At 42.5% G+C, this 57,671-nt stretch carries 33 protein-coding genes, 1 tRNA gene and 1 pseudogene (1 of these 35 cut by a window edge); 28 read left to right on the top strand and 7 right to left on the bottom strand.

The features are described from left to right. The 17 genes and pseudogenes from rhaB to DWZ47_RS06425 all read left to right on the top strand — a co-directional run. A protein-coding gene (gene rhaB, locus DWZ47_RS06505; RefSeq protein WP_117512605.1) for a rhamnulokinase crosses the window boundary here: on the top strand, positions 1-639 show its final stretch. It extends 822 nt beyond the left edge of the window; the window shows 639 of its 1,461 coding nt (coding positions 823-1,461); its start codon lies beyond the left edge, outside the window; it ends in the stop codon at positions 637-639. Positions 640-685: 46 nt separating this feature from the next. Next, positions 686-1,942, top strand: a complete 1,257-nt coding sequence (locus DWZ47_RS06500; RefSeq protein ID WP_117512604.1) for an L-rhamnose isomerase — start codon at positions 686-688, stop codon at positions 1,940-1,942. 3 nt (positions 1,943-1,945) lie between these two features. Next, entirely contained in the window at positions 1,946-2,965 is a 1,020-nt protein-coding gene (gene rhaT, locus DWZ47_RS06495) for an L-rhamnose/proton symporter RhaT (RefSeq protein WP_008776397.1), read from the top strand. 93 nt (positions 2,966-3,058) lie between these two features. Further along, positions 3,059-3,868 (top strand): rhamnulose-1-phosphate aldolase, encoded by an 810-nt coding sequence (gene rhaD / locus DWZ47_RS06490; protein WP_004304990.1) that lies wholly within the window; start codon positions 3,059-3,061, stop codon positions 3,866-3,868. A gap of 19 nt (positions 3,869-3,887) precedes the next feature. Continuing rightward, the gene (fucO, locus tag DWZ47_RS06485; protein WP_117512603.1) at positions 3,888-5,042 is read left to right on the top strand and encodes a lactaldehyde reductase; all 1,155 of its coding nucleotides are present in this window, start codon (positions 3,888-3,890) and stop codon (positions 5,040-5,042) included. A 144-nt stretch (positions 5,043-5,186) separates the two neighbouring features. Further along, positions 5,187-6,086, top strand: a complete 900-nt coding sequence (locus tag DWZ47_RS06480; RefSeq protein WP_004304986.1) for an AraC family transcriptional regulator — start codon at positions 5,187-5,189, stop codon at positions 6,084-6,086. A gap of 111 nt (positions 6,087-6,197) precedes the next feature. Beyond that, positions 6,198-10,223 (top strand): hybrid sensor histidine kinase/response regulator transcription factor, encoded by a 4,026-nt coding sequence (locus DWZ47_RS06475; protein ID WP_117512602.1) that lies wholly within the window; start codon positions 6,198-6,200, stop codon positions 10,221-10,223. Positions 10,224-10,558: 335 nt separating this feature from the next. Continuing rightward, positions 10,559-13,696 (top strand): SusC/RagA family TonB-linked outer membrane protein, encoded by a 3,138-nt coding sequence (locus tag DWZ47_RS06470; protein WP_117512601.1) that lies wholly within the window; start codon positions 10,559-10,561, stop codon positions 13,694-13,696. Between the two features lie 13 nt (positions 13,697-13,709). After that, complete coding sequence (locus DWZ47_RS06465; protein WP_008776394.1) at positions 13,710-15,179, top strand: RagB/SusD family nutrient uptake outer membrane protein; 1,470 nt, start codon at positions 13,710-13,712, stop codon at positions 15,177-15,179. 14 nt (positions 15,180-15,193) lie between these two features. Next, a complete protein-coding gene (locus tag DWZ47_RS06460; RefSeq protein ID WP_117512600.1) occupies positions 15,194-15,805 on the top strand; it encodes a fasciclin domain-containing protein in 612 nt (203 codons plus the stop codon). A gap of 28 nt (positions 15,806-15,833) precedes the next feature. Next, positions 15,834-17,395, top strand: a pseudogene (locus DWZ47_RS06455) (hypothetical protein). Positions 17,396-17,783: 388 nt separating this feature from the next. After that, the gene (locus tag DWZ47_RS06450) at positions 17,784-19,340 is read left to right on the top strand and encodes a hypothetical protein (protein ID WP_117512599.1); all 1,557 of its coding nucleotides are present in this window, start codon (positions 17,784-17,786) and stop codon (positions 19,338-19,340) included. A gap of 57 nt (positions 19,341-19,397) precedes the next feature. Then, positions 19,398-20,411, top strand: coding sequence for a DUF6528 family protein (locus DWZ47_RS06445; RefSeq protein WP_004310453.1), 1,014 nt, complete (start codon positions 19,398-19,400; stop codon positions 20,409-20,411). Between the two features lie 56 nt (positions 20,412-20,467). Further along, positions 20,468-22,258 carry a glycoside hydrolase family 71/99-like protein gene (locus DWZ47_RS06440; protein WP_117512598.1) on the top strand — a complete coding sequence of 597 codons (1,791 nt, stop codon included), beginning with the start codon at positions 20,468-20,470 and terminating at the stop codon, positions 22,256-22,258. Between the two features lie 8 nt (positions 22,259-22,266). Beyond that, positions 22,267-24,621 carry a TIM-barrel domain-containing protein gene (locus DWZ47_RS06435; protein ID WP_117512597.1) on the top strand — a complete coding sequence of 785 codons (2,355 nt, stop codon included), beginning with the start codon at positions 22,267-22,269 and terminating at the stop codon, positions 24,619-24,621. A gap of 19 nt (positions 24,622-24,640) precedes the next feature. Beyond that, complete coding sequence (locus DWZ47_RS06430; RefSeq protein WP_004299901.1) at positions 24,641-27,316, top strand: glycoside hydrolase family 2 TIM barrel-domain containing protein; 2,676 nt, start codon at positions 24,641-24,643, stop codon at positions 27,314-27,316. A gap of 17 nt (positions 27,317-27,333) precedes the next feature. After that, a complete protein-coding gene (locus tag DWZ47_RS06425) occupies positions 27,334-28,131 on the top strand; it encodes a sialate O-acetylesterase (protein WP_008645237.1) in 798 nt (265 codons plus the stop codon). Between the two features lie 261 nt (positions 28,132-28,392). Here DWZ47_RS06425 and DWZ47_RS06420 read toward each other — a convergent pair. Further along, positions 28,393-28,465, bottom strand: a tRNA-Met gene (locus DWZ47_RS06420). Positions 28,466-28,702: 237 nt separating this feature from the next. Between DWZ47_RS06420 and DWZ47_RS06415 the strand changes: the two genes are divergently transcribed. From DWZ47_RS06415 to DWZ47_RS06400, 4 genes are all read left to right on the top strand, one after another. Next, a complete protein-coding gene (locus DWZ47_RS06415; protein WP_004299903.1) occupies positions 28,703-29,293 on the top strand; it encodes a TetR/AcrR family transcriptional regulator in 591 nt (196 codons plus the stop codon). Between the two features lie 16 nt (positions 29,294-29,309). Further along, positions 29,310-30,056 (top strand): 3-oxoacyl-[acyl-carrier-protein] reductase, encoded by a 747-nt coding sequence (gene fabG / locus DWZ47_RS06410; protein ID WP_004299904.1) that lies wholly within the window; start codon positions 29,310-29,312, stop codon positions 30,054-30,056. Between the two features lie 9 nt (positions 30,057-30,065). After that, positions 30,066-30,737, top strand: a complete 672-nt coding sequence (locus DWZ47_RS06405; protein WP_004299905.1) for an RluA family pseudouridine synthase — start codon at positions 30,066-30,068, stop codon at positions 30,735-30,737. A gap of 219 nt (positions 30,738-30,956) precedes the next feature. Further along, the gene (locus tag DWZ47_RS06400; RefSeq protein ID WP_117512596.1) at positions 30,957-33,227 is read left to right on the top strand and encodes a GH92 family glycosyl hydrolase; all 2,271 of its coding nucleotides are present in this window, start codon (positions 30,957-30,959) and stop codon (positions 33,225-33,227) included. Positions 33,228-33,528: 301 nt separating this feature from the next. Here DWZ47_RS06400 and DWZ47_RS06395 read toward each other — a convergent pair whose 3' ends face one another. The 5 genes from DWZ47_RS06395 to DWZ47_RS06375 all read right to left on the bottom strand — a co-directional run bounded on the left by DWZ47_RS06395 (position 33,529) and on the right by DWZ47_RS06375 (position 41,186). Next, the gene (locus DWZ47_RS06395; RefSeq protein ID WP_199488146.1) at positions 33,529-34,689 is read right to left on the bottom strand and encodes a glycoside hydrolase family 130 protein; all 1,161 of its coding nucleotides are present in this window, start codon (positions 34,687-34,689) and stop codon (positions 33,529-33,531) included. Positions 34,690-35,184: 495 nt separating this feature from the next. Further along, positions 35,185-36,630: a glycoside hydrolase family 125 protein gene (locus DWZ47_RS06390; RefSeq protein ID WP_117512595.1), complete on the bottom strand. Its 1,446-nt coding sequence runs from the start codon at positions 36,628-36,630 to the stop codon at positions 35,185-35,187. Between the two features lie 59 nt (positions 36,631-36,689). After that, positions 36,690-37,847, bottom strand: coding sequence for a glycoside hydrolase family 76 protein (locus DWZ47_RS06385; protein ID WP_117512594.1), 1,158 nt, complete (start codon positions 37,845-37,847; stop codon positions 36,690-36,692). Positions 37,848-37,899: 52 nt separating this feature from the next. Continuing rightward, the gene (locus DWZ47_RS06380) at positions 37,900-38,850 is read right to left on the bottom strand and encodes an endonuclease/exonuclease/phosphatase family protein (RefSeq protein WP_004304952.1); all 951 of its coding nucleotides are present in this window, start codon (positions 38,848-38,850) and stop codon (positions 37,900-37,902) included. Between the two features lie 53 nt (positions 38,851-38,903). Beyond that, the gene (locus tag DWZ47_RS06375; RefSeq protein ID WP_117512593.1) at positions 38,904-41,186 is read right to left on the bottom strand and encodes a GH92 family glycosyl hydrolase; all 2,283 of its coding nucleotides are present in this window, start codon (positions 41,184-41,186) and stop codon (positions 38,904-38,906) included. A 210-nt stretch (positions 41,187-41,396) separates the two neighbouring features. Here DWZ47_RS06375 and DWZ47_RS06365 point away from each other — a divergent pair, with 210 nt between their 5' ends. The 7 genes from DWZ47_RS06365 (at position 41,397) to DWZ47_RS06335 (ending at position 57,103) form a co-directional block, all read left to right on the top strand. Further along, positions 41,397-45,437: a response regulator gene (locus DWZ47_RS06365; RefSeq protein WP_117512592.1), complete on the top strand. Its 4,041-nt coding sequence runs from the start codon at positions 41,397-41,399 to the stop codon at positions 45,435-45,437. Positions 45,438-45,625: 188 nt separating this feature from the next. After that, the gene (locus DWZ47_RS06360; RefSeq protein ID WP_004304946.1) at positions 45,626-47,599 is read left to right on the top strand and encodes a LamG-like jellyroll fold domain-containing protein; all 1,974 of its coding nucleotides are present in this window, start codon (positions 45,626-45,628) and stop codon (positions 47,597-47,599) included. 18 nt (positions 47,600-47,617) lie between these two features. Further along, positions 47,618-48,865, top strand: a complete 1,248-nt coding sequence (locus DWZ47_RS06355) for a SusE domain-containing protein (RefSeq protein ID WP_004299915.1) — start codon at positions 47,618-47,620, stop codon at positions 48,863-48,865. A gap of 14 nt (positions 48,866-48,879) precedes the next feature. Further along, a complete protein-coding gene (locus DWZ47_RS06350) occupies positions 48,880-50,271 on the top strand; it encodes a glycoside hydrolase family 76 protein (protein WP_117512591.1) in 1,392 nt (463 codons plus the stop codon). A 36-nt stretch (positions 50,272-50,307) separates the two neighbouring features. After that, complete coding sequence (locus DWZ47_RS06345) at positions 50,308-53,553, top strand: SusC/RagA family TonB-linked outer membrane protein (RefSeq protein ID WP_008649705.1); 3,246 nt, start codon at positions 50,308-50,310, stop codon at positions 53,551-53,553. Between the two features lie 13 nt (positions 53,554-53,566). After that, positions 53,567-55,495, top strand: a complete 1,929-nt coding sequence (locus DWZ47_RS06340) for a RagB/SusD family nutrient uptake outer membrane protein (protein ID WP_004299918.1) — start codon at positions 53,567-53,569, stop codon at positions 55,493-55,495. Between the two features lie 36 nt (positions 55,496-55,531). Further along, positions 55,532-57,103: a LamG domain-containing protein gene (locus DWZ47_RS06335; RefSeq protein ID WP_022276192.1), complete on the top strand. Its 1,572-nt coding sequence runs from the start codon at positions 55,532-55,534 to the stop codon at positions 57,101-57,103. A gap of 119 nt (positions 57,104-57,222) precedes the next feature. On the opposite strand, the gene DWZ47_RS06330 is transcribed toward DWZ47_RS06335, so the two are convergent. Then, positions 57,223-57,489, bottom strand: coding sequence for a hypothetical protein (locus DWZ47_RS06330; RefSeq protein ID WP_004299920.1), 267 nt, complete (start codon positions 57,487-57,489; stop codon positions 57,223-57,225). Positions 57,490-57,671 lie beyond the last annotated feature (182 nt).

Genomic DNA, 57,671 nt, shown 5'->3' with positions numbered 1-57,671 from the left:
AATGCCGAAACGGAAGCGTTGAACTTTACCAATGAAGGTGGTGTGGAAGGAACTATCCGTCTATTGAAGAATATCTGTGGAATGTGGTTGCTGGAACGTTGCCGTCTGAATTGGGGAGATACAAGTTATCCTGAATTAATCAGTGAGGCGGATGCTTGTGAACCGTTCCGTAGTCTGATTAATCCGGATGATGACTGTTTCGCGAATCCTGCGGACATGGAAAAAGCTATTACAGAATATTGCCGGGCTACCGGACAGTCGGTTCCCGAGAAACGCGGACAAGTAGTGCGTTGCATCTTTGAAAGTTTGGCTTTGCGTTATCGCCAGGTGTTGGAGAATTTGCGTTCACTTTCTCCCCGTCCGATTGAAACATTGCACGTGATTGGCGGAGGTAGCCGGAATGATTTGCTGAACCAGTTTACTGCCAATGCGATAGGAATTCCTGTGGTAGCCGGTCCATCTGAAGCAACAGCCATCGGTAATGTGATGATTCAGGCAATGGCAGCAGGTGAAGCAACGGATGTTGCCGGTATGCGCCAGTTAATCAACCGCTCTATCCCGTTGAAAACTTATCAGCCGCAAGATACGGAAGTTTGGGACGCGGCTTATATCCATTTTAAAAATTGCGTTCGGAAATAAATAGAACGATCGACAGAATAATCATTTTTAAAACTAATAGAATATCATGAAAAAAGAAGAACTGATTCAGAAAGCGTATGAAATTGCTGTGGAACGTTATGCAGCAGTAGGTGTAGACACCGAAAAAGTATTGAAAACTATGCAGGATTTTCATCTGTCACTTCACTGCTGGCAGGCTGATGACGTTGCAGGATTTGAAGTACAGGCCGGTTCATTGACCGGAGGTATCCAGGCAACCGGTAATTATCCGGGCAAAGCTCGTAACATTGATGAACTGCGTGCTGACATCTTGAAAGCTGCTTCTTATATCCCGGGTACTCATCGTTTGAACTTGCATGAAATCTATGGAGATTTCCAAGGTAAGGTGGTAGACCGTGACCAAGTGGAACCGGAACATTTCAAGAGTTGGATAGAATGGGGTAAAGAACATAACATGAAACTTGACTTCAACTCTACTTCTTTCTCTCATCCGAAATCAGGTGACTTGTCACTTTCTAATCCCGATGAAGGCATCCGTCAGTTCTGGATTGAACATACAAAACGTTGCCGTGCAGTTGCAGAAGCAATGGGTGAAGCACAGGGTGATCCGTGTATCATGAATCTATGGGTACATGACGGAAGCAAGGATATTACGGTAAACCGTATGAAATATCGTGCATTGCTGAAAGATTCTTTGGATCAGATCTTCGCTACCGAATATAAGAATATGAAGGATTGTATCGAATCTAAAGTGTTCGGTATCGGTCTGGAAAGCTATACAGTAGGTTCTAACGACTTCTATATTGGTTATGGTGCTTCTCGTAACAAGATAATTACGTTAGATACCGGTCACTTCCATCCGACAGAAAGTGTAGCCGATAAAGTTTCTTCACTGTTGCTTTATGTGCCTGAATTGATGTTGCACGTAAGCCGTCCGGTTCGTTGGGATTCAGACCACGTAACTATCATGGATGACCCGACTATGGAACTGTTCAGCGAAATCGTTCGCTGCGGTGCTTTGGACCGTGTACATTATGGTCTTGACTATTTCGACGCATCTATCAACCGTATTGGCGCTTATGTGATTGGTAGCCGTGCAGCACAGAAATGTATGACTCGTGCTTTGCTCGAACCGATTGCGAAGTTGCGTGAATACGAAGCAAACGGACAGGGATTCCAGCGTCTGGCTCTACTCGAAGAAGAAAAAGCGCTGCCTTGGAATGCTGTTTGGGATATGTTCTGCTTGAAGAACAATGTTCCTGTAGGTGAAGATTTCATTGCAGAAATTGAAAAGTACGAAGCCGAAGTAACTTCTAAACGATAAGTTATGGAAATTTTAATCGGCTTATTGATTATAGCCATCGGTAGCTTTTGCCAGTCCAGTTCTTATGTGCCTATTAAGAAGGTAAAGGAATGGAGCTGGGAAAGCTTCTGGTTAATACAAGGTGTATTTGCCTGGTTAGTGTTCCCGTTTCTGGGTTCACTACTGGGTGTACCCCAAGAGAGCAGTTTGTTCGACTTGTGGGGAGCGGGAGGTGCTGGAATGAGCATCTTTTATGGTATATTGTGGGGAGTAGGAGGTTTGACTTTCGGACTTTCCATGCGCTATTTGGGGGTTGCACTGGGACAGAGTATCTCATTAGGGACTTGTGCCGGTTTCGGAACCCTTCTTCCGGCTCTTTTTGCAGGTACAAACTTGTTTGAAGGTAACGGGCTGATTCTTTTGTTGGGTGTTTGCATCACGTTGGCAGGTATTGCTATTATCGGGTATGCCGGTAGTTTGCGTGCGCAAAACATGAGCGAAGAAGAAAAACGTGCTGCTGTAAAAGACTTTGCATTGACAAAAGGGTTACTGGTTGCACTCCTGGCCGGTGTCATGAGTGCTTGCTTCGCTTTGGGACTGGATGCAGGAACACCTATCAAGGAAGCTGCCTTAGCCGGTGGAGTGGAAGGACTTTACGCCGGTCTCCCGGTGATTTTCCTGGTTACATTTGGCGGGTTCCTGACAAATGCAGTTTACTGCCTGCAACAGAATGTGGCTAATAAATCGATGGGTGACTATGCTAAAGGAAAAGTATGGGGCAATAATTTAGTTTTTTGTGCGTTGGCTGGCGTATTATGGTACATGCAGTTCTTCGGACTGGAAATGGGTAAGAGTTTCCTTACGGAAAGTCCGGTATTGCTGGCTTTCTCCTGGTGTATTTTGATGGCATTGAATGTCACATTTAGTAATGTTTGGGGAATTATTCTGAAAGAATGGAAAGGCGTGTCAAACAAGACCATAACTGTGCTGATAGCTGGTCTGATCGTACTTATCTTCTCATTAGTGTTCCCAAATTTGTTTTAAAAAATTTAGGTGTGGATTACATGGATTACGCGGTTTTTTTATAACTTGCGGCAAAATCAGTGTAATCCATGCCTAATTAAAATTATATATAGAATGAAATCAATTTTAGAGAATCGTCCGGGACTTGCCAAAGAAGTAAATAAGGTAGCAGAAGTTGCCGGATACTTGTGGCAGAAAGGATGGGCTGAACGTAACGGTGGTAATATCACTGTTAATATCACAGAGTTTGTAGACGATGAAATCCGTCAGATGAAACCGATCAGTGAAGTTAAATCTATCGGTGTGACTCTTCCTTATCTGAAAGGATGTTATTTCTATTGCAAGGGAACTAATAAACGCATGCGTGATTTAGCTCGCTGGCCGATGGAAAATGGTTCGGTAATCCGTATTCTGGACGACTGTGCCAGCTACGTAATTATTGCGGACGAGGCTGTGGCTCCGACATCGGAATTGCCTTCTCACTTGAGCGTACATAATGACCTGTTGAGTAAAAACTCTCCTTATAAAGCATCTGTACATACACACCCGATCGAACTGATTGCCATGACACATTGTCCGAAGTTCCTGGAAAAAGATGTGGCGACTAATTTGTTATGGAGTATGATTCCCGAAACAAAGGCATTCTGCCCGCGTGGTTTGGGTATCATTCCTTATAAATTGCCTAGTTCTGTAGAATTGGCGGAAGCTACCATCAAGGAATTGCAGGATTATGATGTTGTGATGTGGGAGAAACATGGTGTATTTGCAGTTGATTGCGATGCGATGCAGGCGTTCGATCAGATCGATGTACTTAATAAATCGGCTCTCATCTATATCGCAGCGAAAAATATGGGCTTCGAGCCGGATGGTATGAGTCAGGAACAGATGAAAGAAATGACTGTTGCTTTCAATCTGCCTAAATAAAACAACAAATAGCACAACCATGAATCGAATTATTTTAAACGAAACTTCTTACTTCGGTGCCGGATGCCGAAGTGTGATTGCTGTGGAAGCAGCTAGACGTGGCTTTAAGAAAGCCTTTTTTGTAACGGATAAAGACCTTATCAAGTTTGGTGTGGCTGCTGAAATTATTAAAGTATTTGATGAGAACCAGATTCCTTACGAACTTTATAGCGATGTAAAGGCTAACCCTACTATTGCAAATGTGCAAAACGGTGTGGCAGCTTACAAAGCTTCCGGAGCCGATTTTATCGTTGCTTTGGGTGGTGGCTCTTCTATCGATACTGCCAAAGGAATCGGTATTGTTGTGAATAACCCGGATTTTGCGGATGTGAAGTCTCTGGAGGGGGTAGCTGATACCAAACACAAAGCTGTACCGACCTTTGCACTGCCTACTACTGCCGGAACGGCTGCCGAGGTAACTATCAATTATGTGATTATTGATGAAGATGCCCGTAAGAAGATGGTTTGCGTAGACCCGAACGACATCCCTGCCGTGGCTATTGTAGACCCTGAACTGATGTACTCAATGCCGAAGGGGCTTACTGCCGCTACCGGTATGGATGCTTTGACACATGCCATCGAAAGTTATATTACTCCCGGTGCCTGGGTAATGAGCGATATGTTCGAATTGAAGGCTATTGAGATGATTGCACAAAATCTGAAAGCAGCCGTAGACAATGGTAAAGATGTGGCAGCCCGCGAAGCAATGTCGCAGGCACAATATATTGCCGGTATGGGATTCTCGAATGTCGGTTTGGGAATAGTTCATTCAATGGCTCATCCGTTGGGTGCATTCTATGATACTCCTCACGGGGTAGCTAATGCCTTGCTGTTGCCGTATGTGATGGAATACAATGCTGAATCTCCGGCAGCTCCGAAATATATCCATATTGCGAAAGCAATGGGAGTGGACACTACCGGGATGAGTGAAGCGGAGGGCGTTAAAGCTGCTATTGAAGCTGTGAAAGCACTTTCTATCAGCATTAATATCCCACAGAAATTGCATGAAATCAATGTGAAAGAAGAAGACATTCCTGCATTGGCTGTAGCTGCTTTCAATGATGTTTGTACAGGTGGTAATCCTCGTCCTACTTCGGTAGCGGAAATTGAAGCCTTGTATCATAAAGCATTCTAAATCTCGTCATAGTAAAGTTTGTTTTTATATAAACATCCGGGGATACTTGAAAGTACACTCCGGATGTTTTTTTATACCCTTGCATGTGTTTTCTGAAAATAATTCCTATTTTTGTCCAACTCAATTACATGAAAACACTCTGATATGATCGAGGATAATAGTTTGGGATTGGAATTTAAATATCTGATTGTAAATGACATGGACCGTAAATTCGGGCTGTGGGTGAATACCGTCGGCTATCAGTCTATCCCTCCTGATTCACCTTATCCATTGAAAGAGCATCCCTCCGGTTACTTTTTTAATGCGGAAAAAGGAAGGGTGCTTCGCGAATATCAGTTGGTCTATATCACAAAAGGGCGTGGTTTGTTTTCATCCGATTCCACTTCTGAAAAGCAGGTTTGTAAAGGCCGGCTGATGGTATTGTTTCCCGGGCAATGGCATACTTACCGCCCGTTACGGCAGACTGGTTGGACGGAATATTACATCGGCTTTGAGGGGCCAATGATAGATGCCATCGTTAATGATGCCTTTTTGTCGCAGGAGCAGCAAATATTGGAAATCGGTATTAATGAAGAGTTGGTTTCCTTGTTCTCCCGTGCTCTTGCTGTAGCTGAAGCGGATAAGATTTCTGCGCAACAATATCTTTCCGGGATTGTGCTCCACATGATAGGTATGATTCTTTCTGTCTCCAAGAATAAAGTTTTCGAGATGAGTGATGTGGATCAGAAGATAGAACAGGCGAAAATCATCATGAATGAAAATGTTTCCGGTAATGTAGATCCGGAAGAGTTAGCAATGCGGCTTAACATCAGTTATTCATGGTTTCGACGTGTTTTCAAGGAGTATACTGGTTATGCTCCCGCCAAATATTTCCAGGAATTGAAACTCCGTAAAGCCAAACAAATGTTAGTAGGAACTTCCCAATCAGTGAAAGAGATTTCTTTTTTTCTGGGTTTCCAGTCTACCGAATATTTTTTCTCTTTTTTCAAGAAACGTACAGGGCTTACCCCGTTGGAATATCGTTCGTTCGGACGGGAAGAATAAAATAGGGTGAAGTCTATATCTATCAGTTATTTTGCTCTGATTTTGGGAATATCATAAAAACTGTTACTTTTGTGACGAGATTAATGTGTGCTATAAACCATCATTCTTGATATGCGCGAACAAAGACTATCTAAGATCCATTTTTTTATTCTGCTATCTCTTTTTGGATTTGTATTTCCACTCCGGTCACAGGAATACAAGTTCAGAACATTGGGTGTGGAAGATGGATTGTCGCAAATAACGGTGAGCGATATTTGCCAGGATGAGAAATCTCGTATATGGATTGCCACTTTGGACGGGCTGAATTGTTTCGATGGCAATCACATCAAAGTCTTCAACCACTTTCATAACGACTCTATCAGTTATGGTAATTTATATGTGACTCAAATGGTGGAAGACGGTCAGGGAAGTCTTTTCCTGTTGACCTCTACCGGACTTTTCCAGTTCGACCTTGAAACAGAAAAATATTATATTCTTCCGGTGACTTCTCCCTCCACTCTTGCCAAAGGAAAGACGGGAGTGTGGATTGCAGAAGGAGGGAAACTGTTCTTATACGATAAGAATACCCGCCTCTTGAAACCGATGTATGCCGATTTGCAGCTGCCGGATAGTGGCCCGACGATGGTGGAAGGTTCCGAAGGAAGTCTCTGGATTGCTTTGAAAGAGGGTGGGGTGATGCGTGTAGATACTTGCGGATCGATGTCACTTCACTTGCCCGGAGTTAAAGTGATGAAACTGATAAAAAGTAACGACCAGAATATCTGGATTGGTTCGCAGGATCAGGGCGTTTTCTGTTTTTCACCTCAAGGTACGATCATACATCACTATGAATATAATGATAAGAGTGTTTACACGGTTCGGGACGATATGGCGAGAGCGTTATGTCAGGATTTGGAAGGGAATATATGGGTAGGCTACAGAAGTGGATTGAGTAAGATTGAAGTGGCTACCGGGAAAATATTCCATTATCAGGCTGATCCTAACCGGGTGGGTGCTATGTCCAATCGTTCGGTGACGTCTCTTTATACGGACAAACAAGGAACTGTTTGGGTGGGGACTTATTGGGGAGGGGTAAACTTCTTCTCTCCGGAATATCAGCATTTTGTGCATTATCATGCTTCGGACACCGGATTGTCTTTTCCGGTAGTCGGTGCTATGGCAGAAGATAAAGCCGGAAATATCTGGATTTGTACGGAAGGAGGGGGATTAGATTTATATCAACCGGAACAGGGAAAGTTCAAGCATTTTAATGCGCATACGGGATATCATTTCAGTACGGACTACCTGAAAGATGTTGTTTTTGATGAGGCTAATAATTGCTTATGGATTGCAGCCGACTTTACCAATAAGGTGAATTGTTTTCATCTTAATAACTATCGGAATGATATCTATAATCTCGAACCGCTTGGAGAAGAAAGTGTAGGAGAAGCCCTGTTTGCCTTGGCGGATACTCCTCGTAAATTGTATGTCGGGACAACATCCGCTATTGTGAGTTTGGATAAACAGACCTTGAAATCCGAGGTGTTGTTTCATCAGAAGGAACTGTTTACACATAATTATAACACTCTATTGCTTGATTCGAAAAACAGATTATGGTTTGCTGCCGACGACGGTTGTGTAGCCTATGTGATTGATGAAAAGCGGTTTGAAACCTATAGGATAAGTCTGAAGAAACGGGTCAGATCTCAAAAAGAGTTGGTCAATGTTATCTATGAAGATCGAAAGGGAAATATTTGGGTAGGGACACATGGCAACGGACTTTTCTTGCTGGATAAGAAAGAACGTTTGTTTCGTTTACATACTCCTGAAAGTGTGTTGTCGGGAGAAAATATCAGGGTACTGGGGGAAACCCCTTCCGGGAATTTATTGATTGGTACCGGGCATGGATTGTCAATGCTGGAACAGAAAGAGGGGAAAGTGATAAACTTCAATTCTAAAACCGGATTCCCGCTGACTCTTGTGAACCGGAAATCCATGCATGTATCCCGCAACCATGATATTTATATGGGAGGAGCTACCGGATTGGTAACCATTCGTGAAAGTAGTCTGTATTATCCTCCGAAAATATACGATCTGGAGTTGGCTCATTTGTATGTCAACAACAAAGAGATAACAACAGGCGATCAAACCGGTATTTTAAATAAATCCTTTGCCTATACCGGACGGATCAAATTGAATTACTTGCAAAATGTGTTTTCTATCGGTTTCTCAACAGATAATTTTCTGCATATAGGCGGTGGTGAGGTAGAATATCGGTTGATGGGGTATAATGATGAATGGAGCGAGAACCGTCTGGGAAATGACATTACTTATACAAATATCTCTCCGGGTGATTATGTCTTTGAGATCAGGCTGAAGAACTTCCCGGAAGTAATCAGATCGCTGGATATAACGATTACGCCACCTTTCTATGCTACTTGGTGGGCCTATACTATTTATGTATGCGTGATTCTGACTATTCTATTCTTCATCGTGAGAGAATATAGAATCCGTCTGTTCCTGAAAACTTCATTGGATTTTGAACTTCGCGAGAAACAATACATTGAAGAGATGAATCAATCCAAACTTCGTTTCTTCACGAATATCTCGCATGAAATCAGAACTCCGATCACTCTTATCCTGGGGCAGGTTGATCTGTTGCTGAATTCCGGCAAATTGTCTACCTATGCTTATTCGAAACTGTTGAATATACATAAAAATGCAGGTAACCTGAAATCATTGATTACGGAGTTGCTTGATTTCCGGAAACAGGAGCAGGGACTTTTGAAACTGAAAGTTTCTCAATTTGACTTATATTCTTTGCTCAAAGAGCATTATGTATTGTTTAAGGAGTTGGCTGCTAACAGGAATATTTCGTTTGTTTTGCATGCCGACTGCGAGCAATGCCTCGTGTGGGGAGACCGGATGCAAATACAGAAGGTGGTTAATAACTTGCTGTCTAATGCTTTTAAATATACTTCAGACGGTGGAACTATCCGTATGGAATTGGCTGATGGAACGGAGGAATGTATGTTTTCCGTTTCCGATAATGGTGCGGGAATATCCGAGAAAGACTATGTTAAGATATTCGAACGGTTCTATCAGGTTGAGAATATAGGACAGTATGGAGGAACTGGTATCGGGCTGGCTTTGAGTCAGGGTATTGTGAAAGCCCACCAGGGAGATATAACAGTAGAAAGTCAGCTGGGAAAAGGTTCTTGTTTTAAGGTGACTCTGAAAAAAGGGGATGCTCACTTTGATTCTTCTGTCGCCCGGGTTGAACCGGAGCAGGATAAGGAATATATTTATTATTCGGAAGACAAAGAACTGCTGGTTAAAGAGGTGCAGTCAGCCCAAAGTGAAAGCGGGACTACTGACTGTAAATTACTGGTGATTGATGATAATGAAGAAATCAGAAATATCCTTGTAGATATCTTCTCTCCGTTGTATACGGTTGAAACTGCAAGTGATGGCAAGGAAGGGTACGAGAAAGTAAAGGTAATGCAACCCGACCTGGTTATTTCGGATATCATGATGCCCGGAATGCCCGGAACAGAGTTATGTGCCAAGATCAAGAACAATATAGAAACCTGCCATATCCCTGTCGTTCTTCTGACTGCCCTTAGTGCGCCGGAACGTGAATTGGAAGGATTGAGAATTGGAGCGGATATTTATGTGGTAAAACCATTTAATATGCGGCGGTTGGTTATGCAATGCAATAATCTGATTAATACCCGCAGACTCTTACAGAATAAATATGCCCATCAACTGGATAGCAAAGCGGAGAAGATTGCGACGAATGAACTCGACCAGAAGTTTATCGAACAAGCTACTCAAGTGGTGGAAGATAATATGGAAAATCCCGAATTCAGTGTAGATACTTTCTCACGGGAGATGGGAGTAGGACGTACCGTCTTATTCCAGAAGATAAAAGGTATTACGGGAAGTACGCCAAATAATTTTATCATGAATCTTCGTCTGAAAAAAGCAGCATATTTTCTACTGAATGCTCCGGAGATGAACATTTCGGATATTGCTTACCGGTTAGGATTTGGAAATCCTCAATACTTCAACAAATGCTTTAAAGAACTTTTTGATATTGCTCCTACACAGTATAGGAAATCTCATGATGCCCCTTCCGATCCCTCTGTAAAGTGATTAAAATAAGTCATCTGAATTTTTAGACTAGATAAAACGAACAATTCGATAGGGTGCAATATGCTCAAATGCGATACTTTTGTGGCGTTGGATCATGCCAGCTTGTACTTGAGTTTTCTTTAATTGGGTGTGTCCGCACACACTTTTATTTAGCAGACCGGGTATTGTATAATCTTTATTCTAATATAATAATTATTGTATAGTATTATGAAAGACGATTATCTATGTAATAAATAAAAGATAACATCTTACGGGAGAGAGCCAATGTATTTCTCCTAATTAATTAAGTAGTGAGTAAAACCTTGATAATTAACCAATTTAATTTTATTCTAGTTATGAAAAATTTGCAGAGTAGGACAAAAGTGCGGTTGTTGCAGTCGTTTCTTTTGATTTCCTTGAGTCTCTTTTTCCTTGCCCATTCGGCTTATGCTCAAGGCGGGTTTGCAGTGAAAGGAGTTGTTGTGGATAAAACAGGATTTCCTTTACCTGGCGCTAATGTGATGGAGAAAGGAACATCTAATGGAACAATTACGGATTTAGATGGTAATTTCTCATTGAATGTTTCAAAGAAAGGAGTTACTTTGACTGTATCATTCATGGGATATACCCCTAAAGATGTGGTAGTGAAAGATAGAACAACGAATATTACGCTTGAAGAGAACTCTAAGTTACTGGACGAAGTAGTGGTAGTAGGTTACGGTACGATGAAAAAGCGTGATGTGACGGGAGCTATTACTTCCATCTCAAGTGAGGCTATTGAGCAGAAGATGGCTACTAATGTTTTTGAAGCACTGCAAGGTACTACTGCCGGTGTACAGGTAGTGTCCGGCTCGGGACAACCCGGTGAATCTTCTTCTATTAAAATTCGTGGTACTTCCACTTTCTCCGCCGAAGGAGTTACTCCCCTTTATATTGTAGACGGTGTGCCTTTGGAAAGTATTGATGGTATCAATACCAATGATATTACTTCCATGGAGATTTTGAAAGATGCTGCTTCTGCAGCTATCTACGGTTCCCGTTCGGCTAACGGTGTGATTATTATCACAACCAAGAGCGGTCAGGAAGGTAAGGCTCGTATTGATATCAAGTATAATCACTCATGGGGTACATTGTCTCATAAGGTGCCACAGGCAAATCGTAAAGAGCGTCTGTTGTACGACCAGTACCGCAAAGAGTATTTTGAAACATACGGCGGAGGTAATCCGGATGAAAGTATTGATATTCTGAATGATCCGTTGAACTCATTCTTCAATGTAGACAATGATTATCTGGACATGATTACAAGTACTGCGCAGAAAGATCAGGTGGATATCAGCGTAGGTGGCGGTACAAAGAAACTGAAATATTTCATCAATACCGGTTATTATAACGAGAAGGGTATTATTTCCAATACCGGTTTCCAGAGATTAAATACTCGTATCAACTCCGATTATTCACCGACAGACTGGATGAATATGGGTAGCCGTATTTCTCTTACTTATTCTAAAAAGAAAGGTCTGAATGAAGGTACGTTATTGAGCGCAGTGTTGACTCGTCGTCCTTATTTCAATACTTATTATCCGGATGGCTCTTTGGTCGGGGTGTTTAATGGCCAGAAGAATCCTATTGCACAGGTCAATTATACCACTGACTTTACGGATTCTTATAAGGCTAACTTCTTCCAGTTCTTTGAAATCAAATTCAACAAGTACTTGAAGTTCAGAGCCAATATAAATGCCAACTTCTATTTGGACAAGCGCAAAAAACTCGAACCTAGTCTTATTACTGATGAATGGCAGAAACAGAATAAAGGGTATTCTTATAATTACCTCAACTGGAACTGGATGAATGAAGATTTCATCACTTATGCACGCAAAATCAAAGGACATAATTTCAGCGCGATGGTGGGTGTCAGTGCTCAACAATGGCGTTATGAAAATGAAACCTTTGTAGGTTTGAATTCATCTACCGACTTTATTTATACGATGAATGCATTTGCTGCCAATTTGGATTTGTCATCTACAGGATCTACCTTGAGTAATCATTCCATGGCTTCTGTCTTTGCACGTGTGACGTATGATTATCTGGGAAAATATCTGTTTACAGCGAATATCCGTCGTGACGGCTCTTCTCGTTTTGCGAAAGAAAACAAATGGGGTAATTTCCCTTCAGTATCAGTGGGATGGCGTTTCTCTGATGAGAAATTCATGAAGTTCTCGAAGAAATTCCTGGAAGATGGTAAGATTCGTGTAAGTTATGGTATCACCGGTAATGAGGCGATCGGAAACTATGATTATATTTATTCTTATTCTCCGAATTCTATCTATGACGGAGTGGGTGGCGTTATTCCGACTCGTATCGGTAAAGACAATCTGAAATGGGAGGAAACCAAACAATTCAACCTTGGTTTGGACTTGAATTTCTGGAATAGCCGTTTGACAATCACTGCTGATTACTACGATAAATATACAGACGGTTTGTTGGCAAACTACCAACTGCCTAAAGAATCCGGTTTTGCATATATGAAGACAAACGTCGGTGAGATGAGCAACCGCGGTTTTGAAATTGCCGTTACCGGTGATATTATCCGCACAAAGGACTGGAAGTGGAATGCTTCTTTCAATATCTCCAGAAATATCAACCGCATTGAGAAACTGTCTGAAGGTAAGGCATATATGGAAGGTGATATCTGGTGGATGCAGGAAGGCGGTCGCGTAGGTGACTTCTATGGATTTAAAAGTGCCGGTGTCTTTGCTTATGACGAATCGAATGCTTTTACAGATAAATGGGAGCAACTGACTCCGGTGTTTGAAAATGGTGTATTCCAATACAAGTATTTATTGAATGGAAAGGAATATGCAGGTGATATTCGCCAGAAAACGTTACCGAACGGCAAACCGTTCCGTGGCGGAGATTACAACTGGGAAGAACCGGAAGGAACCCGGGATGGTGTGATTGATGATAACGACCGTATGGTGATTGGTAATGCCATGCCTGATGTGACCGGTGGTTTGAATACAACCGTGACCTGGAAAAACGTAAGTCTGTATTTGGGATTCTATTATTCTTTGGGAGGACAGATTTATAATGCCGCTGAACATAATCGTAACATGTTCAAATATACGGGAACCACTCCTTCACCGGAAGTAATTCATAATATGTGGTTGCATCCGGGCGACCAGGCTATCTATCCGCGTCCGTATAATGATGATTATAACAATGCACGTATGGGTAACTCGTTCTATTTGGAAGATGCTTCCTTTATTCGTCTGCAGAACGTACGTATAGCCTATGATCTTCCAGAAAACTGGATAAAGAAGCTGATGTTGAAGAATATAAATATCTACGCTTTTGTAAACAACGCATTGACATGGACCAACTATTCGGGATTTGATCCTGAATTCTCTACGAGTAATCCTCTGCAGGTAGGTAAAGACTCTTACCGCTATCCGAGAAAGAGAGAATATGGTATTGGTTTTTCTGCAAACTTTTAATTGAAGATATCGTATGAAGAATATAAAATATTTTGTTGGAGCTGTATGCCTGGCTCTATCATTGAATAGCTGTTCAGACTTTCTGAATGAGGAACCGGTGAGTGAAATCCCGGCAGGTGACATGTGGCAGACCGCCCGTGACGCTAAGGCAGGTATAAATGAAATTTATGGACTGTTGCGTTCCACTTTACGCGAGAATTATTTTTATTGGGGTGAATTCCGTTCGGATAATGTAGCTCCCGGAGCACCGGTGATGGCCGATCAGGCACGTGTGATTAACAACCTGATGTCTACGGACGAGAAATGTGCGAAATGGACGACCTTGTATCAGATGATTAACCAGACCAATCTGGCCATCAAATATGTTCCTAATATCAGTATGCCTGATGTGGCAGACCGTAATGATTACCTCGGACAAGCGTATGCGTTGCGTGCTCTGGCTTATTTCTATGCTATCCGTGTCTGGGGAGACGTACCTTTGTTTATAGAACCTACTGAAAAGTATTCGGAGGCTATCTATAAGGAACGTACAGATAAGAATTATATTCTGGAACATGTTATTCTTCCTGACCTGAAAAAGGCGGAAAGCCTGATTAACCGTAATAAGAATTACGAACGCAAGCGTATTTCTATCTGTGGCGTATGGGCTATCATGGCGGACGCTTATATGTGGGCTGAAGAATATAATCTGGCTGACCAAACCATTGATAAAATGGCAACTATTGCCTCCAAAAAGGGTGGACGCTTTGTAGACTTCGAACCTAACATTGCTACTTGGCATACCATGTTTACAGAAGAACTGAACAATAAGCCTTCGGATGATACGCCCGAAAATGATGAATATAACTCCAGAGAGTTAATATTCCTTGTTCATTTCAACATGGATGAAGTCGGCACGAATGGTTACAGTTATATGTATCAATGGTTTTCCGGTTCAGGAAACCGTGCGGCAGTTATGTCCGACAAGTTTATGAGCATCTTTGATGAAAAGGATATGAAAGGTGATTTGCGCAAAGATTATACGGTGAAGAATTACCAGAATGGAAATGAATTGCGTAAATATATGGCAGGTGACATCAGTAACTCTTTGAATAAGACATGCGAAGTAGCCTATCCAATTTATCGTTACACAGATATGATGTTGTTGCAAGCAGAAGCTCGTGCTCATCAGGGAAAATGGGGTGAAGCTTTGGATTTAGTAAAAACTGTACGTGACCGTGCCGGATTGAACACGTTGACTGAAAATGATTTTGCTTCTGAAGACGAAGTCGTTAATTATATATTGCGTGAACGGCAAGTGGAATTAGCCGGCGAAGGACGCCGCTGGTTTGACTTGTTGCGTACCGGAAAGTGGAAGGAAGTGATGAAACCGATTAACGGAATGGAACAGGACGGAAACGAACTCTTCCCGATTCACTATTCACATATCTTGGAAAATCCGAAGATTGTGCAGAACACGTATTATGGTAATACTAACAACTAAAAAAGGTAGAAACAATGAAAAAGACAATATTATATAAGACCCTTTTCTTTTGTTGGGCGATATTGGCATTGACCGGCTGTGACCTGGACTTGCAGAAGAATTATGATTATGAGCCTTCGGTGGATGATCCGTATGTAAAAGTGACAGCGTGGGAATATTTCCAAGATCACAAAGATATGTTCTCGGAGTTGATAGCAGCTATTGAGTATACAGGTCTGAAGGACTATTATACCCAGACTGACAATAAATATACTTTTCTGGCTTTGAATAATGCAGGTATGCAGTTGTATCGTGAAAATGAATTTGCAGGTGCAGCATCCATTACCGATTGTAATAAAGAGAAAGTAACGAACATGTTGCTTTATCACATTGTAGACGGTGAATATAGTTCTTATGGACAGTTGCAGGTGGAACCGATGTTCGTATTGACGATGCTGAAAGGAGAGAATGGACTGATGACAATGTCCGTATGGAAAAACCCATGGCAGGCTGCAGTAGGTAAGATTCTGGTGAATCAGACCGGAAGCAACGGGAAATCTCCACAGCGTCAGGCTAAGACTAGCAACATTCTGCCGACGAACGGTGTGATTCATATATTTGAGAACTATTGCAAATATTCCAAATAACCACAGTTAATTAAAAAGAGAACTAATTATGATTCGTAAAATATATACCTTATTAATACTAGGACTTTGCCTGGGCTTTGCTGCCTGTAGCGATGATAATGATGGTCTGGATCCTAATGCGGCTGCTCCTGTGATTAAATTCCCGATGGAACAACTGGATGTGGATTTAAATAAAGTAGATAATCTGCCGGTAGTGGCTGTCATAAAGTCGCAGGCCGGACTACAGAGTGTGACAATGAAATTGCAGACAGTGGAGGGGGTGACCGAATATAAAACGGTGACTGAATTTTTTAATCCCAATTCTTACAGCTTGTCTGAAAATCTGGAATACAATGCAAATTACGAAGCCTTTATCATTGAGGCTACGGATAAATTGAATCATGTTACGAGCGGAACTTTACCAATTGCTGTTACCGATGTAATGGCACGTCCTGTCATAACATTCGACCCGGAAGAGATTATATATGATGAAATGGATGAAAACCCGGTAATTCCCCGTACTACTTTCGAAGTTGTTTCAGAAGCCGGTTTGAAGGTAGTGGAGGTCTATTTGGTATCTGCGACCGGACAGGAATCGAAAGAAGCGTGGAACTGAATGGGAAGAAGGATTTCTCGTATGATGAGATGATTAATTACAAAGAAGGCGATAAAGGTTTCAAAGTAAAAGCAGTGGATATATATGATAATGTGACCATTTCAACTTTACCAGTGGAATATAGAACAGTGCCAATACCTGTATTGACCTTGCCTGAATTGCCTATTTTTGCTACAACGGATGCTAAACAAGGAGTGCCGGTAAAGGTGGAATCTGTACGTGGAGTTCACGAAGTGATTATTTACCGTATTGAGAATGGACAGGAAGTCGAAGTCTTACGGGAACAGAAGAATGGTGAGAAACAATTGGATTACACTCCGGAAATTGATTTTACTGAAACTACGTCTCAAATTAAAGTGGTGGTTTCTGATGGGAGAGTAGGAAAAGAAGCTGTCGGAACTGTGAAAGCATATGTAAATATGGACGTTGCTACTGTGAATATATCCAGTAAGACTTTTGCTAATAGTGCGCACGAAAAATATCCGGATGCTTATGGCTTGTTATCTTTCAAAGATTTGAAAACTTATTCTATTGATTATGCATTAACCAGCGCAGACAATGCGAAGAATGTTGATTTGAAATTCTATTGTATGGGAAAAGGTAAGGACGTTCCTTCAGAGCCTCGTCTGTATTCTATAAATGCAGCGAAATCTGATGAGTATAAAGGTTCTAATGGTGCAGGTCTGAACACTGCGGCAGTAAAGAATAGGACTACGTTAGCCAAACTCTCCGACTTTGATTATGATAATGCAACAGTTACTTCTATTGCTTCTGAAATATCAGCCAGCTTGATTGTGAAAGAAGACTTGATTCCTATAGCGGAGGGAGATATTATTGCCTTTAAAACTGCATCGACTTCTGCAGCAGGTGGAAATAGGATCGGAGTAATGAGAATTATCAGTATGACACCGTCTACCGGGGAAGGTGTGTTGAAGCCCGGAGATACAACAGCTCGTGTATTAACGGTTGAAATCAAATTCTCTAAGAAGAAGTAAACAGGGTAGTATTACCTACCGTCTGAAGTCTTAATAGAAAACTTTTTTTCTATTAAGACTAAACTTCCCTTTCATTGGGAATAAAGTTGTTCTCTGTCCGATACAAACTATAAACGAAGCTTCCGTTTTTATAAATGCAAGTTGCGTTTATAAAAACAAAGCTTTCAATTATAAAAACAAAGCTTTCGTTTATAGTTTATAATAGGGATAAAAGAAGTTTGCAACAAGGGGGAAGGGAGTTCTCTCCTTGTAGAGAATAACTTTTCTATTAATAGCCAACGCGAGAGTTAGTAACAGCTATCCGGTGAACCGTAGATAGAGTATACGAAAGATGCGACTGATAACAAATACGATGGTTAAGTAATAATGTGCAGTAGCTGAAAGTAATATGAGAAAACATATAATATATAGGTATTTCCTCTTTTTATCTTTGGTCGGACTGATGCAGTTGACGTTTAGCTGTTCCTCCTCTTCCAACGAAATAGAACCTTTGAAACCGGAAGGAGAAGATACTCCTTTGGAAAAAGATGAATATACTTTTATGAATGTAGAATACCGGAAGTGGCAGAACGGAACTTTCCAGGCATGGACAACGGCAGATTCAAGGGAAACACGTACCATTGATAATATGAATTGGTATACTCCCTCTTCGGATTATAGCCGGACTGCATGGGGAGGACGAATCGGTTTACAACCTTCATCTGTGGTTGGAAAAGAAGGCTTTTTCCGAGTGGCTAATTGTGGAGGCCGTTCTTATTTGCTCGATCCGGATAATGGAGCTGTTATCATTCATGGAATTCAGCATGTTCGTCCGGGAGAATCTACTGCTCATAAGAAGGCTTTCGGTACTCGATACGGTAGTGAGGCGCGATGGAGTGAAGAGACTGGCAAACTGTTAGCAGACAATCATATAAACTATATTTCGTATGGCTCGAACCGTATTGAAGTATTTCCTGCTGCAGTACGTGGTAACTTGTTGACCCCTAAGACGCAAAAGATTGCTTATGCAGAGAATCTGTATCTGCTTCGTACCTTTATGTGGGATATGAGTAAGAATTTGGGCTACGCGTTTGATGATGACAAATATAATCGCTTAGTTCTTCTTTTTGAACCCACATTTGCTACGTACATAGATCGTCTCGTACAAGAGAAGTCAGCTTTATTTGCCGGTGACCGGCATTTTATAGGTTTCTATCTTGACAATGAATTGCCATTTGCCAGTTATCAGAATGCTGACCCTTTGCGAGGAATTGATCTGAAACATTTCTTGTCTTTGCCCGAACGCTATAAAGCTGCTCGTGAGTATGCAGAAAAGTTTATGCGGGATAACGGTATAGCTTCTACCGGAGTGATAACCAAGAAAAATCAGGAAGATTTCCGGGGGATGGTTGCTGATTATTATTATCAGTTGACCACCGCTACCGTCAGACGATATGATAAAGAGCATTTGATATTGGGAACACGTCTGCATGATTGGAGTAAATATAATCAGAAAGTGGTGGAAGCGTGTGCTCGTTATTGCGATCTTGTTTCCGTCAACTATTATGCACGTTGGCAACCGGAGGCAGATTTCTTGGCAAACCTGAAAGTCTGGTGTGGAGCGAAACCTTTTTTAGTTTCAGAATTCTATATAAAAGCGGAAGATGCCAGTTATCAGGGAACTGGATATGCTAATACTGAAGGAGGTGGCTGGTTGGTGCATACACAAAAAAATAGAGGTGAGTTTTATCAGAACTTCTGTCTTCGTTTGCTTGAAACTCGAAACTGTGTAGGCTGGGTACATTTTGAGTATAATGATGGTTACGATTCTAACGGAAAAGCTTCTAATAAAGGAGTGGTTTCCATCGAATACGAACCTTATGAATCTTTTCTGTCGCACATGCGGCAGTTGAATCTTTCAGTTCATTCATTGATCGATTATTACGATATAAAATCGGTTCAATAGATTGACGGAAACTTTAAATAGACAAATTGAATATTTAGAATTAAAATAGTTATGACCATGAAGAAGTTTAGTTTATTTGCAATCCTTTTAGGATTTAATATAGCTTTGGGAGCATGTTCCGATGATGATGCCGCTCCTGTAGTAAAAAATGAAATCTTTCAACTTCCGGAAAAGGCTTATGTACTGGCGGAACAATCCAGACGGGCTATTGTCATCAGAGATGCGGAGACGCACCGCAATATTTGGAGTTGGGATCCTTATACTGCCTGTGTTCCTGCTGCACAGCAGGGTTGGTTTGTTAATCCGAGTGAAGTAAAACCGGTTTTCAATAGACGCTATATCTTGATGACTGCCTCCGGCGGAGCTGTGGCTTTAATCCGTTTGTCCGATCATAAATTAATGTTCTATGCAAATTGCGGACAGAATCCCCACTCTGCGGAGGTATTGCCCGATGGAAATATCGTGACGGCAGAATCTAAATCCGGTGAAATCAATACCTTTGTGGTTGACACGGTTAAGGTATTGGGAGCAAAAGCTAATACGGTGAAGTTGGGTAATGCGCATAATGTTGTTTGGGATAAGAAAAGATCGTATCTTTATGCTACAGCTACCAAAAAAGAGGGAGTGACTGCATTATTCCGTTTTAAGTACGATGGCAACCGGAGTAATCCCAAGTTAATAAATCAGACTACCCTTTATACATTCAGCAATGAATCGGGTGGGCATGATTTGTTCCCGGTATATGGTGAAGAAGATAAATTATGGCTTACTGCTGCTTCGGCTGTCTATAAGTTTGATTTGACTGGAGTTACCGACGCTACGACTAATGACTCTACCGAACCTACTTGCGAGAAAGTTTACAGCATAGCCGATATAAAAAGCATCTGCAACGGACCGGACGGAATCCTGATGCTGAAACCGACTGAAGAATGGTGGGCAGAAGGACTTGTAAATGAGAAGGGAGAAGAACTTTTCAAAATGGACGGAGCCAAGATTTATAAAGGCCGTTGGATGATAGACAATCTTTTCAGTTATCCGGAAAAGCATGATTTCGTGTTGAGTGAGGACTGATTAAGTATGGTGGAAGATTGATTAAGTACATAAGTTGAATAATTAAGTTTGGAACAATGAGGAAACTTCTTCTTTTTTTATTGGTATCTATCGCATTACCGGCCTTGGCGCAGAATGGAAAGAAAGTGTATGCCGACTTTCACGGAGTGCGCTATACCCGGCAGCATGACGGAAAGCTGGGGCGTTGGGAGATGTATGCCAATACGGAAAAATCAAGTACCGGAAGAAAGTCGCTGTGTTATAATGCCGACCTGATAGACAGCGAAGGACGGCATGAGATAGCGGCAGTGGCTTATCCCCAAGTCGGAATGCAGTCCAATCTCGATCCCGATTATATCGAATATCAGATATTGTCGGCAAAAGCGGCTAAGATAGATGGATTCTTTATCGAATGGGGGTTCAAGCCTCACGAAAATGACATCTTGCTGCGTGAGATGCAGAAAGTGGCAGCAAAGTATGACTTTGAAATCGGCGTAAACTGGTGCGACGGTTGGTTATATTATGACTGGATTACGAAGATTTATCCGGAAGTTAACACCCGTGAGGCAAAGACCGAATACATGGCTAAATGTTATCAATATCTGGTAGATAGTGTCTTCACAGGTCCGACTGCTCCTATGGTGAAAGGAATGCCTGTTTTTTATCATTTCGGTCCCGGAGCGAAAGTCGATGAATACAAGAAAGTGTTATCACAAGTGAAGTTTCCGCAAGGAATGAGGCAGCCCGTTGCCTTACGCCGTTGGGCGGATTGGGGAAAACTGGAAAATGATAAATACATTCCCGTCACCCGCAGTGATGATATGGATGCTTGGGAAAAAGTGGGAGAAATACCGACTGCATGGCTTCCTGCCCGTGTCCGTACAAGAGATCAGGCACATGCCGAATGGGATAATTACGCCACTCAGGATGATGTTATTGAGTTTATGAAACCTTTCCGTGATTCAATTTGGCATAGTAACAATCCTGCTTATACCATTAAGTCGGGATTTGCCATGCCGGGAATGGATAACCGGGGCTGTGCAGGCTGGGGACGTGGACACTTCTATTATATCCCTCGTAACAATGGAGAAACTTATCAAAGTATGTGGAAGTTCTGTATGGCAGAGAAGGACAGCCTGGACATGATGTTTATCGCTTCGTGGAGCGACTATACCGAAGGACACGAAATAGAGCCGACCATTGAAAACGGTGACCGTGAACTACGTACGACTTTAAAGTATGCGGCGGAATTCAAAGACGAACAGGCGGACGAGCGTGGATTAACCTTACCTTTAATGCTTTTCCGGCTGCGAAAAGAAGCCCGTTTCCTGGAAAAGACGAAGATGGACGTATCCGCTTGTCAACGTTCGCTCGATAAGGCAGCATTGTTGATTAGCCAGGGACGTTATCCGGTGGCAATAGGCTTGTTGTCACAAATAGAAAATGATGTCAAGACGGCAAAATCCGCTTTGGCGGTTGAGATGAGTTTGCGTGAGTCGGACATGAAGATTCAGGGAAAGCGAAAATCCGGTGGTTACAGTGCCGAAGAAACTCTCTCTATCTCTTTGCCCAAAGAGCTGGTTTCCAAATTACAAATGAATAACTATGTAGGGTATCTCTATTTTGAATACCTGGACAAGGGAAATGAATCTCTTTTTATACGTTCATCTACACAGCGCGAACCGAAAGAGCCGTTTAAAATTGTGTCCCGGATACGTACCGACAACACGGGTGAATGGAAAAGCGCAAAAGTAGAATTGTATAAGGATAATATCGTGAATGGATTCAATATGCCTACTTTCTATTTAAAAGGAAATGTCGTAGTCCGTAATTTGTCATTGGGCTATACGATCTACACAGTCAAATAAATGCATGGATGAAGAGTTTTAATTGGTTATTAGTTTTATCTGTACTATCCTGCATCGGATGTTCCTCTCCGGTTCATGAAGACGGTAGGGGATGTGCTTTCGTATCTGACAGTATTCAATATCGGGTCGAGTTTATGTCGGCGGGGTGCGTGCGGATTCTGTCTTTTCCCGAAGGTGATACGCTGGTAACAAAAAGATTGGTGGTTGATTCGGAAAAGCCGGCTTTCAAAGATTATAAATGGGAAGATACGGGACAGAAGCTGCTCTTTCGCACCCGTGAACTTTCCGTAGTTTTTGATAAGGCAGATGCGGCTTTCATTTTTCAGGAAACATCCACAGGTAAGTTATTACTAAAAGAGAAAGGGGATAGAAAGGCACGGAACTTCAAACGTTCGGTTGCCGGAGGTGAACAATGTCTCGAAGTCACTCAACGCTTTGTTCCTACCGAGGATGAGGCCATTTACGGACTGGGACAGTATCAGAATGGAATCATGAACTATCGGGGGAAATCTGTACTTCTGTTACAGGCCAATATGGATATTGTCAATCCGTTCCTTATTTCGACCAACGGATACGGTGTCTTATGGGATAATTATTCTTCTACGAAGTTTGAAGATACGAAGGAGGGCTACTCATTTACTTCCGAAGTAGGTGATGCCTCCGACTATTATTTTGTCTATGGTAAGAATATGGACGAAGTCGTTGCCGGTTATCGGGAATTGACGGGGGACGTGCCGATGTTTGGAAAATGGGTGTATGGCTTCTGGCAGTCCAAAGAACGTTATAAGTCGTTCGATGAATTGAAGGCAGTCGTTAAAGAATACCGTAAACGGGGAATTCCGTTGGATAACATTGTGCAGGACTGGGAATATTGGGGAGACAAACCTCATTGGAACAGCCTGACCTTCCATCCGGCAAACTTTAATCATCCCCGTCAGGTTATTGATGAACTGCATCAACAGGACCATGTTCATTTTATGCTTTCCGTATGGCCCGGATTCGGACCGGAAACGGCTGTCTATCAGTCTTTGGATTCTATCGGTGCATTGTTTAGTGAACCTACATGGGCAGGTTATAAGGTTTTTGATGCCTACAATCCTGTCGCGAGGGATATTTTCTGGCAATACCTCAAGAAAGGACTCTATGATATGGGTGTGGATGCCTGGTGGATGGATGCAACGGAACCATCTTTCCGGGATGGATTCACACAGTTGAAGCAGGAAGAAAAGACCAAATCAGCTGGTAATACTTATCTGGGTAGCTTCCACCGTTATCTGAACACTTATTCTTTAGAAATGCTAAAGGACTTCTATCAACGCCTGCGCACCGAGAGCGATCAGAAGCGTATATTTATCCTAACTCGTTCCGCCTTTGCCTCGCAACAGCATTATGGTACAGCCGTATGGTCGGGTGACGTTTCGGCTTCATGGGAGAATATGCACAAACAACTGGTTGCCGGCTTAAACTTGTCTATGTCCGGTATTCCGTATTGGACTTCCGATACGGGAGGATTCTTTGTTACAGAACGGGATGCAAAATATCCCGACGGACTGAAAAGTAATGATTATAAAGAGTTATATTCCCGTTGGTTCCAGTTTAGCGCATTTACTCCTATCTTCCGTGCTCACGGTACGAATGTGCCGCGTGAAATTTGGCAATTCGGTGAAGAGGGGACATTATCTTATGATAATCAAGTGAAGTATATCCATCTGCGCTACCGTCTGTTGCCATACATTTACTCAATGTCCCATCAGGTAACCGCCAATAATTATACCATGTTGAGAGGTTTGGCTATGGATTTCACAACAGATACCCGGACATTTGATATTGATAATGCCTATATGTTCGGTACTTCCTTATTGGTGCGTCCGGTATTTCATCCGCAATCGGAAGAAAAGAACATCTGTATTTATCTGCCGGAACACAGCGGTAAATATTGGTATGACTTCTGGACCGGAGAAGCTTTTGAAGGAGGAAGAGAACAAATGCAGACAAATATCCTCGACATACTTCCGCTCTATGTGAAGGCTGGTTCTATCTTGCCTTTGGCAGAAGTGAAACAATATGCGATGGAATATCCCGATCGTGAACTGGAATTGCGTATCTATGGAGGAGCGGATGCTGCTTTTTTATGGTATGAGGATGAAGGTGATTCCTACCGCTATGAAGAGGGCATATGTTCGAAAGTGCCGATGCAATGGAAAGATTCGGAACGGACATTGACTATTGGACTGCGTGAGGGAACTTATCCCGGTATGCCGGAACAAATAAAAATGCATGTGAAATTATATCTGCCTGAAGGTGCAGCTCTTGATAGCAAAGAGTGCGTCTACACAGGTAGAGAAGTAAAAATAAAGTTTTAATTATAAGTATATATCGATTATGAAGAAGTTTCTCTATATTTTTATTCTATTGTTTATTGTGGGATGGGCACAGGCGCAACAGCGTGTGGTATACACAATCAACGACGGATGGAAATTTACAAAAGGATCTCCGTTTGAAGCGCAGCTGGCCGGCTGTGACGACTCTTCTTGGGAGACGGTCAATATACCTCATACATGGAATAATAAAGATGCAGACGACGAAACTCCGGGATTTTATCGGGGACCGGCTTGGTACCGGAAACAATTGTTTGTAGATAAAAGCCAGGAGGGACGTCAGGCAGTGATCTATTTTGAAGGAGCCAATCAGGAAGTACGATTTTATCTGAACGGTCAGTTCGTGGGAGAACACAAAGGAGGGTATACCCGTTTCTGTTTTGACATCACTTCCCATTTGCGTTATGGACAGGAAAACCTGTTTACCATTTATGTGAACAATGTCTATAATCCGAATATTCCTCCCTTATCTGCCGATTTTACTTTCTTTGGCGGTATCTACCGGGATGTCTATCTGCAGTTTATGAATCCGGTGCACATTGCAACGAATGATTATGCTTCGTCAGGAGTTTATATCCGTACACCCGAAGTGAACAACTCCGCAGCCTCGGTAGAAATTACTACATTACTGACGAATAATACACTCCAACCTGCAGAAATCAGGGTGGAAAATGTAATCTGCGATGCGGATGGTAAGGAAGTGAAAAAGACTCATGCGGAAATAAAGCTGGCATCCGGTGAAACAAAGACAGACATCTCTAAAAAGATAAAAATAGATTCGCCCCGTTTGTGGGATATAGACGATCCTTATCGGTATATGGTATATACGCGTATTCTCGATAAGAAAAAGGGTACTTTGCTGGATGAAGTGGTGAATCCGTTAGGCTTGCGCTGGTTTAAATTTGATTCGGAAAAGGGCTTTTTCCTGAATGGCAAAGGACGTAAACTAATCGGAACTGCCCGGCATCAGGATTATTTTCAGAAAGGAAATGCCTTGCGCGACGAGTTGCATGTACAGGATGTACTACTGTTGAAAGAGATGGGAGGGAACTTCCTGCGTGTGTCACATTATCCCCAAGATCCTGTAATCATGGAAATGTGTGATAAACTGGGTATTGTGACTTCGGTTGAAATCCCCGTTGTCAATGCTGTTACGGAAACTGAAGAGTTTTTGCAGAACTCCGTTGAGATGGCTAAAGAAATGGTACGTCAGGATTTCAACCGCCCTTCTGTTATGATTTGGGGGTATATGAATGAGATTTTTCTGCGTCGCCCTTATACCGAAGGCAAGCAATTGGAAGATTACTACCGCTTTACTGAAAAAGTAGCCCGTGCCTTGGAAGCGACCATCCGCGAGGAAGATCCTTCAAGATATACCATGATGGCTTATCATAATATGCCTCAATATTACGAAGATGCCCATCTGACCGAAATCCCGATGATTCAGGGATGGAACTTGTATCAAGGCTGGTATGAGCCGGATATCAATGAGTTTCAACGTTTGCTCGACCGTGCCCATAAGGTATACAAGGGAAAAGTGTTGATGGTTACGGAATATGGACCGGGAGTAGATCCGGGACTTCATTCCTACCAGCCGGAACGTTTCGACTTCTCACAGGAATATGGTTTGGTGTATCATAAACATTATCTCCGTGAAATGATGAAACGTCCGTTTATTGCCGGTTCCAGTCTGTGGAATCTGAATGATTTTTATTCCGAATCCCGTGTCGATGCTGTTCCTCATGTAAACAATAAAGGAGTTGTCGGATTAAACAGGGAGAAGAAGGATGTTTATTGGTTTTATAAGACAGCTTTGTCACGTCGTCCGATACTTGTTATAGGTAATCGGGAGTGGAAAAGCCGTGGGGGAGTGGTGAATACTGCACAGAAAGAATGTATTCAGTCTGTTCCTGTATTCTCCAATGCGGAAGAAGTAGAGCTGTTTGTGAACAATAAAAGTCTGGGAAAGAAAAAGGTAGAAGATAATTATGCCTTGTTCGACGTACCGTTCGTTGGTGGAGAGAATCTCCTGGAAGCAGTTGCCGTGGCTGGTGATAGCAAATTGCGGGATATGCTCCGGATTCAGTTCCAGTTGGTAGGCTCACAGTTGAAAGACGAAGCAATTCCATTTACGGAAATAAATGTAATGTTGGGTTCTCCGAGATATTTTGAAGACCGTACAGCAAATGTAGCATGGATTCCCGAGCAGGAGTATAAGCCCGGTAGCTGGGGATTTGTAGGCGGAACTTCTTATCGTCGTAAAACAGGATTCGGCAGTATGCTTGGTTCGGATATTGACATTCTGGGAACGGATATGAACCCAATCTTCCAGACTCAACGTGTTGGAATAAAATCTTTTAAAGCTGATGTACCGAATGGAGAATATTCCGTATATTTGTACTGGGCAGAATTGGAGTCGGACAAAGAGAGGGAAGCGTTGGTTTATAATCTGGGAGCTGACTCGGAACAGACGTTTGCCGGAAACCGTAGCTTCGGAATTTCAATGAATGGAACGACTGTTTTGGATGATTTCAACATAGCTCGTGATTACGGATATGCCCGTGCTGTTATCAAGAAATTTGTAGTAACGGTGAAGGATGGAAAAGGATTGAGTGTTGACTTTCATAAAAAAGAAGGAGAACCTATTCTGAACGCTATCCGTATTTATAGAAACTATTAATCATAAACACTGTCAATATGCTTAGGTCTATTTATTTACTGTCTTTTCTCCTCCTGCAATCTTTATTTGCTTTTGCCGGGAATGTAAAGGAGAATGTTCCGTCTTCTTTTGACTTGTATGTATGCATCGGACAATCCAACATGGCGGGGCGTGCAACATTAACTCCGGAAGTCATGGATACCCTCCAAAATGTGTATCTATTGAATGATAAGGGGAATTTTGAACCGGCAGTAAATCCTCTCAATCGTTATTCTACAGTTCGGAAAGATTTGTCAATGCAGCGTTTGGGACCGGCTTACGGCTTTGCTAAAGAGATGGCCCGACAAACGAAACGTCCTGTCGGGCTGGTAGTAAATGCGCGTGGAGGCTCATCCATCAACTCCTGGCTAAAAGGGAGTAAAGACGGATATTATGAAGAAGCTCTTTCCCGGGTTCGGATTGCAATGAAGCAGGGAGGTGTTTTGAAAGCAATCCTTTGGCATCAGGGAGAAGCCGATTGTTCGAATCCGGAAGCGTATAAACAGAAACTGATTTCTTTGGTGAAAGACTTGCGGGAAGATCTGGACATGCCGGATCTACCGGTTGTTGTAGGACAGATTTCACAATGGAACTGGACGAAAAGAGAAGCAGGTACAGTCCCCTTTAATCAGATGATTAAAAAAGTTTCTTCATTTATTCCCTATTCCGATTGGGTATCATCGAAAGGATTGGGATGGTATAAAGATGAGAAAGACCCTCATTTTAATACGGAAGCACAACTGTTATTAGGAAAACGTTATGCGAAAAAGATACTGAAGTTTTATAAACATCAATAGGATACCCTTTTTCGAAGGAACATAAAAGCCGGCTGATCCCTCATGAATCAGCCGGCTTTTGTATGGTGAATAACTAAATACTGCCTTGTTGATAGAAAAGGAGTCTATATGCTTAATTGTCTTATTATAAACCAATTAACCTGTTAATAACTTTGTTAATATCCTTGTTGATAACTGAAATGAGGTTGTGAATAAAGTCAGTAAACGAAGAGTTGTCATAAAAAAGAAGAACCGCATTTCTGCGATTCTTCTTATCTTTAGTTGCGGAGATCCGACTCGAACGAATGACCTTTGGGTTATGAGCCCAACGAGCTACCAACTGCTCCACTCCGCGATGTTTAACGGGTGCAAAGGTACGGCTTTTTTTGAAACAAACAAATAATTTGCTGAATATTTTTCGAGTAAATCATCATTTTTTTCTTATTTAGTTGAGAATGAATGAAATAATGATGAAACTTTTTCTTAGCACCTATTAATATACAAATGTTAATATTCTCTCTATTTTCTTGTATGGTCTAAAGAAAAGAATTACTTTTGCTCAAAATATTCAGCAATGTGCAATTTGTAACCTATGACCGTATCCAAGACAAAAGCCAAATTAGTAGATGTAGCCCGTCAGCTTTTTGCGAAGATGGGAGTAGAAAACACAACTATGAATGATATCGCTCTTGCTTCTAAAAAAGGTAGACGAACGCTCTATACTTATTTTAAAAGTAAGGATGAAATTTATTTGGCTGTTGTGGAATCGGAATTGGATATTCTGTCGGATATGATGAAGCGGGTGGCCGAGAAAAATATCTCACCGGACGAGAAATTGTTGGAGATGATATATACCCGGTTGGACGCGGTAAAAGAGGTGGTCTATCGAAACGGAACACTGCGTGCTTATTTCTTCCGTGATATATGGCGGGTGGAAAAAGTTCGCAAGAAGTTTGATGCAAAGGAAGTCCAGCTCTTTAAAGCCGTTCTTCTGGAAGGACAGGCAAAAGGAGTTTTCCATATTGACGATGTGGAGATGACTGCCGACTTGATACATTATTGTGTGAAAGGAATTGAAGTTCCTTATATTCGAGGCCATATAGGTGCACATCTGGATGAAGATACAAGAAATAGATATGTGTCCAACATTGTGTTTGGCGCACTGCATAGAACAGAAATTTAATTAAATAACTTTTAGTATGGGATTATTAGACGGAAAAACAGCCATTGTAACCGGTGCTGCTCGCGGTATTGGTAAGGCTATCGCTCTTAAGTTTGCTGCCGAAGGCGCAAACATCGCATTTACTGACCTTGTCATTGACGAAAATGCAGAAAATACAGCAAAGGAACTTGAAGCAATGGGCGTGAAAGCCAAAGGTTACGCTTCTAACGCGGCTAACTTTGAAGATACTGCAAAGGTCGTTGAAGAAATCCACAAGGACTTCGGACGGATCGATATATTGGTAAATAATGCCGGTATCACTCGTGACGGTTTGATGATGCGCATGAGCGAACAGCAATGGGATATGGTAATCAACGTGAACCTGAAGTCAGCATTTAACTTCATCCATGCTTGTACACCTATCATGATGCGTCAAAAAGCTGGTAGCATTATCAATATGGCCTCTGTTGTAGGTGTTCACGGAAATGCAGGACAGGCTAACTATGCTGCTTCTAAGGCAGGTATGATTGCATTGGCTAAGTCTATCGCACAAGAGTTGGGTTCTCGCGGCATCCGTGCCAACGCTATCGCTCCGGGATTCATCCTGACAGACATGACAGCTGCTCTTTCTGACGAAGTAAGAGCTGAATGGGCAAAGAAAATTCCTTTGCGTCGTGGTGGTACTCCTGAAGATGTGGCAAACATCGCTACCTTCCTGGCTTCTGATATGTCTTCTTATGTATCAGGTCAGGTGATTCAGGTAGATGGTGGTATGAATATGTAATCGAACAGAATGACTGTTGTATACGAAGACAACCATATCATTGTAGTCAACAAGACCGCTTCCGAGATTGTCCAGGCAGACAAGACGGGGGATACGCCGCTTTCGGAGACTGTGAAACAGTATCTGAAAGAGAAGTATCAGAAACCCGGAAATGTTTTCCTCGGTGTGACACACCGGCTGGACCGCCCCGTAAGCGGTCTTGTTATTTTTGCCAAAACGAGTAAGGCATTAACAAGGCTCAACGAAATGTTTCGCACCAGTGAGGTGAAAAAGACTTATTGGGCGGTTGTGAAAAATGCTCCGCAAGAACCGGAAGGTGAACTGGTACATTTTCTTGTACGTAATGAAAAGCAGAACAAAAGTTATGCATACGACAAAGAAGTGCCGAACAGCAAGAAAGCGATCTTGCATTACCGGTTGATCGGTCATTCGGAGAATTACTATTTGCTCGAAGTCGATTTAAAAACCGGACGTCATCATCAGATTCGTTGTCAGCTGGCAAAAATGGGATGCCCTATCAAGGGAGATTTGAAATATGGCTCTCCACGCTCCAATCCGGATGGGAGCATTTGTCTGCATGCCCGGAGAGTACGGTTCATACATCCTGTCTCAAAAGAACTGATAGAGCTTGAAGCTCCTCTTCCCGAAGGGAATTTATGGAAAGGATTCGCCATAGATTAACACGGATTTCCACAGATTCATTTATTATGTTATTTAGTAGACGGTACGCAGTTTTTCTGTGGAAAACCGTGTAAATCTGTGGTTGGAACTTGCCAAAAGAGTAAACCTGCCTGCCATTTTTCTTGTAAACTCTAGCGACAGTTAGTTAATTCCTAAATAGGTAGTATATTTGCATCATTCGCTAACTATAATTTTCAATCATACCAAAGAAAAATACGAATGAAGGCATTTAAACTACTTGCACTTACTTCTTGTGTCTTGCTTGCAGCGGGAAATGGAGTAGCGCAACAGAACTATTCAAAAAGTGAAGGATTATTGCAGTACGTCGATCCGTATATCGGATCCGGTTATCATGGACACGTCTTTGTTGGGACGAGTGTTCCGTATGGAATGGTACAGCTGGGTCCTACTAATATCCATAAAGGTTGGGACTGGTGCTCGGGTTATCATTATTCCGATAGTATTTTAATTGGCTTTTCACATACCCATTTGAGCGGTACGGGCTGTACTGACTTATGTGATATTCTCATCATGCCATTGAATGAGATCCGTACTCCCAGAGGCAATCAGGATGATATACGTGATGGGTATGCTTCCAGATATTCTCATGCGAATGAAATCGCCCGTCCCGAATATTACTCTTTGCTTCTCGACCGTTACAATATCAAAGCCGAGCTGACAGCTACAGATCGTGTAGGCTTCCATCGTTATACTTATCCTGAAGGAAAACCGGCTTCCATATTAATCGACTTACGTGAAGGAAACGGATCGAATGCTTACGACAGCTATATCCGTAAGGTAGATGATTATACAGTAGAGGGTTATCGTTATGTGAGAGGCTGGAGTCCTTCCCGCAAAGTTTATTTTGTGTTGAAAAGTAATAAGAAGATAGAGCAGTTTACTGCCTATGATGATAATACCCCGCAACCTTGGGACCAACTGAAAGTGGCATCGGTGAAGAGTGTCCTCACTTTTGGTAACGTGAAGGAAGTGAAGATAAAAGTCGCCCTTTCTTCTGTCAGCTGTGACAACGCAGCGATGAACCTGCAATCCGAACTTACTCACTGGGATTTTGATAAGGTGGTGGATATGAGTGCCGACCGATGGAATAAGCAACTGGAGAAGATGACAGTAGAGACTGATGATGAGGCTTCCAAACGTGTATTCTATACCGCCCATTATCATACTATGATTGCCCCTACGCTTTTTTGCGATGTGAATGGAGAGTATAGAGGGATGAATGACATGATTTACACAGACCCGAAGAAAGTCAACTATACGACTCTTTCTTTATGGGATACCTACCGTGCATTAAATCCTTTGATGACTATTACTCAACCTGAAATGGTTGACCATGTAGTCAATTCGATGATTTCCATCTATCGTCAGCAGGACAAACTCCCTATCTGGCCTTTGATGAGTGGAGAGACCGATCAGATGCCGGGGTATAGCTCCGTGCCGGTGATTGCCGATGCATATCTGAAAGGATTTACCGGGTTCGATGCGGAAGAAGCATTGCAAGCAATGATAGCTACAGCTACTTATGAAAAGCAGAAAGGAGTACCTTATGTAGTCAAAAAAGGCTATATCCCTGCCGACAAAGTTCATGAAGCTACTTCCATAGCCATGGAGTATGCAGTGGACGACTGGGGAATTGCCGCTATGGCACGTAAGATGGGAAAGACAGAAGATGCTGAAACATTCTCAAAACGTGCTCATTATTACAAGAACTATTTTGATTCTTCTATCCATTTCATTCGTCCGAAACTGGAAGACGGCTCTTGGCGTACTCCTTACGATCCGGCACGTTCCATCCATACTGTTGGAGATTTCTGTGAAGGAAACGGATGGCAATATACTTTCTTTGCTCCACAAGACCCCTATGGGCTGATTGCCTTGTTTGGAGGTGACAAACCTTTTACAACGAGGCTTGATGGTTTCTTTACCAATACCGACAGTATGGGGGAAGAAGCATCGAGCGACATAACCGGATTGATCGGACAATATGCACATGGAAATGAACCGAGCCATCATGTTGCTTATCTTTATGCGTATGCCGGTGAACAATGGAAAACGGCGGAAAAGGTTCGTTTTATCATGAGCGATTTTTACACAGACCAGCCGGACGGTATCATCGGTAATGAGGATTGTGGCCAAATGTCTGCCTGGTATCTTCTTTCATCTATGGGACTCTATCAGGTGAACCCGTCGGATGGTGTATTTGTTTTCGGTAGCCCTTGTTTTAAGAAAGTAGAAGTGAAGGTACGTGGTGGTAACACTTTTACTGTAGAAGCACCCAATAACAGCAAAGAAAATATCTATATCCAGAAAGTGTATTTGAATGGCAAGCCTTATGATAAGAGTTATATCACTTATCAGGATATAATAAATGGCAGCACATTGAAGTTTGTAATGGGGAAAAAGCCTAATAAGAATTTTGGTAAGGCTCCGGCAAACAGACCGGTTGTTTTGAATAAGATAAATGGATAAAGATGGCTTACTTATAAAAGACAGCTAATTGTTGAAAGGAGGAAGAAGCCTCCGACAATGAAAGAATAAAGCTGGTTCTCAATATTCAATTCAGTTTTCAATAGGTATTATAAGGCTTTCCGATTGTAGCATTTAATTCTGCTTCGGAAAGCTTTATTTTATACTAGAAACGGCTGAAAAGCAAATCCTTAACAAGAACTTACTGTTTTCAGCCGTTTTGGGGAATATAGTTTTAAGAAATAAGTTAGTCCTGATTACATCTTTCCTTTAAAAAAGAATGTAATCAAGACTATTTTTATAACTATGGAAGCGGATCAGCTTTTGCCGGTCGTTTCGGATCATAAACGGCTACTCCTACTTTGGAGTCAGCACAACCATAATACAAATACCATTTGTTTTTGAAGTAGACCATTCCTTCTATAAATACGGTTCCATCCACATATTGCCCACTCTTTTCAAAGCTATCCATCGGACGGAAGAACGGTTCATCGAGACGGGTGATAAAGCGGGTAGGATCATTGGCGTCGAAGAGTGCTTGTCCGGCAGCATAGACATTGGCGGTATAGCGTTTGTCACCTCTTCCTGAATGGTTCTTACCATTATAAAGAAGGACAATTCCTTTCGGAGTGTAGATAGCTGGAGGCCCACATTCGGTGAGATGGCTGTCGAAGTAGCCGTCACGGGGAGAAAACAGCTTCTTTAGGGAACCGTCAATGTTGACAATCGGTGTCCAGTGGATTAAGTCGTCGGAAGTAGCTGCGAATACATGCTCCTCTCCCCAGTACATAAAGTATTTCCCGTTGACTTTCTTGATAACCTGTTTCCCTTTAACAACTTCGGTCAGGATAGAGCCGGACTTACAACCCAGGTTGAAGAACTTTCCATCAAATGCTTTGGCAAAAGCAGGACCGTGTTTTGTCCAGTCTTTTAGATTGCGGGAGGTCGCTACTGCCAGGCGAGGTACATGGCGATTCCATTGGGTGTACATCATTACATATAATCCGTCATCGGTTACGGCAATTCGTGGGTCTTCGCAGCCGCCGGGCCATTCCAACTCTTTTTGTGAATCATTATCCGGATAGAATACAGGAGTCTTTTCCCGTTGGAAATGTGTGCCGTCGGTAGAAGTGGCATAACCGAGGCGAGAAGTCCGGTGTCCGATACCGACACCTGATTTATCCTCTGCACGGTATAACACGACAATCTCACCATTGTAGAGTGTAGCAGCCGGATTGAATGTATCGTTCGATTCCCACGCAATAGAATCTTTGGTCAATGGACAGTAAAACTTGGTGTTTTCTATAGGAGATATTATCGGATTGACATTCTTTGGACGTTCAAAACCACCGAAAGCCCAATCGGGTAATTTGTTCTCTTTATGATTGGAAGACTGTCCGTAGGCAGTACAGGTCATCATGGTTGTAGTAAGTAGGAATAAAAAAGTTGATTTCATATTGTTCATATTATATGGGTCATTTATTTTTTAGGAGTCATATACTCCCTACATATAAATTGGAAAATAAATAAAATGCTGTCATCTGTCACCTGATTGGGCATAAATGATTGATTATAAATATACTGCAGTGTGACAGCATGATGTGACGGCAAGGTGACGACAACTTTGCTGTCACTTTGTTGAAAGCAAGGATTTTATTGTTTCTCTGCTATGTGGGTACTTATTTCTCTATCCGGAGCGGTATTCAAGGATTATCAGACTATTACAGAAGAGAGAGTTTCTGTACTTGAAACTAAAAGTTCTATTGCTTGAAACTTTTGTTTCGTCAGCGGGAAACTTTAGTTTCATCGGTGAGAAACTCTAGTTTCTCTTACTTGAAACTATGGTTTCAAAGGCGTGAAACTAAAGTTCTTCAACCTTGAAACTACTTTGGAAGCGTAAGCTTCAAGGTTAGAAACAGTTATCTCATAAGCGGGAATACAATAAAAACATAATAGAAGACTATTGGATACTATTCAGCAAGTCTACCTTTCCTTCATTCACGAGTTTTAGGATTAGTTCTCCGAACAGCGTATTTTGCCATGCAAACCAGGAACGAGTAAAGTTTTTCGGGTCGTTCTTGTGGAAAGATTCATGCATGAACCCTGTTCCGGCATCCGTATCCATCAGCATTTTGATACAGGTCTTGATTTCTGCGTCGTTTTGACTGGTGAATGCTTTCATCATAATACTCATGGGCCAAATCATATCATATCCGATGTGCGGACCGCCAATTCCTTCACCGGCAGTACCTTTGAAGAAGTAAGGATTATCTTCGCTCCATACAAACTTACGGGTATTCTGATAAATAGGATCGTTCACTTTCACATCTCCAAGATAAGGCAGGGCAATGAGACTCGGCACATTGGCATCATCCATTAACAGTTGGTTGCCGAAACCATCCACTTCGAAAGCATAGATTTTGCCATATTTCGGATGATTGTAAACCGCATATTTTTTCAGGGCTGCTTCCACTTCGTTCGACAGTGTAGTACATTCTTTAGCTAAATCAGGTTTCTTGTTGACTGTATTCAGAATTTCGGCAGCTTTGCGCAATGAAGTTACAGCAAAGAAGTTGGATGGAACGAGGAACTGGAAAGTTGTAGCATCATCCGAAGGACGGAAAGCAGAAGCAATCAGTCCGACCGGCTTTACAGGATTACCCCAGCCGTCGTTGGTCATCGTATCGAGTGCACGTTCCGTTTTACGTTGGAAACGATAAGGACCTTTCGGATCTTCTTTTCGTTGCTGTTCCTTAAACGTTTTCAGAACCTTGGCGATGGCTGTAAGCCATTCGTCGGAGAATATACTGGCGTCTCCCGTCGTCTTCCAGTAATGATAAGCGAGACGGATAGGATAACAGAGCGAGTCGATTTCCCATTTGCGTTCGTGCAGTTCGGGCTTCATGTCCGTAAGGTCACTTATCCATTCGCCGCCTTCGGAATTCATGTTGAAAGCATTGGCATACGGGTCGATATTGATACACTTGAACTGACGTTTGATAACGCCGGCGAGCATTTTTTTCAGTTCTGCGTCTTTGTTGGCGAGTTGCACGTAAGGCCATACTTGTGCACCCGAATCGCGCAACCACATAGCGTGGATGTCACCTGTATAAACAAACGTATCGTCTTTACCGTCAAAATGAACAGTAGTGTCCAATGTGTTCGGGAAACAGTTTTCGAACATCCATGCCAAGCGGGCATTCGTCAGCAGTTGCTTGATATGCGCAATCTGTTGTTCCACAGCTTGCGAGACAAACAGACGTTTCGATGCTTCCGGACGGTTCGTCTGATAGTTGTTGATTTTGGTATTATCTTGTTGGATGACAAAATCACTGTTCGTTATAGCCTGCATATTGCTAGCACCAAAGAGTGCTATGGACAAACAAAAGGCTTTAGTTATATTCATGGTAATAGTCTTTTTTTGTTGATTAGTATTGATTATGAAAGTGTTGCGGAGAAGAAGTGTTAAATCTCTGCAAAGAATTCAATAAGACAGGCATTGTCGAGCAGCCATTTATACTGCTCCTTGTTATGTCCCGACCAATCCCTGCCTAATAATCCGTTTTCATCCCGGTAGTTTTCCCAGGCGTGAAGCGCATTTTCCACCATCGCATTGACATACGCCGGATTCTTGTCAATCTTATACAGAGCTTTCAGTCCTCTGAATAAGATCACGTTAAACCAGGCCATGTCTTTATGCACTTTGACAGTCGGGCCTTTCTTGTCGGCTTTTGTGCGGAAAAAAGCATCAGTTCCTGCGGCTGTCTGCTGTGCATCGCGCAAATACTGTTCATCTCCTGTTTCTTCATAGAGCAATACGCCCGCCTGAATCATCTGTCCACTGTTGTAGGCGTACTTCTCTTTGGAAACTTTCCCTTTCAGGTTGATGTTATCCCAGTAAAGATGGTCGGTAGGGTCGCACAGATGCTTTTTCGTCCAGGCATACGTCTCTTTTGCTTTTTCGAGGTATTTGGCATCCTTCGTCAGCCGGTACAACTTGACACCGAGCACAGTAGACGGTGCATTGGAACAAGTATGCTTCGCTTCCTTCTGCTGTTCACACCAAAAGATGCCACCGCCTATCTCATCGCTCCATCCACTGTAGATATATTGATACAATGCAACGGCTTTTTCCAAAGATGCAGGCTTGTGAGTCAGTTGGTAATAATCGCAGTAATCCAGTGCAATCCAGATGTTATCGTCATAATAACGTCCGTGCTGCCCGTACTTGGTGGGGTATGACTGATAACAGGCCGGCAAGCGACTGTTATCCCAATACTGCTCCATTCCCGGTAGAATTCTTTTCTCGAGAATCTTTTTGTACTTCTTGTTTCCGGTCGCTTTGTATAAAGCCACACAACCCGACATCATCCCGGAATACGGCCATAGAAAAGAAGCCTTCAGCGTTCCGTTCTGCTGCGTTCCGCCCGCCAGATAAGTAATTTTTTGGTCGGGATTGACAGGATACGTTTCTGTTAGTAGTCCGTCATTCGTCTGATAGAGATTCAATACATTAGATAGAATCGAGTCGGCAATAGAAAGATAACGGGTATTTCCCGGTGTCTTTCCCACTGCGGAAGTAAGGCAAAATAACATACAGGCTACAAAACATATATTTCTCATAGGAATATCGGGTTGTGTGGTGAAACTTTCAGGTTATAACTAGATACAAAGATTATTTCTGCTGACGCTGGTCGAACTCCAGTTCCACCTTTACGGGGAAATGGTCTGAAGGAGTGCGCGCCTGATAAGTCTTGATGTCGATTTCTTCCGGGCAATCGTTCGCCTGCTTCTTTTCTCCCTTGCCTACGATGCTGCGGTAAGTATCAGTCAGCACACCATATCTTTTCACTTGGAAAGACGGAGAAACGAATATATGGTCGATACGGCTTTCCGTAAAGCTGTTCGGGTCGAAGTCGTTGAACGTGCCGTTGATAGCATAGCGGAAGCCGGCCTTCTCGTAAGAGTCGCACAACACCCCTTTGCTCACAAAAGCATCATAAGACTGGTGGGTCTGGTCGACATTGAAGTCTCCCGTCAGGATGGCCGGAAGCTCTTTGCCTTTGCCAAGTTCTTTCATCTTGTCCTGTACGAGGAATGCACTTTCCACGCGTGCTTTCTTGCCGATATGGTCCATGTGCAGGTTGAAGAAAAGGAATTCGAAGCCGGTATCTTTGCATTTGAAGTGTCCCCAACTGCAAATACGCGGCAACACGGCATCCCATCCTTTGCTCGGCACGTCGGGAGTTTCCGACAACCAAAAATCACCTTTCTCTATCACGTCAAACTTGTCTGTGCGATAGAAAATAGCAGAATGTTCACCTTTCTCTTTGCCGTCGTCGCGACCTACACCGATATAATCATAACCGGGTAATGCTTCTTTCATATCTTTCAGTTGATGAATAAAGCACTCCTGCGTGCCGAAAATATCGAAATCGTGGTATTGCACTATTTGGGCAATGACCGGGTAACGTTGTCCCCAACCGTTTCCGTTGATTGAATCGCCACCGTTGGCGTTTCTCAAATTGTAGGAGGCAACGGTGATAGAAGTAGGCTGATAGTTACTTTGACAACCGCAAAAGACGATCGCAACAAGGGCAATTAGTAAAAGGTTTTTCAGTTTCATGTTTTTATAGTTTGTTTGGTAGATAATTCATTGATCTCCAAAAGTACAATATTTTATTCAAACGAAAGAGAGTAAGGTACATCTTTTTCTGTGGTTCCCCGTTGTTTATTGGGTACGGGGCTCATTTGAAATTGAATATTAGCACCTTTAATCAGCTGGTCATGTGTAAGGAAATTACGGGTTTGTGATTTCCCGTTTACTTTCATTTCCTTGATGTAGCGGTTGTCAAGCTGGTTGTTATCTGCCTTGATTGTGATGGTCTTTCCGTTCTCCAGATGTAACTTCGCTGATTTGAAAAGCGGGGTTCCTATGATATATTCATCCGTTCCCGGGCAAACCGGATAGAAACCGAGTGCGGAGAATACATACCAGGCGGAAGTCTGTCCGTTGTCTTCGTCACCGCAATAACCGTCGGGACCGGCGGTATATAGCTTGTTCATAATCTCACGTATCCAGTATTGGGCTTTCCAGGGCTCGCTCGAATAGTTGTAGAGATATACCATGTGCTGAATAGGCTGGTTGCCGTGCGCATATTGCCCCATGTTCATTACTTGCATTTCACGCATTTCGTGAATCATGCCGCGGCTTTCCATTCCCAGTTTACCCGGGATGACAAAGACGGAATCCATCATCGCGTTGAATTCTTTCTTGCCTCCCATCAGGTTGATAAGTCCTTGCGGGTCGTGGAATACGCAGAAGCTCCAGTGCCAGCTATTCCCTTCGCAAAATTCACCGCTCCAGTCCACTGCATCGAAATTCGGATTGAATACGCCTTTGTTGTCTTTGCCAACCATCAGTTTGCGTTCCGGGTGATAGACATTTTTGTAGTTCAGCGCGCGTTTCTTATAAATGTCGATTTCGCTCTCCGGTTTACCGAGTTTCTTGCCTAATGTATAAATTGCCCAGTCGTTATATGCATACTCCAGTGTACGTGCAACGTTTTGTCCTATGCCGATATTGTTGGCAACATATCCCAGTTGGTTGTAAGATTCGTAACCGAGACGACCTGAAGCAGTCCCGCGAAGATGTGCATTTGCTCCATGTTTCAATGCTTCCCAAAGAGTTTCGATATCATATCCTCGCAATCCTTTGATGTAAGCGTCGGCCACTACGGAAGCCGAGTTGTTGCCTACCATACAATCCCGATGTCCCGGGCTGGCCCATTCCGGCAGGAAACCGCTTTCCTTGTAAGTATTTACTAGTCCCTCCTGCATCTTTTGATTCATTGACGGATACATCAGGTTGAGGAAAGGGAACAAGCAGCGGAACGTGTCCCAGAATCCGGTGTCGGTAAACATATAACCGGGACGCACTTCGCCGTTGTAGGGGCTGTAATGCATGACTTGTCCCTTAGCATCTATCTCGTAGAAACTGCGTGGAAAAAGCATGGAACGGTATAAACAGGAATAGAAGGTGCGTAAATTATCGATATTATCGTCTTCTATCTCTATTTTACTCATTTCACGGTTCCAAATCTCTCTTCCGTTCGCTACCAGTTGGTCGAAACTGTTTTTGCCAAGCTCTTTGAGATTCAACTCCGCCTGTTCGGGGCTAATAAAGGAGGAAGCAACACGTGCGTGTACGATTTCTCCCTTTTTCGTGGCGAATCCGATCACGGCCCCTGTGTGGTTTCCTTTTGCTTCTGTTTCATTCGGAAGAATGTTGTTTTCGAAAACTGTGGAAACGAATGTGAACGGTTTGTCGAATTGAATCACGAAATAGTTTTTGAAGTTTTCCGGCACACCGCCGCTATTCTTTGTTGAATAACCGATAATCTTGTTTTCTTCCGGAATTACTTTCACATAAGAACCTTTGTCGAAAGCGTCTACAATCACGTAGGCATTCTTTGTCTCCGGATACGTGAAACGGAACATGACGGCGCGCTCCGTAGGAGCAAGCTCGGTTGTTACATCATGGTCGGCAAGGTATACCTTATAATAATAAGGTTTGGCAACTTCCGCTTTGTGAGAGAACCAACTGGCACGTCGGTCTTGATCGAATACCAGTCCGCCGGTGATAGGCATGATGGCAAACTGCCCGTAGTCGTTCATCCAGGGACTGGGCTGATGTGTTTGTTTGAATCCCCGGATTTTGTCGGCATCATACGTGTACGCCCAACCGTCTCCCATTTTACCGGTCTGCGGTGTCCAGAAATTCATTCCCCACGGCAATGCCGTAGCCGGATACGTGTTTCCGGTAGACAGTTCAAACTTGGATTGAGTGCCTACCAGTGTGCTGACATAGTCTACCGGATTCTTAACGGCAGAAGATTGCAGGCTGTACAACACGGCACCTCCAAGAAATAGCAAGTGTTTAAATGAAAAATGTGTTTTCATGAACAAATGAATTTATAGATTTGAAAATAATTTCTACGACGAAAATAGGGAGAAAAGGAATGTGCTTCTAGTAATAGAGAGGTTAAATCTCCTCTTGTCGCTAAAATTAACTACTCTGGCACGGAAATTTACTTATATTCCGGTCAAAAAAAAGCTCGGAATGTTTTTTTGTTTACCTTTGTCATATAGCAAATCTAAGAATAATACACTATGGGAAAACAGTCGGTTTATATTCTATTATTTTTTCTTAATCTGTTGATACATAACGCTTATGCTTATAATTTGAAGCAAGTTGCAGATAAAGAGTATATGTCTAATAGTTCGATTACATCTCTGTGCCAGGATGAGCGTGGATTGATGTGGTTCGGGACCTGCGACGGACTGAATATTTATGATGGACAGGAGATTGAGGAATTTAAGACTCGTGACAAAGAGGATTACTTATCTGGTAATCTGATTGACAATATTGTGTATACGGGCGAAGATGTTTACTGGATTCAAACCTACTATGGGCTGAACCGTTTGAACCGGAAAACCAATACAATCACTCACTATAATGAATTTCAGAAACTCTTCTTTATGAATAAAGATAGTCATGGTAATCTGTTCATTATCCAGGATAGTAACTGCATTTATTATTATCATAAAAAAGAAGGAGTCTTCAAGAAAATCAATATCACGGGAATCCCGATTTCCGATATCGTAAACTTCTTTATCGACGGTAACAACCGGATGTGGGTAGTCATGAAAGGATATAACCGCTGTTATGATATACAGCAGGAAGCCGCATCGGGAGATATCACCCTGTTACCCCAGAAAACGAACCTGATTTATCAGACTTCCTTGATTTATTGTTTCAATGACGAGCAATCTCTTTATTACATAGACAAGGAATTTAATTTCTATGCTTTCCATATTCCGACCCAGAAGAATGAGTTTATTGCCAATCTAGGTAAGGAAATACAGGAACGTGGCAAAATTTCGTCCATTGTTCATTATCATAACAGCTATTTTGTGGGCTTTTTGATGGATGGCATTCTCCTGTTGGAAAAACAGAAGGAGACGGATCATTATCAAATTCAGTCGTTACCTATCAACAGCGGTGTATTCTGTCTCAAGAAAGACCGTTTTCAGGATGTTGTCTGGATTGGTACTGACGGACAGGGCGTTTATCTTTATTCGAACCCGCTTTATTCTATCAAATCAATGGTGCTTAGCAATTACACCGAGAAAATAGAACGCCCCGTGCGTGCCATCTATCTTGATGATGAATGTACTTTCTGGGTGGGAACCAAAGGAAACGGAATTCTTAAAATCTATGATTACGAATTCGATAAAAACATCTCCGACTGTCGGGCAGAGGTGTTGACTACCTCTAATAGTGCTTTGAGTAGTAATGCCGTTTATTGTTTTGCCAAGAGCCACCGGAATTTGCTTTGGATAGGAGACGAAGAAGGATTAACTTATTATTCATATCGGGAAAAACGTATCAAGAGTATACCAATACGGATCGGTAACGAAGATTTCAAATACATCCATGACATTTACGAAACAGCAGATTCCGAACTGTGGCTGGCGAGTGTCGGCATGGGAGTGGTGAAAGCTCGTATTGCCGGAACACCGGACAATCCGGTGATTGTGGATGCGCAACGTTACATCATCAATGACGGCGAACTGGGATCGAACTATTTCTTTACTATTTATGCGGAGAATGAAGCCAACCTGTTGTTTGGCAATAAAGGATATGGGGTATTCCGCTATAACGAAACGACGAATGGCCTGGAACCGGTGTCTACTCACAAATACGAAAACATGACCCTGAATAATATTCTCGCTATCAGTAAAGACAGCAGCAATAACTATCTTTTCGGAACGAGCTACGGATTGATAAAGTACACATCGGAAACCTCTTATCAGCTCTTCAATGCCAAGAATGGTTTCCTGAATAATACCATTCATGCAATTCTTAGAAACTCGTCCGACGACTTCTGGTTGAGCACCAATCTTGGATTAATCAATTTCGATACGAAAAGGAATGTCTTTCGTTCATACGGTTTTGGAGATGGTTTAAAGGTGGTAGAGTTTAGTGACGGAGCCGCTTTTCGGGATTCCCAGACTGGTACTCTGTTCTTTGGCGGAATCAATGGAGTCGTAGCTATCCGGGCGGATGGCCGTCCGGAGCAGCTTTATATGCCTCCTGTTTATTTTGATAAGCTGTCTATCTTCGGTGAACAATACAATCTGGGCGAATTTCTCACCCGGAAAAAAGAAACTGAAGTCTTGAATTTGCAGTATGACCAGAATTTCTTTTCTGTTTCATTTGCCTCTGTGGATTATCTGAATGGTAATAACTGTACCTATTTCTATAAACTAAAAGGATTGAGTGACCAATGGGTAAACAATGGTTCGGAAAGCGGAGTCTCTTTTACGAATATGGCTCCCGGCGAATATACCTTACTGGTGAAATATTACAATAGTGTCTTTGATAAAGAGAGTGATGTCTATTCTCTGGTGATTCGTATAGGTGATCCGTGGTATGCTTCCTGGTGGGCTTATTTGATTTATGCCCTGTGTCTGCTTTTACTGGCAGCCTTGCTGATACGTTCCTTTATCCTGCGCTCCAAACGTAAAAAGCAGGAATTGCTGAACGAGATAGAGAAACGCCATCAAAAGAATGTCTTTGAGTCCAAACTTCGTTTCTTTACTAATATCGCACATGAATTTTGTACTCCGCTGACTTTGATTTATGGTCCTTGCGGACGGATCCTTTCATCGAAGGGACTTAGTAAATTTGTCGTGGACTACGTACAGATGATTCAGACGAATGCGGAGCGTCTCAACAACCTGATTCATGAGTTGATCGAATTCCGTCGGATTGAAACGGGAAACAGGGAAGTGCGGGTTGAATCATTGAATGTGTCTTCCATTGTGAAAGGAATAGCCAAAACGTTTGTTGAAATGGCTAAATCCAGAAACATCACTTTCTTGAGCAAGATACCCGAGCAGGTGATGTGGAACTCGGACAAAGGATTCCTGAATACGATCATTATTAATCTGATTTCTAATGCCTTTAAATATACTCCCGACGGACAGAGTCTCAAGATTGAAGTGGATACGAGCCGGGAAAATATGCTGGCTCTTCGTGTAGCAAATGAAGGAAGTACCATCAAGGAAAAGGATTTTCAGTATATTTTTAATCGGTATGCCATTTTGGATAATTTCGAGAATCAGGATGAAAAGAACTTTTCACGGAATGGCCTGGGGCTGGCTATTTCTTATAATATGGCTAAGTTGCTGAATGGTACATTGAAAGTGGAAAACACTTCTGACGGATGGGTGATGTTTACATTAACCTTGCCGGTCATGGAGCTGACTACCGGAGTGTCGGAAACCAAACGACTGATGGCGGAATATATCCCCAAGATAGATACTCAACCGATATTGAAACTTCCCCAGTATGAGTTTGATAAGATGCGTCCTACGCTTTTGGTTGTCGATGATGAAATCGAAATGCTATGGTTTATTGGAGAAATCTTCTCGGCTGACTTCAATGTGGTAACCTTGCAAGATCCCGAACGGCTGGATCAGGTGATGAATGAGGTTTATCCGAATGTGATTATCTGTGATGTCATGATGCCGGGAATGGGTGGCATTGAACTGACCAGGCGGATTAAATCGGTGAAAGAGACGGCGCATATTCCTATTATTGTGGTTTCCGGACGACACGAGATGGAACAACAGATGGAAGCCCTTTCTGCCGGTGCGGAAATGTATATCACAAAACCGTTTAGTGCGGAGTATCTTCGTATCTCTGTCTGTCAGGTGATAGAACGGAAAGAGGTGTTGAAAAATTATTTCAGTTCGCCGATCAGTTCTTTTGAAAAGTCGGACGGGAAGTTGACGCATAAAGAGTCGAAGAAGTTCCTTCAGTCGGTTTTGAAGATTATCAATGATAATATAACGAACAAAGATTTGACTCCGCGTTATATCGCCGATCGACTGGCAATCAGTCCCCGGAGTCTTTATCGGAAGATGGAAGAGATAGGAGAGGATAGCCCGACCGATCTGATTAAGGAATGTCGTTTGCACATAGCGAAAGATTTATTGCTGACCACTAAAAAGACGATTGATGAAATTGTATTCGATTCGGGATTCTCGAACAAAGTTACTTTCTTTAAGGTGTTCCGTGAAAAGTATGAGTGCACGCCAAAAGAGTTTCGGATGAAACATTTGGAAGAGGTTCAGCAGTAGCCTGTGGCGGGAATTTTTAAAGAAAAAGAAGAAGTAAATATCCGTGTTAATATAGTAAATATCCGTGCCAAAAGGTAAAAAAGGATAGTTAATTTTCTTTTGGTAGAGTTTAGTGATTTTATCTTTGTCTCATCGAAGTTTTTAAGTAGATAAACTTGAAAAGTATTAATTTATTAATCTTTAATCTAATGAAAAGGAAACTTAGTTTTTTATTTCTTTCAGCATTGACCATTCCATTTTTTATGGGTTCGTGCAGTGATGATAAAGAAGAACAGGAAGTGAAACCGGCAACAGATCTGGTTGTCGATAATAATTCGGTGACACTACTACAAGGAGACGAAATTACGGTGAGTATCACCTCCGGTAATGGCGATTATTATGTGAAGCCATTTGATGAAAACGTGGCGACGGCTACAATCAATGGTAATAAGGTGACTATTAAAGCTACCGAAAATAGCCAGTTGGAAGAAAATAACCGTACGGAAACCACTATATTAATAGTAGATGGACGTAAGAAAGTGGCTAGAGTGCTGGTTCGGGTAGCAAAACTCTGGGATTTGACGGTAGATGCACCGGAAGAAGGTTTTGACCTTTTTATCGGTGAAAAGAGACTGGTGAAGATTTTGACCGGTAACGGAGATTATCAGATTTCCATACCGGAAGGTGCTGATAAGTTTTTGGAAGTGGGTGAACTATCCGGACAAGTTATTCCGTTGACTGCCAAGTTCGAGACTGGAGCCGATCCGGTAAATATTACGATAACAGATAAGAAAGGTAAGACAATCACTATTCCTGTGGTAGTGAACATCGTGGATCTGACACTGAAAAGTGATGAAGCCACTTTTGCCGAACCGGATGCCGAATCTCAATATATCTCTATTGAGAGAGGTAATGGCGGATATAGTTTCACTTATCAGGTGGGAGACGGCGAGCCTACTACGGATGCAACGATTGTGGAAGCTACTGAAAAAGAGAACCTGATTACCTTGAAACCCAAAGCTAGAGGTGATGTGAAAGTGATTGTGACAGACCAGAAAGGTTCTGTGGAGGAGATTTCGGTGAAAGTGAATCCATATAACCTTAAACTGGAAAATGAAGCAACTTCTTTAATCATCGGTGGTTATGAGGCATCTACAGAAATAGCTATTACCAGAGGAAATGGTGATTATAAGTTGGCACAACTCACAGATGATAATAAAACCTATTTGAAAACCGCAGAATTGATTACGGAAGACGGGGCTACCAAGTTAAAACTAACAGGAAAGAAGCTCGGGACTACCACACTGGAACTGTCTGATGCGGCAGGTCAGAAATTGACGTTACCAGTTTATGTGAATCCGGTATGTTATCGTATGGAATATGACGTATGCTTTAAAATTGATATTAAAAAGTATGCCGAATCACATTCAGAGGTGAAAAGTATGAATCAGCTTACTTTTGAGGTTGTGTTCTACCCGACTTATACTCGTTCTATGCAATCGTTTATAGGTTTGGAAAGTGTATTCCTGCTTCGTGCAGAAGCTAAGGATGTGAATCCGCGTTTTGAAATAGCCACTAAAATTAATGGTAAGAGTGATCCCCGTTTCCGTAGTCAGCAAACTATTTATTGCGATGATTCGGAAGGTGGACGTAAGACTCCGGGTAAATGGTATCATATAGCCATTGTATATGATGGAACGAAATCAAGTACTAAAGAGGCTTATAAAATGTATATAAACGGGGTGAGAGAAACGTTGACTCCTGCAGATAACTCTTATGAGGATTGTGCCCCTAATTCATCTCTCAATCTGACAGATGTAGGTGGAAATGATAAAGCACTGTTGATTGGACGTTCCGGAGATTCATATCGGGTAGGATATTGCAAAGTTTATCAGGCACGGATGTGGAAGAGAGCGTTGGACGAAAGTGAAATTAAAGCGAATATGTGCAAAATCCTTAATGCAGAAGAACACTCTGACTTGATGGGATATTGGGTATTCTCGAAAGGTGTCGGAGGTACTACAGTTTTTGAAAATTGGGGAAATGGCGGCAGCGGATTGGATGCGCAAGTTTGTTTGCAGAATATAAGCGAAAATAAACCTGCCTGGGGAGCGGAACTTCCTGCAACTTATAATGGAGATAAGAGCCGCTTTGAACCAATTGAATGTCCTCATTCATACTAAAACTAGGAATATAATAATATGAGAAACAATATGATAACAAAAAAACTAATCAAATTTGCCCTGCTGTTTTTTCTTATCGGACTGACGGCTTGTGACAATAAACTGAATCCGGGATTTGATCCGGATGATTATGAACCGATTGTTCCGCCTGAACCTGTTAGAACAATGGATGCAATGGCTAGTGGCGAGCGAGTAGTACTTTCGGGTGCTTCGTTGACGGATATTGTTCTGAAATGGACGCCTACCGAGAAACACGGAAATACAGTATATCGTTATGAAGTATTGATTGATACGATCGGGGGAGACTTTACCAAACCGGTAGAAACGATCTTTTCTGACAATAACGGTTTGGAATCACAGTTGACTTTAACCCATTATCAGGCAAACACAATAGGTAAACTGGCTAAATTCCGTTGCAATACCAACGGCACACTGCGTTGGAAGGTGCGTGCTTATTGCGGATTGGATCAGGCTCTTAGTAGTCTGGAAGGTTATTTCGTAATTTTTATGATGGACGGCATTGATGATATGCCTTCTGAAAACGAGCCGGTTTATATCACTGGCGTGGGTACGGAAGATGATGGTGATGAAGCGGAAGCACAACAAATGCTCCGTCAGAATGAAGGAATCTATCAGACTTTCACTCAATTGAAAGCCGACCAGCCATTTATATTTATGTCTACTGTAGAAGGTCGCAAATGCTATTATTATGTAGACGACAACGGAGTGTTGCGTGAGCGTAATGATGGTGAAGACTATACAGTTACGGTTCCTCAATCAGGCATCTACCGGATTACCATCAATATGGGTGAACAAACGATCAGTTACGATGAAATAGGAGCTGTATATCTTTATAACCATTCGGGTGGGTATAGACAGGATTTCAACTATCTGGGATATGGCAAATGGGGTGTGAAGAATTATACTGCCCGGAAACAAACGGAAAGTTGGGCAGGAAGCGGTGAAACCCGTCATAGCTTTAAGATGGAAATCAACGGAACAACCTACCGTTGGGGACATAAGGAGAAAGATAAAGGGCAACCGAATCTGACTACCGACAACAGCTATTATAATTTATATCAACTGGCATTGGGCACAGATCCATGGGATTACAGTTTCCGTTTCTGCGACGAATTACTGCAATGGGGCGAAAAGCAGGGAAATGTCTATTATGCTACGGTGAAAACCGATGTAACCCTCTATTTCAATGCAGAGTTTGGAACGTACACCCACCGTTGGGTAGCTTCGGAAACGAATGAAGATTAAAACTGAATAATAATATGAAGAACTATATAGTATCATTATCAAAAAGAGCTTTGTTGTTAAGCGGTGCACTGGCAATATTTACAGCTTGTGACGACGGCGATCTGGGAGACATCTACAAAGGTAATTCATCCGGTGAATATGTGTCGGATGTGAACTGGACAGATGCAGCCGACAAAAGTACGGGAACTTATATCAAATATTTCTATGAGAATGCCAGCGGACGGGATACCTTTTGCGGAAGCATTTACTGGGAAAAACCGAATACACCGGAAACCGGAGAACCGGCAAGCACGGGCGGTAGCGGCGGATGGTCGCAGGGACATGCATTGGACATCGTGATCGATGCTTATATCCGTCACGCAAACAATCCCGAATATCAAGCTCATTTGTATGAAAACATCATGAAACCTTTCCTGCCGGCTTTTGATGACTGGAATGAACATTGCGGTTATGGTGGCAAAGACTTCTGGAATAACTTCTATGATGATATGGAATGGATGGCACTGTCTTGTCTGCGGGTTTATGAATTGACTGGCGATCAGGATTACTACAGTGCGTTGATGAAGATGTGGAACCATATCAAGGGAGCGAAGAATGACTATAAAGGGGTAGGAGGAATGGCATGGAAAACGGATGCGCTGGCTTCACGTATGTCTTGTTCCAATGGTCCCGGTTGCCTTCTGGCTATGAAATTGTATCAACTTACCGTTAAGGAGGCTAAAGATGGCTGGGAAGAGCAGGCTGCTTATTACCTGAACTTCGCCAAAGAGGTATACAACTGGATGACGGCTTATCTGTGTGATATTTCCACCGGACAGGTATATGATAATCTTAGTATTAAAGATGACGGAACACCGGGAGATCCTGATAAAGTAGCCTTGTCTTATAATCAGGGAACATTTATGGCGGCTGCCCTGGAGCTGTACAACGCTACCGGTGAGGATGAATATCTTCGTAATGCGGTTGCTTTCGGCTCTTACCAGGTGAATAAGAAGATGGATTCCAACTATCCGGTATTCAGTGGTGAAGGAAATTCGGGAGATAATCTTTTATTCCGTGGAATATTTGTCCGTTACTTCCTGGATATGGTGAAACAGCCGACTAACAGCCTTTATCCGGAAAAGACCAAGAATAAGTTTATCGCTGCATTGCGCAGCTGTTCTGATGTGCTTTGGACGTTGGCTCATCCCGAAGGCTATTATGTGTGGGAGTACGATTGGGCAAAAGCACCGACCTTCGGTAATCGTGACAACAGGGAAGATCGCCTGACAATCTCCTTGAATGCGGAAGTCCCGGGAGCAACAATGATTGAAATCCGTGCTCGTTATGAAGACTGGGTACAAGGTAAAGCAACGGAAAAGGCCAACTGGGTCGGACCGGATTTCGGTAAGAAAGCAGAGGAATAAGATTGATTTATTACACATAGAAAATCGAAAAGAAAGATGATACATATAAAAAGAAATATTTGTCTGGTGGCTGTTTCTTGCACTCTTCTTGCAGGTATACCTTTGCAGGGTGTGGCGCAAACGGGAAGAACGGCAAAGGTGCAGGCCACACAAAACCATAAAATAACAGTGTCGGGTACGGTATTGGACAAGACGACAAATGACCCGTTGATCGGTGTGTCTGTTGTCGTGAAAGGGGTGGCCAATGCAGGTACGATTACAGATATGGATGGTAAGTTTACATTGAAACTGCCTTATGCGGAAGCTCCGTTGGTGTTTTCTTACCTGGGTTACCAGCCGCAGGAAATTGTTCCCGGTGCAAAGAAGGAACTGACTGTCTTACTACAGGAAGATACGAAAGCCTTGCAGGAAGTGGTTGTGGTAGGTTATACCAAACAACGTAAAGAAACGATGATCGGTTCTGTTGCTACCATCACGACAAAAGATCTGACGCAAAGTCCTACTGCCAATATCAACAATGCGCTTGCCGGACGTCTGCCGGGGTTGATTGTAAACCAGTATGCGGGTGGTGAACCGGGTGTGGATCAAAGTGAATTGTTTATCCGTGGTAAGGCAACTTACGGTAACCAGAGTGCCATTGTCATTGTCGATGGAATCGAACGTGACATGAGTTACCTCGCACCGGATGAAATTGAAACATTCACTATCCTGAAAGATGCTTCCGCCACTGCCGCTTATGGTATCCGTGGTGCAAATGGTGTAATCGTTATTACTACCAAACGTGGTAAGGCAGCGGAAAAGGCAACCGTGAACCTGAAAGCCTCTATCGGTATTAACCAGCCGATCGGTTTCCCCGAATATTTAGGCTCTGCCGATTATGCAACTTTATATAATGAAGCCAGATTGAACGATGCCAAGATGACGGGCGCAGACATCAGCAGTTTGAACCTTTTCTCTCAACAGGCGATTGACAATTTCCGCCGTGCGAAAGGAGACAACTCCGATGGTTTGGGATATGACTGGGATTATTATGATTTTGCCTTCAAACCCGGTTTGCAGGAAGATGTCAGCCTCTCCATCCGTGGAGGTACGGACAAGGTACGTTATTATGTATTGGCCAATTACTTTTCACAAGGCGGTAACTACAAATATTCGAATGCCGGTGAATATGACTCGCAAACCAAGTTCACCCGTTACAACTTCCGTTCGAACATCGATATCAACATTAATCGTTATTTGAGTACCCGTTTGGATTTGGGGGCCCGTATTACCGACCGTAATGCACCGGGTACAACAGCCGGTCGCCTGATGACCATCTGTGCTACCCAGCCTCCATATCTGCCCATCCTGGTGGAAGAAAATGCGCATCCGCAGAATGAGGAATACATTCAGCAAAATCCTCGTGGAATGCTTTATGGTGACAATATCTACCGTTACAATCTTCTGGGTGAATTGAGCCGTACCGGTTATCTGAATGAAAAGAACACGTATCTGAATGGTAGTTTTGCCATGAATCTGGATATGGAATTTCTGACGAAAGGATTAAAAGCGGAAGTGATGTTCTCTTATGATGCTTCTGAAGGACGCTGGATTAATCGTAAACTGGATACTTACAAAGACGGTTATCGTGAATATCCGAAATATGCGACGTTTATGCCGATCGAAGGTTCGGATGCTTATATGGCAGGCGGACACTATACGGGTGCTTACAAAACGGGTAACAAATATGATATTGACCAGACTATTGGCAACGGATTCAGTCATAACGCTTCTGACGGACGTACTTATATACAGGCACGTTTGGATTACAACCGTTTGTTTAGCAACCGCCACGAAGTGACCGCCATGTTATTGGCAAACCGTGGTAACCGTACTGTTAACAATGAACTGGCTTATCATAGCCAGGGTATCACCGGACGCTTTGCTTATTATTATAATCAGAAGTATCTGATGGAATTTAACTTCGGTTACAATGGTTCCGAAAACTTCGCTCCGGGCAAACGTTACGGGTTCTTCCCAGCTGGTTCAATCGGTTGGGTAGTCTCTGAAGAGGAATTTATGAAAAAGGCTTCCTGGATTGACTTCCTGAAAGTAAGAGCCTCCTATGGTTTGGTAGGTAGTGACAATGTCAGCAGCCGTTTCCCATATCTGGCTTTCTACGGTGGTGGCAGTGGTTATGATTTCGGTAATAACTTTGGTACGAATGTAGGCGGTACTTCCGAAGGTAATCTGGCTAATGCGAATCTGACTTGGGAGAAAGCCCGTAAACTGAATGTCGGTATTGACTTTACTACCCTGAACCAACGTTTGGCATTGACGATAGATGCATTTTATGAATATCGTTTTGACATTATTACAGATATGAATAGTGACGGTATCATGGGATATCCGGATATTGTAGGTAAAGATGCAGCTTTACAGAATCTGGGTGAAGTAAGCAACCGCGGTGTGGATATCGAATTGAGCTGGAATGATAAGATTGGAAAGGATTTCCGTTACTATATTCGTCCGAACCTGACTTTCTCCCGCAACCGTTTGGAATATAAAGCGGAAGTTGCCCGCAAGAACTCCTGGCGTAAAGAAACCGGTAAACGTTTATACGAAAACTTCGTTTATGTGTTCGATCATTTTGTAGCCGATCAGGAAGAGGCTGACCGTTTGAACAAGATCGGTTATCAGCCGTGGGGACAATTAATTCCGGGAGATGTTGTTTATAAGGATTTGGATCGTAACGGAGTGATTGATGATGAAGACCGTACAGCAATGGGAAATCCGCGTAGTCCGGAACTGATGTTCGGTATTCCTTTCGGTTTCCAGTATAAGAACTTTGATTTTAGTGTATTATTGCAAGGTGCGACAAAATCATCTATTCTGTTGAATGGGGCTGCTGTATTTGATTTCCCGCAATTTGAACAAGATAAGATCGGACGTGTGAAGAAAATGCATCTGGACCGTTGGACACCGGAAACGGCTGCTACTGCCAAATATCCGGCATTGCATTATGGAACACATGATAACAACAAGAATGGAAACAGTAGTTTGTTTTTGTATGATGCTTCCTACCTGCGTCTTAAGAATGTGGAAATTGGTTACAATGTATCACCCAAATTATTACGTAAATTCCATGTGCAACAGGCACGTATCTATGTACAAGGTCTGAATCTGTTGACTTTTGATAAACTGGGTGATGTGGATATAGATCCGGAAACGAAATCCGGAGACGGAGCTTCCTGGTATCCTATTCAAAAGGTATTCAATTTTGGTATTGATATAACATTCTAAATAAGATAGAAATATGAAAAAGTTATATAGATTTTCAGCAATTGCTTTATTGGTCCTGCCGTTGGTCTTTACTTCATGTAGCGATTACCTGGATCGGGACGATGATGATAATATTACGGAAGCGGACGTTTTTGCCCGTTACGAAAAAGTGAACGGACTGGTTTCCGACGTATATGCGGCTGCAAAGAAAGCAGACCGTCCGCTGGTGTTCTTCGAGCACTTCAGCAACAGTGCCATTACGGACGAATGTGAAGGAACCAACGTAGAGGGAAACATTACGAATAACTTCAATAACGGTGCCTGGAACCCGAATTCTTTGCCCGGTAGTGTAGGGCAATATTGGGAAGCTCTTTATGAAGGAATCCGTAAAGCGAACCTGATTATAGAAAATGTACAGAAGTATAATACGCCCGACAACCCACAGCAGGATGGTGATCTTCGCAACCGTATCGGTGAGATGTATTTCATGCGTGGTTATTTCCACATGCTGTTATTGCGTATGTATGGCGAAGCTCCTTATATTGACCGTGTGATTAATGCCGGAGATAATATGGACTTCAAGAAAGAATCTGTTCATTCGATGGTTGAAAAGATTGTGACGGATGCGCAAACTGCTTATGGCATGGTTCCTAATAAATATGTGAAAACTTCCGAGAATTTTGGGCGTGTGGATAAGGGAGCCTGTCTGGGATTGATTTCTTTTGTTCGCTGGGTAGCGGCTACTCCGTTGTGGAACGGTGCTTCTCAATATGGATACAACTTGCGTCGTGTGTTTGAAAATGAGTATGCTTATGATGCTACTCGTTGGAGAAAAGCCAAAGAAGCGGCTAAAGCCGTTCTGGATTTCGAAGTCGGCGGAACCAAGCGTTATTCTCTCTATACGAAACATGATGCAAATGATTTCAAGGATCCGGCTGACGGTAATCTGAATGACAGCCGTGTATATGCTCGTTTGTGGGATATGTTTTATGATATGGATGCCTTTGCCAATGAGTATGTGTTCTTTATGACGAAGAGCAAGGATCAGGCATGGCAGGGTGATATTTATCCGCCCAGCCGTGAGGGAAGTTCGCGCCAGCAACCGGTACAGGAACAAGTGGATGAATACGAATATATCGTAGGTGATTATGGCTATCCGGTATATTCGGCAGAAGCCCGCAAAGGTGGCTATGATGATACTAATCCGTATGTGAAAGGTACTCGTGACCCGCGTTTCTATCGTGATGTAATTTATCACGGAGCTCCTTACCGTAATAATAAGAACGAGTCGAAAACGATCAATACGGCGAGTGGTTCCGATAAGATTGGTGCTACCAATGCAACTACTACCGGTTATTATTTACGTAAATTCCAACAGGAGTCATGGAACAAATCCGGTAACTTCAGTATCAATGCGCCCGCCATCTGGCGTCTTCCGGAGTTTATTTATATTTATGCAGAGGCTTGTAATGAATTGGGCGAGGATATCGATGAAGCTTATAAATTGGTGAATACGGTTCGTGAACGTTCTTTTATGAAACCGATGCCGCCGGAAGTAAAGACTAATCAACAGTTGATGCGTGAATACATTCAGCGCGAACGTCGCGTGGAACTTTTTTATGAAGGAAAACGTCCGTGGACTTGCCGCTTGTATCTGGAACCCACCAGTAAGGAAGAGCTAGCAAAGGAAAGCCTTTGGAAATCGAGCGGGAGTGACAATTCAAAACGTACACAGAAATACTGGGCTGCCAATAACGGTGCATTGCCCCGTTGCCAGCGAATGATTAACGGAATGCGTCCGGTGCAGGATGAGAATGGGGCCATTACGGTTGACGGTGTGAAATATAGAATGGAGCGTTTCTGCGTGGAAGAACGTACGTTCTCTATTCAGCATTATCTGTTCCCGATTCGCCAGAGTGAGTTGCAGAAGACACCGACCATTGAACAAAATCCCGGATGGTAAACCGGTAGGAATGTATAACTTTAAAAAGAAAATCAGATGAAACGAATCTATACATATATGTGTCTGTTGCTTTTGTCGGTATTATCGTTTGCCGTTACAGGTTGTGATGACGATGATGACGACGATGTGGCTAAAGACTTGATAGAGTTGATTGTGAACAAACCGGTAATACGTATCGGGCAGAATGAGGAAGCCAAAGTGAATGTAGTGGTTGGAAACGGAAACTATACCGTGAGAAGTTTCAACACTGCCATTGCAACGGCTACCGTTTCCGGCGAATTGATAACTGTAAAAAGTGGCTCACAGAATGGGGCCACTACCGTCGAAGTAATGGATGGAGAAGGAGTAGTTGCCAATATTTCTGTGAATGTAGGTGTATTTGAATTGGAAGTGAATGAACCGGAGGTGATCTTGGAAGTTGCCGGTGAAAAGCAACTGATTGTTAGCATGGGAAACTTTTCCAGCAATGATGAATTGTCTTATGAGGTGGAGGATGAAACGGTTGTCAGCATGGTTAATACAGATCAGTTCCGTCCTTTCTATACTTTGACAGGTTTGAAGAACGGACATACAACAGTGACTTTTACAGACCATAAAGGAAAACAGGCAGTGGTTCAGGTGACGGTAAATCCGATTTCTATCGATGTCTCCAACCTGACACCGAGAGTGGGAGTCAACAATAAGATCATGATTACGGTAGAAAAAGGGAACGGAGGTTATAGTCTGACAGCAGAGGATGAAGAGATTGTAGCTATTCAGCAGGTGGATGACACTCGTTTCAATTTAATAGGTAAAAAAGCGGGTATCACTACCGTGTTTGTCAGAGACGAAGCGGAACAGGAATTAAGTCTGACCGTTACGGTGGTACAGGCAGATAAAGTAGCGAACCTAGGTAGCGGTAATTACTTTAAAGTACCGTTTGAATATAATGGTACGGCAGATGAATCGCTAAAGAATTTGAGTACGATCACATTTGAGGCTCGTTTCAATATTGAGTCGTTGAATGGCAATGACAATGGAAATGCCCGGATTAATACGGTGATGGGTATAGAGAAGAAATTCCTGCTGCGTGTCGACGTGCATAAGGGAGGAAGCAATGATGAAGAACGTTTCCTTCAGCTTGCTGCAGATGATAAAGGTAGTATTCGCTATGAGGGCTCTACTAAGATAGAAACCAATAAGTGGTATGATGTGGCTGTGGTATTGGATAATAGTAAGAGCGGAAGCGAACGGATTGCATTGTATGTAAATGGTGTCAGAGAAACGCTTCAATTATCAAACGGTACGCCGGATGATTTGAAAGAGATCAATCTTACTTCTGATTTCTACATCGGCCAGTCTGATGGTAAACGCCGGTTGAACGGAGCTATCAGTTATGCCCGTATTTGGACAAAAGCCTTGTCGGATCAACAGATCTCCGAGCAGAGCGGCAAGTTGTTGAGTGAGGATAAGGATGGAATGGTAGCTAATTGGTTATTCAATAATGGAAATGGTAATACCAAGACATTTGTGTCCTTGGCAGGAAAGAGCTTCGAAGCAGAGGCGGCAAATATTGTTTCAAGTTGGAAAACAGATCCGATATTGGAAACAAGTACTCCTACAGAATAATTGTAAGAAGATAGGATAATAAAAAAGCCATCCCCGGAATAGACGAAAGTAGGGATGGCTTTTTTTGTAGTGTGCTTACTATTCTTCGGCAGACTATGTCCTGCATGTTGTTGGCAAGGTTATTCCTTGACAGGCTCAGCCGGTTTGTCTTTTGATGTAGTGTCTGTGACAACTGTATCATTGACATTGGCGGCGAGTGCAACCAGTGATGCCTTTGCAGGCGCGTCTTCTTTAGTTACAGTATCTTTTACTACTGTATCATTGACAACTGTTGCATTGATTTCTGTCGGGGCTGTCACAGCTTCTGCAGAACTCTGAGCCTTTACAAGGAATGAACCACCACAAACAAACATAAACATTGCTACTACTAATACTAATTTTTTCATAATCGTTTGCTTTAATGATTATTAGACATATGTTTTCAATTCTCTACCTTTGTGTTAAGGAATCGGTTATTGCTTTTCGCTAACGTTTAATTAAAGATCAAAGTGCGTGCCAAAATTAGATAATGTATGATAAGTGATTGATAAATAAGGGAATGAGGAAGATGATGCCAATTAGGATAGTG

The sequence above is a fragment of the Bacteroides sp. AF32-8BH genome (genome assembly GCF_003435205.1).
Classification (GTDB): domain Bacteria; phylum Bacteroidota; class Bacteroidia; order Bacteroidales; family Bacteroidaceae; genus Bacteroides; species Bacteroides ovatus.
The sequence above is the reverse complement of the archived record's forward strand: the minus strand, read 5'-3'. Positions and strand labels throughout refer to the sequence as shown.

What these genes read in the sequence shown, in the direction of transcription:
- fucO (WP_117512603.1), top strand. Translation starts at nt 3,888, where the DNA reads ATGAATCGAATTATTTTAAACGAAACTTCTTACTTCGGTGCCGGATGC.
- DWZ47_RS06405 (WP_004299905.1), top strand. Translation starts at nt 30,066, where the DNA reads ATGACTGTTGTATACGAAGACAACCATATCATTGTAGTCAACAAGACC.
- DWZ47_RS06380 (WP_004304952.1), bottom strand. Translation starts at nt 38,850, where the DNA reads ATGAAACTGAAAAACCTTTTACTAATTGCCCTTGTTGCGATCGTCTTT.
- DWZ47_RS06355 (WP_004299915.1), top strand. Translation starts at nt 47,618, where the DNA reads ATGAGAAACAATATGATAACAAAAAAACTAATCAAATTTGCCCTGCTG.
- DWZ47_RS06395 (WP_199488146.1), bottom strand. Translation starts at nt 34,689, where the DNA reads ATGAACAATATGAAATCAACTTTTTTATTCCTACTTACTACAACCATG.
- DWZ47_RS06375 (WP_117512593.1), bottom strand. Translation starts at nt 41,186, where the DNA reads ATGAAAACACATTTTTCATTTAAACACTTGCTATTTCTTGGAGGTGCC.
- DWZ47_RS06465 (WP_008776394.1), top strand. Translation starts at nt 13,710, where the DNA reads ATGAAGAATATAAAATATTTTGTTGGAGCTGTATGCCTGGCTCTATCA.
- DWZ47_RS06430 (WP_004299901.1), top strand. Translation starts at nt 24,641, where the DNA reads ATGAAGAAGTTTCTCTATATTTTTATTCTATTGTTTATTGTGGGATGG.
- DWZ47_RS06340 (WP_004299918.1), top strand. Translation starts at nt 53,567, where the DNA reads ATGAAAAAGTTATATAGATTTTCAGCAATTGCTTTATTGGTCCTGCCG.
- DWZ47_RS06450 (WP_117512599.1), top strand. Translation starts at nt 17,784, where the DNA reads ATGAGAAAACATATAATATATAGGTATTTCCTCTTTTTATCTTTGGTC.
- DWZ47_RS06470 (WP_117512601.1), top strand. Translation starts at nt 10,559, where the DNA reads ATGAAAAATTTGCAGAGTAGGACAAAAGTGCGGTTGTTGCAGTCGTTT.
- fabG (WP_004299904.1), top strand. Translation starts at nt 29,310, where the DNA reads ATGGGATTATTAGACGGAAAAACAGCCATTGTAACCGGTGCTGCTCGC.
- DWZ47_RS06335 (WP_022276192.1), top strand. Translation starts at nt 55,532, where the DNA reads ATGAAACGAATCTATACATATATGTGTCTGTTGCTTTTGTCGGTATTA.
- rhaT (WP_008776397.1), top strand. Translation starts at nt 1,946, where the DNA reads ATGGAAATTTTAATCGGCTTATTGATTATAGCCATCGGTAGCTTTTGC.
- DWZ47_RS06345 (WP_008649705.1), top strand. Translation starts at nt 50,308, where the DNA reads ATGATACATATAAAAAGAAATATTTGTCTGGTGGCTGTTTCTTGCACT.
- DWZ47_RS06435 (WP_117512597.1), top strand. Translation starts at nt 22,267, where the DNA reads ATGAAGAGTTTTAATTGGTTATTAGTTTTATCTGTACTATCCTGCATC.
- DWZ47_RS06365 (WP_117512592.1), top strand. Translation starts at nt 41,397, where the DNA reads ATGGGAAAACAGTCGGTTTATATTCTATTATTTTTTCTTAATCTGTTG.
- DWZ47_RS06500 (WP_117512604.1), top strand. Translation starts at nt 686, where the DNA reads ATGAAAAAAGAAGAACTGATTCAGAAAGCGTATGAAATTGCTGTGGAA.
- DWZ47_RS06360 (WP_004304946.1), top strand. Translation starts at nt 45,626, where the DNA reads ATGAAAAGGAAACTTAGTTTTTTATTTCTTTCAGCATTGACCATTCCA.
- DWZ47_RS06350 (WP_117512591.1), top strand. Translation starts at nt 48,880, where the DNA reads ATGAAGAACTATATAGTATCATTATCAAAAAGAGCTTTGTTGTTAAGC.
- DWZ47_RS06425 (WP_008645237.1), top strand. Translation starts at nt 27,334, where the DNA reads ATGCTTAGGTCTATTTATTTACTGTCTTTTCTCCTCCTGCAATCTTTA.
- DWZ47_RS06445 (WP_004310453.1), top strand. Translation starts at nt 19,398, where the DNA reads ATGAAGAAGTTTAGTTTATTTGCAATCCTTTTAGGATTTAATATAGCT.
- DWZ47_RS06480 (WP_004304986.1), top strand. Translation starts at nt 5,187, where the DNA reads ATGATCGAGGATAATAGTTTGGGATTGGAATTTAAATATCTGATTGTA.
- DWZ47_RS06390 (WP_117512595.1), bottom strand. Translation starts at nt 36,630, where the DNA reads ATGAATATAACTAAAGCCTTTTGTTTGTCCATAGCACTCTTTGGTGCT.
- DWZ47_RS06460 (WP_117512600.1), top strand. Translation starts at nt 15,194, where the DNA reads ATGAAAAAGACAATATTATATAAGACCCTTTTCTTTTGTTGGGCGATA.
- DWZ47_RS06400 (WP_117512596.1), top strand. Translation starts at nt 30,957, where the DNA reads ATGAAGGCATTTAAACTACTTGCACTTACTTCTTGTGTCTTGCTTGCA.
- DWZ47_RS06415 (WP_004299903.1), top strand. Translation starts at nt 28,703, where the DNA reads ATGACCGTATCCAAGACAAAAGCCAAATTAGTAGATGTAGCCCGTCAG.
- DWZ47_RS06440 (WP_117512598.1), top strand. Translation starts at nt 20,468, where the DNA reads ATGAGGAAACTTCTTCTTTTTTTATTGGTATCTATCGCATTACCGGCC.
- DWZ47_RS06475 (WP_117512602.1), top strand. Translation starts at nt 6,198, where the DNA reads ATGCGCGAACAAAGACTATCTAAGATCCATTTTTTTATTCTGCTATCT.
- rhaD (WP_004304990.1), top strand. Translation starts at nt 3,059, where the DNA reads ATGAAATCAATTTTAGAGAATCGTCCGGGACTTGCCAAAGAAGTAAAT.
- DWZ47_RS06330 (WP_004299920.1), bottom strand. Translation starts at nt 57,489, where the DNA reads ATGAAAAAATTAGTATTAGTAGTAGCAATGTTTATGTTTGTTTGTGGT.
- DWZ47_RS06385 (WP_117512594.1), bottom strand. Translation starts at nt 37,847, where the DNA reads ATGAGAAATATATGTTTTGTAGCCTGTATGTTATTTTGCCTTACTTCC.